Annotated in this window: 51 protein-coding genes and 3 pseudogenes (2 of these 54 only partly in view); 17 read left to right on the forward strand and 37 right to left on the reverse strand. The window is 66.4% G+C overall.

Annotated elements, in window-relative coordinates; translation table 11 throughout:
* Positions 1 to 750: the 3' portion of an NADP-dependent isocitrate dehydrogenase gene (locus HZF05_RS16540; RefSeq protein WP_160362903.1), read on the forward strand. It extends 471 nt beyond the left edge of the window; 750 of the gene's 1221 nt are visible here — the last part of the coding sequence; the start codon falls outside the window, past its left edge; it ends in the stop codon at positions 748 to 750.
* A gap of 58 nt (positions 751 to 808) precedes the next feature.
* Here the strand turns inward: HZF05_RS16540 and HZF05_RS16545 are convergent, their stop codons facing one another.
* Positions 809 to 2008 carry an FAD-dependent oxidoreductase gene (locus tag HZF05_RS16545; protein ID WP_343046909.1) on the reverse strand — a complete coding sequence of 400 codons (1200 nt, stop codon included), beginning with the start codon at positions 2006 to 2008 and terminating at the stop codon, positions 809 to 811.
* Positions 2009 to 2150: 142 nt separating this feature from the next.
* Here HZF05_RS16545 and HZF05_RS16550 point away from each other — a divergent pair, with 142 nt between their 5' ends.
* Positions 2151 to 3956, forward strand: coding sequence for a cation:proton antiporter domain-containing protein (locus HZF05_RS16550; protein WP_160362904.1), 1806 nt, complete (start codon positions 2151 to 2153; stop codon positions 3954 to 3956).
* A 237-nt stretch (positions 3957 to 4193) separates the two neighbouring features.
* Here HZF05_RS16550 and HZF05_RS16555 read toward each other — a convergent pair whose 3' ends face one another.
* The 13 genes from HZF05_RS16555 to dapA all read right to left on the reverse strand — a co-directional run bounded on the left by HZF05_RS16555 (position 4194) and on the right by dapA (position 19257).
* The gene (locus HZF05_RS16555; RefSeq protein ID WP_160362905.1) at positions 4194 to 4583 is read right to left on the reverse strand and encodes a hypothetical protein; all 390 of its coding nucleotides are present in this window, start codon (positions 4581 to 4583) and stop codon (positions 4194 to 4196) included.
* A gap of 21 nt (positions 4584 to 4604) precedes the next feature.
* Positions 4605 to 7268, reverse strand: a complete 2664-nt coding sequence (alaS, locus tag HZF05_RS16560) for an alanine--tRNA ligase (RefSeq protein WP_160362906.1) — start codon at positions 7266 to 7268, stop codon at positions 4605 to 4607.
* 217 nt (positions 7269 to 7485) lie between these two features.
* Positions 7486 to 7917 (reverse strand): hypothetical protein, encoded by a 432-nt coding sequence (locus HZF05_RS16565; RefSeq protein ID WP_160362907.1) that lies wholly within the window; start codon positions 7915 to 7917, stop codon positions 7486 to 7488.
* The gene (locus HZF05_RS16570; RefSeq protein WP_160362908.1) at positions 7917 to 9170 is read right to left on the reverse strand and encodes a M24 family metallopeptidase; all 1254 of its coding nucleotides are present in this window, start codon (positions 9168 to 9170) and stop codon (positions 7917 to 7919) included. Before HZF05_RS16570 ends, HZF05_RS16565 begins: the two co-directional genes overlap by 1 nt.
* 144 nt (positions 9171 to 9314) lie before the next feature.
* Positions 9315 to 9935 carry a glutathione S-transferase C-terminal domain-containing protein gene (locus tag HZF05_RS16575; RefSeq protein ID WP_160362909.1) on the reverse strand — a complete coding sequence of 207 codons (621 nt, stop codon included), beginning with the start codon at positions 9933 to 9935 and terminating at the stop codon, positions 9315 to 9317.
* The gene (locus HZF05_RS16580) at positions 9932 to 10765 is read right to left on the reverse strand and encodes a class I SAM-dependent methyltransferase (protein WP_160362910.1); all 834 of its coding nucleotides are present in this window, start codon (positions 10763 to 10765) and stop codon (positions 9932 to 9934) included. Before HZF05_RS16580 ends, HZF05_RS16575 begins: the two co-directional genes overlap by 4 nt.
* Before the next feature lie 196 nt (positions 10766 to 10961).
* Positions 10962 to 12047 carry a recombinase RecA gene (gene recA / locus HZF05_RS16585; protein WP_160362911.1) on the reverse strand — a complete coding sequence of 362 codons (1086 nt, stop codon included), beginning with the start codon at positions 12045 to 12047 and terminating at the stop codon, positions 10962 to 10964.
* Positions 12048 to 12153: 106 nt separating this feature from the next.
* Positions 12154 to 12501 (reverse strand): response regulator, encoded by a 348-nt coding sequence (locus HZF05_RS16590; RefSeq protein ID WP_160362912.1) that lies wholly within the window; start codon positions 12499 to 12501, stop codon positions 12154 to 12156.
* 40 nt (positions 12502 to 12541) lie between these two features.
* Positions 12542 to 15013, reverse strand: coding sequence for a hybrid sensor histidine kinase/response regulator (locus tag HZF05_RS16595; protein WP_181638901.1), 2472 nt, complete (start codon positions 15011 to 15013; stop codon positions 12542 to 12544).
* A gap of 62 nt (positions 15014 to 15075) precedes the next feature.
* The gene (locus tag HZF05_RS16600; RefSeq protein ID WP_160362913.1) at positions 15076 to 17133 is read right to left on the reverse strand and encodes a M13 family metallopeptidase; all 2058 of its coding nucleotides are present in this window, start codon (positions 17131 to 17133) and stop codon (positions 15076 to 15078) included.
* Between the two features lie 130 nt (positions 17134 to 17263).
* A complete protein-coding gene (smpB, locus tag HZF05_RS16605; RefSeq protein WP_160362914.1) occupies positions 17264 to 17746 on the reverse strand; it encodes an SsrA-binding protein SmpB in 483 nt (160 codons plus the stop codon).
* A 36-nt stretch (positions 17747 to 17782) separates the two neighbouring features.
* Positions 17783 to 18382 (reverse strand): hypothetical protein, encoded by a 600-nt coding sequence (locus tag HZF05_RS16610; RefSeq protein ID WP_160362915.1) that lies wholly within the window; start codon positions 18380 to 18382, stop codon positions 17783 to 17785.
* A complete protein-coding gene (gene dapA, locus HZF05_RS16615) occupies positions 18382 to 19257 on the reverse strand; it encodes a 4-hydroxy-tetrahydrodipicolinate synthase (protein WP_160363144.1) in 876 nt (291 codons plus the stop codon). Before dapA ends, HZF05_RS16610 begins: the two co-directional genes overlap by 1 nt.
* Before the next feature lie 93 nt (positions 19258 to 19350).
* Between dapA and HZF05_RS16620 the strand changes: the two genes are divergently transcribed.
* The 3 genes from HZF05_RS16620 (at position 19351) to HZF05_RS16630 (ending at position 23236) form a co-directional block, all read left to right on the forward strand.
* Positions 19351 to 21414, forward strand: a complete 2064-nt coding sequence (locus HZF05_RS16620; RefSeq protein WP_246332053.1) for a lytic transglycosylase domain-containing protein — start codon at positions 19351 to 19353, stop codon at positions 21412 to 21414.
* Between the two features lie 5 nt (positions 21415 to 21419).
* Positions 21420 to 21902 (forward strand): transcription elongation factor GreB, encoded by a 483-nt coding sequence (greB, locus tag HZF05_RS16625; protein WP_160362916.1) that lies wholly within the window; start codon positions 21420 to 21422, stop codon positions 21900 to 21902.
* A 95-nt stretch (positions 21903 to 21997) separates the two neighbouring features.
* A complete protein-coding gene (locus HZF05_RS16630; protein ID WP_160362917.1) occupies positions 21998 to 23236 on the forward strand; it encodes a glycosyltransferase family 87 protein in 1239 nt (412 codons plus the stop codon).
* 62 nt (positions 23237 to 23298) lie between these two features.
* On the opposite strand, the gene HZF05_RS16635 is transcribed toward HZF05_RS16630, so the two are convergent.
* A complete protein-coding gene (locus HZF05_RS16635) occupies positions 23299 to 24084 on the reverse strand; it encodes a polyphosphate kinase 2 family protein (protein ID WP_160362918.1) in 786 nt (261 codons plus the stop codon).
* Positions 24085 to 24193: 109 nt separating this feature from the next.
* A complete protein-coding gene (gene aspS, locus HZF05_RS16640) occupies positions 24194 to 25984 on the reverse strand; it encodes an aspartate--tRNA ligase (protein ID WP_160362919.1) in 1791 nt (596 codons plus the stop codon).
* Between the two features lie 93 nt (positions 25985 to 26077).
* Here aspS and rnd point away from each other — a divergent pair, with 93 nt between their 5' ends.
* Entirely contained in the window at positions 26078 to 27256 is a 1179-nt protein-coding gene (rnd, locus tag HZF05_RS16645; RefSeq protein WP_160362920.1) for a ribonuclease D, read from the forward strand.
* Positions 27257 to 27289: 33 nt separating this feature from the next.
* Here the strand turns inward: rnd and HZF05_RS16650 are convergent, their stop codons facing one another.
* Positions 27290 to 27781, reverse strand: a complete 492-nt coding sequence (locus HZF05_RS16650; protein WP_246332054.1) for a DUF4142 domain-containing protein — start codon at positions 27779 to 27781, stop codon at positions 27290 to 27292.
* Positions 27782 to 27912: 131 nt separating this feature from the next.
* Between HZF05_RS16650 and HZF05_RS16655 the strand changes: the two genes are divergently transcribed.
* Genes HZF05_RS16655 through pyrF form a run of 3 tightly spaced genes read left to right on the forward strand, consistent with a single transcriptional unit; the run spans position 27913 to position 31267 of the window.
* Entirely contained in the window at positions 27913 to 30234 is a 2322-nt protein-coding gene (locus tag HZF05_RS16655) for a patatin-like protein (protein ID WP_160363147.1), read from the forward strand.
* 41 nt (positions 30235 to 30275) lie between these two features.
* Positions 30276 to 30590 carry a LapA family protein gene (locus HZF05_RS16660; protein WP_160362921.1) on the forward strand — a complete coding sequence of 105 codons (315 nt, stop codon included), beginning with the start codon at positions 30276 to 30278 and terminating at the stop codon, positions 30588 to 30590.
* Positions 30587 to 31267 (forward strand): orotidine-5'-phosphate decarboxylase, encoded by a 681-nt coding sequence (gene pyrF, locus HZF05_RS16665; protein WP_110157022.1) that lies wholly within the window; start codon positions 30587 to 30589, stop codon positions 31265 to 31267. Before HZF05_RS16660 ends, pyrF begins: the two co-directional genes overlap by 4 nt.
* Positions 31268 to 31270: 3 nt before the next feature.
* Here the strand turns inward: pyrF and HZF05_RS16670 are convergent, their stop codons facing one another.
* The 4 genes from HZF05_RS16670 to HZF05_RS16685 form a co-directional block, all read right to left on the reverse strand.
* The gene (locus HZF05_RS16670; protein WP_160362922.1) at positions 31271 to 32641 is read right to left on the reverse strand and encodes a cryptochrome/photolyase family protein; all 1371 of its coding nucleotides are present in this window, start codon (positions 32639 to 32641) and stop codon (positions 31271 to 31273) included.
* Between the two features lie 14 nt (positions 32642 to 32655).
* On the reverse strand, positions 32656 to 33687 hold the full coding sequence (locus HZF05_RS16675; protein ID WP_160362923.1) for a 2-oxoacid:ferredoxin oxidoreductase subunit beta: 1032 nt from the start codon (positions 33685 to 33687) through the stop codon (positions 32656 to 32658).
* The gene (locus HZF05_RS16680; RefSeq protein WP_160362924.1) at positions 33684 to 35579 is read right to left on the reverse strand and encodes a 2-oxoacid:acceptor oxidoreductase subunit alpha; all 1896 of its coding nucleotides are present in this window, start codon (positions 35577 to 35579) and stop codon (positions 33684 to 33686) included. The genes HZF05_RS16675 and HZF05_RS16680 overlap by 4 nt, the downstream gene beginning before the upstream one ends.
* A gap of 74 nt (positions 35580 to 35653) precedes the next feature.
* The gene (locus HZF05_RS16685; RefSeq protein WP_160362925.1) at positions 35654 to 36574 is read right to left on the reverse strand and encodes a histone deacetylase family protein; all 921 of its coding nucleotides are present in this window, start codon (positions 36572 to 36574) and stop codon (positions 35654 to 35656) included.
* 96 nt (positions 36575 to 36670) lie between these two features.
* Here HZF05_RS16685 and HZF05_RS16690 point away from each other — a divergent pair, with 96 nt between their 5' ends.
* Genes HZF05_RS16690 through HZF05_RS16700 form a run of 3 tightly spaced genes read left to right on the forward strand, consistent with a single transcriptional unit; the run spans position 36671 to position 39182 of the window.
* Positions 36671 to 37618 carry an alpha/beta hydrolase gene (locus HZF05_RS16690; protein ID WP_343046910.1) on the forward strand — a complete coding sequence of 316 codons (948 nt, stop codon included), beginning with the start codon at positions 36671 to 36673 and terminating at the stop codon, positions 37616 to 37618.
* Complete coding sequence (locus HZF05_RS16695) at positions 37615 to 38082, forward strand: RNA pyrophosphohydrolase (RefSeq protein ID WP_160362927.1); 468 nt, start codon at positions 37615 to 37617, stop codon at positions 38080 to 38082. Before HZF05_RS16690 ends, HZF05_RS16695 begins: the two co-directional genes overlap by 4 nt.
* 29 nt (positions 38083 to 38111) lie before the next feature.
* Positions 38112 to 39182: a DUF481 domain-containing protein gene (locus HZF05_RS16700; protein ID WP_160362928.1), complete on the forward strand. Its 1071-nt coding sequence runs from the start codon at positions 38112 to 38114 to the stop codon at positions 39180 to 39182.
* Positions 39183 to 39333: 151 nt separating this feature from the next.
* Here HZF05_RS16700 and HZF05_RS16705 read toward each other — a convergent pair whose 3' ends face one another.
* From HZF05_RS16705 to HZF05_RS16725, 5 genes are all read right to left on the reverse strand, one after another.
* Positions 39334 to 40332 (reverse strand): MBL fold metallo-hydrolase, encoded by a 999-nt coding sequence (locus HZF05_RS16705; protein WP_160362929.1) that lies wholly within the window; start codon positions 40330 to 40332, stop codon positions 39334 to 39336.
* Positions 40333 to 40343: 11 nt separating this feature from the next.
* Positions 40344 to 41747 carry an FAD-linked oxidase C-terminal domain-containing protein gene (locus HZF05_RS16710; protein WP_160362930.1) on the reverse strand — a complete coding sequence of 468 codons (1404 nt, stop codon included), beginning with the start codon at positions 41745 to 41747 and terminating at the stop codon, positions 40344 to 40346.
* 56 nt (positions 41748 to 41803) lie between these two features.
* The gene (locus tag HZF05_RS16715; RefSeq protein WP_160362931.1) at positions 41804 to 44104 is read right to left on the reverse strand and encodes a TonB-dependent receptor; all 2301 of its coding nucleotides are present in this window, start codon (positions 44102 to 44104) and stop codon (positions 41804 to 41806) included.
* Between the two features lie 133 nt (positions 44105 to 44237).
* A complete protein-coding gene (locus HZF05_RS16720) occupies positions 44238 to 45002 on the reverse strand; it encodes a hypothetical protein (RefSeq protein WP_160362932.1) in 765 nt (254 codons plus the stop codon).
* The gene (locus HZF05_RS16725) at positions 44912 to 45793 is read right to left on the reverse strand and encodes a glycosyltransferase family protein (RefSeq protein WP_160362933.1); all 882 of its coding nucleotides are present in this window, start codon (positions 45791 to 45793) and stop codon (positions 44912 to 44914) included. The genes HZF05_RS16720 and HZF05_RS16725 overlap by 91 nt, the downstream gene beginning before the upstream one ends.
* Positions 45794 to 45845: 52 nt before the next feature.
* Here HZF05_RS16725 and HZF05_RS16730 point away from each other — a divergent pair, with 52 nt between their 5' ends.
* The 4 genes and pseudogenes from HZF05_RS16730 to HZF05_RS16745 form a co-directional block, all read left to right on the forward strand.
* Positions 45846 to 47327 (forward strand): glycosyltransferase family 39 protein, encoded by a 1482-nt coding sequence (locus HZF05_RS16730; protein ID WP_160362934.1) that lies wholly within the window; start codon positions 45846 to 45848, stop codon positions 47325 to 47327.
* Between the two features lie 19 nt (positions 47328 to 47346).
* On the forward strand, positions 47347 to 48777 hold the full coding sequence (locus tag HZF05_RS16735) for a glycosyltransferase family protein (protein WP_160362935.1): 1431 nt from the start codon (positions 47347 to 47349) through the stop codon (positions 48775 to 48777).
* Positions 48778 to 48799: 22 nt separating this feature from the next.
* The gene (locus HZF05_RS16740) at positions 48800 to 49345 is read left to right on the forward strand and encodes a hypothetical protein (RefSeq protein WP_160362936.1); all 546 of its coding nucleotides are present in this window, start codon (positions 48800 to 48802) and stop codon (positions 49343 to 49345) included.
* A gap of 30 nt (positions 49346 to 49375) precedes the next feature.
* A pseudogene (locus tag HZF05_RS16745) lies at positions 49376 to 49663 on the forward strand (heme-binding beta-barrel domain-containing protein); the annotation flags it as partial.
* 6 nt (positions 49664 to 49669) lie between these two features.
* On the opposite strand, the pseudogene HZF05_RS16750 reads toward HZF05_RS16745, so the two are convergent.
* The 3 genes and pseudogenes from HZF05_RS16750 to HZF05_RS16755 form a co-directional block, all read right to left on the reverse strand.
* A pseudogene (locus HZF05_RS16750) lies at positions 49670 to 50592 on the reverse strand (IS3 family transposase); the annotation flags it as partial.
* Positions 50562 to 50687, reverse strand: a complete 126-nt coding sequence (locus HZF05_RS22190; protein ID WP_281367539.1) for a hypothetical protein — start codon at positions 50685 to 50687, stop codon at positions 50562 to 50564. The gene HZF05_RS22190 and the pseudogene HZF05_RS16750, both read right to left, overlap by 31 nt.
* Positions 50687 to 50893 carry a hypothetical protein gene (locus HZF05_RS16755; RefSeq protein WP_160362938.1) on the reverse strand — a complete coding sequence of 69 codons (207 nt, stop codon included), beginning with the start codon at positions 50891 to 50893 and terminating at the stop codon, positions 50687 to 50689. Before HZF05_RS16755 ends, HZF05_RS22190 begins: the two co-directional genes overlap by 1 nt.
* A 187-nt stretch (positions 50894 to 51080) precedes the next feature.
* Here HZF05_RS16755 and HZF05_RS16760 point away from each other — a divergent pair, with 187 nt between their 5' ends.
* Positions 51081 to 51455, forward strand: a complete 375-nt coding sequence (locus HZF05_RS16760; RefSeq protein WP_160362939.1) for a hypothetical protein — start codon at positions 51081 to 51083, stop codon at positions 51453 to 51455.
* On the opposite strand, the gene HZF05_RS16765 is transcribed toward HZF05_RS16760, so the two are convergent.
* The 8 genes and pseudogenes from HZF05_RS16765 to HZF05_RS16800 form a co-directional block, all read right to left on the reverse strand.
* A complete protein-coding gene (locus tag HZF05_RS16765; RefSeq protein WP_160362940.1) occupies positions 51449 to 51754 on the reverse strand; it encodes a hypothetical protein in 306 nt (101 codons plus the stop codon). The two genes, HZF05_RS16760 and HZF05_RS16765, sit on opposite strands and share 7 nt — an antisense overlap.
* 73 nt (positions 51755 to 51827) lie before the next feature.
* Positions 51828 to 52286 (reverse strand): aminoglycoside 6'-N-acetyltransferase, encoded by a 459-nt coding sequence (gene aac(6'), locus HZF05_RS16770; RefSeq protein ID WP_425505635.1) that lies wholly within the window; start codon positions 52284 to 52286, stop codon positions 51828 to 51830.
* A gap of 64 nt (positions 52287 to 52350) precedes the next feature.
* Complete coding sequence (locus HZF05_RS16775) at positions 52351 to 52737, reverse strand: VOC family protein (RefSeq protein ID WP_246332055.1); 387 nt, start codon at positions 52735 to 52737, stop codon at positions 52351 to 52353.
* An 82-nt stretch (positions 52738 to 52819) separates the two neighbouring features.
* On the reverse strand, positions 52820 to 53086 hold the full coding sequence (locus HZF05_RS16780) for an MFS transporter (protein WP_160362943.1): 267 nt from the start codon (positions 53084 to 53086) through the stop codon (positions 52820 to 52822).
* A gap of 363 nt (positions 53087 to 53449) precedes the next feature.
* A pseudogene (locus HZF05_RS16785) lies at positions 53450 to 54113 on the reverse strand (ArdC family protein); the annotation flags it as partial.
* Positions 54114 to 54665: 552 nt separating this feature from the next.
* On the reverse strand, positions 54666 to 55898 hold the full coding sequence (locus HZF05_RS16790) for an MFS transporter (RefSeq protein ID WP_160362944.1): 1233 nt from the start codon (positions 55896 to 55898) through the stop codon (positions 54666 to 54668).
* Positions 55895 to 56734 carry a fumarylacetoacetate hydrolase family protein gene (locus tag HZF05_RS16795; protein WP_220129885.1) on the reverse strand — a complete coding sequence of 280 codons (840 nt, stop codon included), beginning with the start codon at positions 56732 to 56734 and terminating at the stop codon, positions 55895 to 55897. Before HZF05_RS16795 ends, HZF05_RS16790 begins: the two co-directional genes overlap by 4 nt.
* 112 nt (positions 56735 to 56846) lie before the next feature.
* Positions 56847 to 57024: the 3' end of a carboxymuconolactone decarboxylase family protein gene (locus tag HZF05_RS16800; protein WP_181638902.1), read on the reverse strand. Its footprint extends 371 nt past the window's final position; only the last 178 of its 549 coding nucleotides appear in the window; its start codon lies off the right edge, out of view; its stop codon occupies positions 56847 to 56849.

The raw sequence follows: 57024 nt of genomic DNA on the forward strand, positions 1-57024 counted from the left end.
GGCGAGAACGGCGACGTCCAGGAATATGACGTGTTCGATTTCCCCGGCGCCGGCGTCGCGATGGGCATGTACAATCTGGACGAATCGATCCGCGACTTCGGCCGCGCCAGCATGAACTATGCGCTCGGCCGCAACTGGCCGCTCTATCTTTCCACCAAGAACACCATCCTCAAGGCCTATGACGGCCGCTTCAAGGATCTGTTCGCCGAGGTGTTCGAGGCCGAGTTCAAGGACAAGTTCCAGGCCGCCGGTATCGTCTACGAGCATCGCCTGATCGACGACATGGTGGCGAGCGCGCTCAAGTGGAGCGGCAAGTTCGTCTGGGCCTGCAAGAATTACGACGGCGACGTGCAGTCGGACCAGGTGGCGCAGGGCTTCGGTTCGCTCGGCCTGATGACCTCGGTGCTGATGACGCCGGACGGCAAGACGATCGAGGCCGAGGCGGCGCACGGCACCGTCACGCGCCACTATCGCATGCACCAGCAGGGCAAGCAGACCTCGACCAACCCGATCGCCTCGATCTTCGCGTGGACGCAGGGCCTGCAGTTTCGCGGCAAGTTCGACGGCACGCCAGACGTCACGCGCTTCGCCGAGACGCTGGAGAAGGTCTGCGTCGCGACCGTCGAGGGCGGTGCCATGACCAAGGATCTCGCGATCCTCGTCGGGCCGGACCAGAACTGGATGACCACCGAGCAGTTCTTCGACGCGATCCGCGTGAACCTCGAGAAGGAAATGGCCACCTGGGCCTGATCCTTCGGGGCTGTTGACGAGGCGGGCGGGCCGGCACGCAGGCCCGCCCGCTCGCGTTTCAGGCCTTCGGCGAGCGGATATGCTCGCGGCGGAAGCCGAGGCCGATCACCCGCGCTGGAATCCGCCGCAGCGGCGCGAAGCCGTCCAGCGCGCGCAGCAGCAATGGCGCATTCGAAATCCGGTCCGCCCGCGCCTCGCCGATGACGTTGCGATGGATGCCGCGCTGCAGCGCCTGAATCGCCTTTACCGGGAATTCCCGCCGTGCCTGCACCTTTGCGAGCAGCGGGTCGACATCCTTGCCTTTCGCCAGCGGTCCGGCGAGGATGTTCGCCGTCGCCACCGCATCCTGGATGGCGAGGTTGATGCCTACGCCGCCCACCGGCGACATCGCATGCGCCGCATCGCCCATCGCCAGCAGCCCCGGCCGGTGCCAGCGCTCCAGCCGGTCGAGCGAGACGGTCAGCAGCTTCACCGCGTCCCAATCGCGCAAACCCCCGATCGCATCGCCCACCGGCGGTGCCGTCTCGCGCACGTCGGCGCGAAAGCGATCGAGGCCGAGCGCCTTCACCGCATCGAGCTCGCCCTTGCCGATCACGCGCGCGCACTGCCAATAGTCGCCGCGATCGATCAGCACGATCATCCGCCCCGCGCCGATGAAGCCCGCGCTCTCGTTCTTCGTCTCGCGATTCTTGGGCACGCGGAACCACAGCACGTCGATCGGTGCGCCGAGATCGTGGAGCGGCAGCCCCGCCGCCCTGCGCAGCACCGATCCGCGCCCGTCGGCCGCGATCACGAGCCGCGAGCGGATCGCGCGGCCATCCTTCGTCGTCACGCCGACGACGCGCCCGTTCTCTTCGATCAGGCCGGTCGCCTCACTCTCCATCGCCAGCGAGAAAGCCGGGAGCGCCTTCGCTTCCCCGCTCAGAAAGTCGAGGAATTCCCATTGCGGCATCATGGCGATGAAGCGGCTGCGGCCGGGCAGGTGACCGAAATCCGCGACCTTGAAGCTGTTGCCCTTCACCACGGCAGAAAGCGCGGCCACCTTCTCGTGCGGGCGTTCGAGCAGGCGATCGTAGAGGCCGAGCTCGTCGAACAGGTCGAGCGTCGAGGGATGGACGGTATCGCCCCGGAAATCGCGGAGGAAGTCGCCATGCTTTTCCAGCACGAGGGTGCGCACGCCGGCGCGGGCGAAGAGATATCCCGCCATCATGCCGGCCGGCCCGCCGCCGACCACAAGGACTTGCGGATCGTTGGCCACATCAACCTCCGTTCGCACTGAGCTTGTCGAAGTACCGCCCTTCTACTCCAACGCGCGAAAGAAAAGGACAGGGCTTCGACAGGCTCAGCCCGAACGGCTTTCAGGGGTTGGCGCGAAACATCACAGCGGCAATGATGCGCTCATGGCAGGCTTCTCCCCAACCTCCACCGGTTTCTCAGACGCCCTCGTGATCCTCGGCGCGGCGGGGATCGTGATCCCGGCCTTCGCGCGCTTCAAGGTGAACCCGGTGATCGGGTTCATCCTCGTCGGCCTCGCGCTCGGGCCGCACGGGCTGGGGCGCTTCACTCCGCGCCAGCCGTGGCTGTTCCACGCCACGATCAGCGATCCGCACGCGATCGAGCCGTTCGCCGAGTTCGGCATCATCCTGCTGCTGTTCGCGATCGGGCTGGAGCTTTCCTTCAAGCGGCTCTGGGCGATGCGGGCCAAGGTGTTCGGCGTCGGCGCGGCGGAGCTGCTGCTGTGCGCGGGCGTGATCGGCGGGGCGCTGGCGCTGGCGGGCGAGCCGGCCTCGGGCGCTGCCGGCCTCGGCCTCGCGCTCGCGCTCTCCTCCACCGCGCTGGTGCTGCCGATGGTGGGGACGAGCGGGCCGGTCGGCTCGTCCGCGTTCGCGATGCTGCTGTTCGAGGATCTGGCCTTGGTGCCCATCATCTTCGCGCTCTCGGCGATGGGGCCGACGGCAGGGGGCGGCTGGGCCGAGCTTGGGCAGACGCTGCTGACCGGCGGGATCACCGTGGCGATCCTGCTGATCGGTGGGCGCTTCCTCCTGCCGCCGCTCTTCGCGCAGGCGGCGCGCGCGAAGAATCCCGAGCTGTTCCTCGCGATCAGCCTGCTCGTCGTGATCCTCGCCTCGATCGCGACCGCGTCCGCCGGCCTCTCGCCGATCGTCGGCGCGCTGCTCGCCGGCCTGCTGATCGCCGAGACCGAATATCATACCGAGGTAGAGGTGATCACCGCGCCGTTCCGCGGCCTCGCGCTCGGCGTGTTCCTGATCACGGTGGGGATGAGCATCGACCTCGCCGCGATCGGCGCCAAATGGATGGAGCTGACGCTGGCGGTGGCCGGCATCGTGCTGGCAAAGTCGGTGGTGACGGCGGTGCTGCTGCGGCTTTCGGGCGCTCGGCTCGGCGTGGCGGCGGAAACCGGGCTGCTGATGTCCAGCCCGTCCGAGACCACGCTGATCGTGCTCGGTACCGCGCAGGCGGCGGGGCTGGTGCTGCCCGAGACGGCGGCCTTCTGGCAGACGGTAACGGCGATCGGCCTCACCATCACGCCGCTGCTGGCGCGCGCCGGGCAGGACATATCGAAGCGCGTCGAGCGCCGCACGGCCAAGCAGGCTGATGATGCTCCAGCCCCCTCCGGCAAGCCGCGCGTGCTGGTGATCGGCTTCGGCCGCGTCGGGCGGCTGGTGGCGGACATGCTGGCCACCCACGAACGCCCCTATCTGGCGGTGGAGAGCGACGTCGATGCCGTCGCGCGGGCGCGATCCGAAGGCTATGCGGTGCTGTTCGGTGATGCCAGCCGGCCCGAGATGGTCGAGCGGCTGCATCTCGGCGAGGCCGCCGCCGTGGTGCTGACGATGGACGATCCGGTTGCGCAGCTGCGCCTCACCCGCCGCATCCGCGACGCGCATCCCGATCTGCCGATCGTCGCCCGCGCCCGCGACGCGAGCAACGCCGCCCAGCTCTACCGCGCCGGCGCCACCGATGCGGTGCCCGAGCAGCTGGAGTCGAGCTTCCAGCTCTCCGAGGCGGTGCTGACCGAGATCGGCGTCGCGGTCGGCCCGGTGATCGCCTCGATCCACGACAAGCGCGCCGAGCAACGGGCGGAGATCATGGAGATGGGTGGCATGAGCGAGGCGCCGAAGGAGCGCGGGCGGAGGATGGGGGAGGGTTTGACCGCCTCGCACCACCCGCCCCGTTCGTGCTGAGGAGCCGCTGAGCCTGTCGAAGCGGCATCTCGAAGCACAGCCGCAGCGCTTGCCCTTCGAGACGGGCCTTCGCCTGCGCTTCGCTCCGCTCAGTCCCTCCTCAGGGCGAACGGGACTGGGATATGGGACCACCTCTCCCCGTTCGGGCTGAGCTTGTCGAAGCCCTGTCCTTCTTTCCGCGCGGTCAAAGAAGGACAGCCATTCGACAAGCTCAGGACGAACGAAGGTCAGTAATAGCTAGGCCTGATCAGGCTCCTGAACGACCGGCGCTTCGCCGGGTTGAACTTCCTCAGCAATCTGGCCCTGCTCGCCGTATCCAAGCTGACGATGAGCAATTTCTCGCAGGAGTCGGTAGATAATATCCGTCGAAAAGCAGATCACGCCCGACAGAAAAAAGATTGCCCCTGTATCAAACGTCAGCGTTTGAGTTTGCAGTCGCCCGGTATTCACGATGTGATCGGGGATACCGTACATTCCGGTGCTTTCCACACTCGGATCATAACCCAACGTAGCATAGCCGACGATTGCCAAGCCCAGAAGAACGAGAACCCACGCCCACACCCTAACCGGATGGCTTACGGGCTGACCGGAATAGTTCGTGTCACCTACTGGCTTAATTTCGTTCATTGCCCCCTCCCATATTGAATTTTAAGCCCCCACCGTCACCCCTTCCAGCGCTGCCTTCACCGCCGCGACCGCCTCGGCCGCCTGCGCGCCCTCCGGCCCGCCGCCCTGCGCCATGTCGGGACGTCCGCCGCCGCCTTGGCCGCCGAGCGCGGTCACCGCCGCCTTCACCAGATCGACCGCGCTCACCGCGCCCTTGAGGTCGTCCGTCACGCCGACCGCGACCGATCCCCGGCCCTCGTTGACCGCGACCAGAACCGCCACGCCCGAGCCGAGCTTCTGCTTGGCCTCGTCGACCAGCCCGCGCAGCCCCTTGGGGTCCAACCCCTCGATCACCTGGCCGATGAAGCCGTGGCCCGCCACCTGCTCCACCGCCGTCTCGGCCTTGCCCGCGCCGCCGCCGCCCAGCGCCAGCGCCTTCTTCGCCTCGGCCAGCTCGCGCTCCAGCCGCTTGCGCTCGTCGATGAGGCTGATCACGCGCGCGGGAACCTCGTCGGGCGAGGCCTTGAGCGCCGCCGCGACTTCCTTGAGGCTATCCTCGCGGCCCGTCAGCCACACACGCGCCGCCTCGCCGGTCAGCGCCTCGATGCGGCGCACGCCGCTCGACACCGCGCTCTCCGAGACGATCTTGAACAAGGCGATGTCACCCGTCGCGTTGACGTGGGTGCCGCCGCACAGCTCGACCGAATAGGTGCCATCACCCACCCGGCCCATCGAGAGCACGCGCACCTCATCGCCATATTTCTCGCCGAACAGCGCCATCGCGCCCGCCGCGATCGCATCGTCGGGGGTCATCAGCCGGGTGCCGACCGATCCGTTCTCGCGAACATGCCGGTTCACCTCGGCCTCGACCGACTGGATCTCCTGCGGGGTCATCGCCTTGGGATGCGCGAAGTCGAAGCGCAGCCGCTCGGCGGCGACCATGCTGCCCTTCTGGCTGACATGCTTGCCCAGCGTGTTGCGCAGCGCCGCGTGGAGCAGGTGTGTGGCGCTATGGTTGGCGCGCACCTCGTTGCGATGCTCGACATCCACCTTGAGCGACACGGCATCGCCCACCTTCACCTCGCCGCCCTCGATCACCGCCTTGTGCGCGTGGAGGCGGCCGAGCGGCTTGGACGTGTCGGTCACCTCGGCCTCGAACCCGGCCTCGCCGGTGATGATGCCGACGTCGCCGACCTGCCCGCCGCTCTCGGCGTAGAAGGGCGTCTGGTTGGTGAGGATCGTCACCTCGTCGCCGGTGATCGCGGCGTTCACCCGCGCGCCGTCGCGGACGATGGCGACGACATTGCCCTCGCCCTCGGTCGCCGCGTAGCCGGTGAATTCGGTGCCGCCCAATTCCTCGGCGATGTCGAACCAGATCTCCTGCGCGGCCGTCTCGCCCGAACCCTTCCAGGCGGCGCGGGCGGCGGCCTTCTGCTCGGCCATGGCGGCGTCGAAGCCGGCGCGGTCGACGGCCATGTTCTGGCCGCGCAGCGCATCCTCGGTGAGATCGTAGGGGAAGCCGAACGTGTCGTAGAGCTTGAACGCGGTGGCGCCGGGCAGCGTATCGCCCTCGCCCATCCCCGCCGTCGCCTCGTCGAGCAGGCGGAGGCCGTTGGCGAGCGTCTGGCGGAAGCGGGTCTCCTCCAGCTTCAGCGTCTCCTCGATCAGCGGCTGCGCGCGGGCCAGCTCGGGATAGGCCGCGCCCATCTCGGTGACGAGCGCGGGGACGAGCCGGTGCATCAGCGGCTCGGCGGCGCCCAACAGGTGCGCGTGGCGCATCGCGCGGCGCATGATCCGGCGCAGCACGTAGCCGCGGCCCTCGTTGGCGGGCAGCACGCCGTCCGCCACCAGGAAGCAGGACGAGCGCAGATGGTCCGCGATCACGCGATGGCTGGCGCGGCGGTCGCCCTCCGCATCGGTGCGGGTGAGCGCGCAGGAGGCGGCGATCAGCGCCTTGAACGTGTCCGTATCGTAATTGTCGGTGACGCCCTGCAGCACGGCGGCGACGCGCTCGATGCCCATGCCGGTGTCGATCGACTTCTTGGGCAGCTCGCCGACGATCTCGTTCGCCGCCTGCTCGAACTGCATGAAGACGAGGTTCCAGATCTCGACGAAGCGGTCGCCATCCTCCTCCGGCGATCCGGGCGGGCCGCCCCAGATATGATCGCCATGATCGTAGAAGATCTCCGAGCACGGGCCACACGGCCCGTTGTCGCCCATCGCCCAGAAATTGTCCTTGGTGGGGATGCGGATGATGCGGCTTTCGGGCAGGCCGGCGATCTTCTTCCAGAGATCGAAGGCCTCGTCGTCGGTGTGATAGACGGTGGCGGTGAGCTTCTCCGCCGGGATGCCCCATTCCCTGGTGAGCAAGGTCCAGGCGTGGGTGATCGCCTGCTCCTTGAAATAATCGCCGAAGGAGAAGTTGCCGAGCATCTCGAAGAAGGTGTGGTGCCGCGCGGTGTAGCCGACATTGTCGAGATCGTTGTGCTTGCCGCCGGCGCGCACGCACTTCTGCGAGGAGGTGGCGCGGTTGTAGGGGCGCGTCTCGAGGCCCGTGAAGACGTTCTTGAACGGCACCATGCCGGCGTTGACGAACATCAGCGTCGGATCGTTGTGCGGCACCAGCGGCGCCGAGGGAACGATCTGGTGCCCCTCGCGCCCGAAATAGTCGAGGAAGGAGCGGCGGATGTCGTTGGTCGATGTCATGTGCGCGGATTTAGGGGAGCGCGCGGGTGTGGGCAAGCGAGCGGTTGCGATCGGGGTGATCGACTGTTCCTGCGCGAACCTTCCCCCACACCGTTCGTGCTGAGGAGCCGCTGAGCGAAGTCGAAGCGGCGTCTCGAAGCACAGCCACCGCGCATGCCCTTCGAGACGGGCCTTCGACTTCGCTCAGTCCCTCCTCAGGGCGAACGGAGAGCAATGATCATTGACCGACCCACGGCACTCCGGACACAAGCTGCACCTTCATTCCAGTAATATTATCGACATCCGCATGCTCACTCGGTTGATTGAACTCAACCGACGTAAGGACACCGCTCCCGCAAAACAGCTTTGCTTTTAGTCGAGACATCTCATCCGCAGACTCCAATTTCACCGTGGCGATGTGAATGGAATCGTCTGTCGTCACGATCCGGCTGGAATCCGAAAATAAAATCGCGCCCCTTCGCTTCTCATATAAATTGAGTTCAAGTTTGCCGAGAGGCGCTTGAATAATGTTGATCCTTCTGAGGCGATCATCGAACCTGCCCTGAACACTCACCGGCAGCGTTCGACGAACTTCCGCGAAGATCGCGTTCTCCAAGGCATCGAACGACGTCCGATATCCACGCAGCACATTGAGAATAGCACTGAACATCACACCGGCCGCTCCAAGCTCTCCGGCGGCTGGCTGAACCAGGCCGGCCCCGCCTCGGTCATGTGGAAGCAATCCTCCAGCCGCACGCCGAACTGGCCGGGCAGATACAGACCGGGCTCGTCGGAGAAGCACATGCCCGGCTCCAGCACCTGCGTCTCGCCGTGGACGAGGTTGACCGGCTCGTGGCCGTCCAGCCCGATGCCGTGGCCGGTGCGGTGCGAGAGGCCCGGCAGCCGGTAGCCGGGGCCATAGCCCAGCCCCTCGTAGAAGCGCCGCACCGCATCGTCGACGCTGCCCGCCGTCGCACCGATCCTCGCCGCCGCGAAGGCGACCTGCTGGCCGCGATGGACCTGATCCCACACCTGCCGCTGGTGGTCGCTTGGCTGCCCGACCACGAAGGTGCGCGACACGTCCGACTGATAGCCCTCGACCGTGCAGCCGCAATCCATCAGGACGAGGCTGTTCTCCCCGATCGTCTGATCCTCGCGCACGCCGTGGGGCAAGGCTGCGGCGGCATCGACCAGCACCATCGAGAATTCGGGCGATCCGCCCATCGCGCGGGTGGCGGCGTCCATCATGGAACTGACCGCGCTCGCCTTCATGCCGGGCGCGACCTGCGGCACCAGCCAGCGATAGGCGGCGATGGTGATGTCCGTTGCATAGCGCATCAGCGCGATCTCGGCCGGGGACTTGTGCATCCGGCACCCGCGCACGACGCCCGCGCCCGACACGATCGCGGCGTTGGGCAGCGCCTTCTTCAGCCCGTCGACAGCGAAATAGCGCATCGTCTCTTCGATCGCGACCGGCCCGGCGGCGGCCTTACGATCCTTGAGGATGCCGGCGACGGTGACGAGCGGGTCCTCGTCCTCGTTCCAGATGCGGACCTCCGACGGGATGGCCAGCGAGAGGCGGATCGAGGGCTCCTCGAAGAAGGGCATGACGATCGCGATGTCGCCGTTCGCCGGGATCACCGCGCAGGTGAGCCGTTCTGAGCGGTGCCACTCGATGCCGGTGAAGTAGATCAGCGACGATCCCGGCTCGATCAGCAGCGCGGAGATGCCGGCGGCGCGCATCCGGCGGCGGGCTTCCTCGATACGGCGTTCGCGTTCGGCCCGGGTGATGGCGGGGGGCTTGTTGGCGGGCGGTGCGGGAAACGGGGTGCCGGTGACGGCGAGCAGGCGCGACGGGAGCGCGAGCGCGGCGCCGGCAGCGAGGATGCCGGTCAGCAGCGTGCGGCGATCAGATATCAGCATGCCCCCACACCCTCTTGTTCATCTGCCCCAAGAAACCCGTTCGCACTGAGCGAAGTCGAAGTGCGTGCTCCAAGCCATCCCGCCAGCCGCACGTCCTTCGACTTCGCTCAGGACGAACGGACGATGAATGTCGCCCGGCGAAGTTCACGCATAGGCATAGGGGCCGCCCTTCGCGAGCGCCGCCTTATATGCGGGACGCGCATGGATGCGCTGGAGCCAGGCCTGCAGCCTGGGATAGCGCCCGTCCAGCCCGCCGCGCTGCGTCGCGGCTTCCAGCGGGAAGCTCAGCATCACGTCGGCGGCGGTGATCTCGCTGCCGGTGAACCATTCGCGCGTCTGCAACTCGCTTTCGAGATAGCGCAGATGCTGGGCGAACATGCCGAGCAGCGGCTTCCTCGCCGGGCGGCCGAGCAGGCCGAGCCGCCCCACCACCAGCAGCGCCAGCAGCGGCGGCATCAGCGAGCCCTCGGCATAATGGAGGAACTGGCGCCAGAGCAGCATGCCGGGCAGATCGTCCGGCGGGCCGAAGCCGTCGCCCTTCTTCACCAGATGCTCGACGATCGCGCCCGTCTCGATCAGCTTGATGCCCTCGTCCTCGACGATCGGCGACTTGCCGAGCGGGTGGACGCCCCTGAGCTCGGGCGGGGCAAGCATCGTCTTGGGGTTCCGCGCGTAGCGGATCACCTCGTAAGGCAGGCCCAGTTCCTCCAGCAGCCAGAGGACGCGCTGCGAGCGGCTGTTTTCGAGATGGTGAACCCTGATCACGCTTGTGCACTCCAAATCCAGGCGGCGGCGGGGAAGCTGACCTTCTCTCCGTCGAAATGCGCGCGCACTTGCTCGTCGAGGCCGGCGCGAAGCCGTTCGCGGCCGGCCTCGTCCAGCTCGCGGATCGCGCGCGAGACGGGACCGATCCGCGCGAAGAAGTCGTTGGCGTCGGCGACCGGATCACCCCCCGCGCCGGCGACATAGGCGAAGTCGAGCGCGGTGGCCTGCGCATCCCGCCAGCCCGCTTCGGCGAGGATGGCGGCGACGCGATCCCGATCGGCAAAGGCGAAGGGGCCGGGCGCGTGCGGATCGGAAGGGCCTCCGGGCATGAGGTGCGCGAACTTCGCGACCCAGGCATTCTCCTTCGGCGCGCGGAAGCAGGAAAAGACGAGGCGGCCGCCCGCTTTCGCCAGCGAGCGGAGGTGGGCGAAGGCGGCGACCGGATCATCGAAGAACATCACGCCGTGGCGCGAGACCAGCAGGTCGAAACCGGTCTCGCCGGTCCAGACAGTGGCATCGGCCCGTTCGAAGCGGCAGCGTGAGCGCACATGGTCCGGCAATCCGGCCGCGCGGGCCACGGCGGCACCGGACAGCGCGGGCGAAAGGTCGATGCCGTTGATCGTCGCACCCGGAAGTCGGGTCGCCAGCGAGAAGCTCGTCGTCCCCGCACCGCAGCCGACGTCGAGAATATGCGGCGTCGCGATCCCGTACACGGCGGCGACCGCCGCTTCCACCAGCGCCTCGTCGACCGGTTCGAAGGTGCGATCGGTGCGGTGCTGCTCCGTGGCCCAGACGTCGCCGACACGGCCTGCCCATTCTTCCTTGTCCATGGGCGAGGAGGCTAGACCCGCTGGCGACGGGTGGAAAGCGGCAAGGACTGCAGATGGGGGACTGCACGCCTCCGCCGGCGTCCCATGCCCTTCACTCTTCCCCATCGGCTCCGTCCGGCGACTGCCCTCCGACATCGGCGAACGGCGCCGCGCTCCGCTCGCCCGATGTCCCCGCAAGCCGGAGAAGGCTTTCGTCCTAGATATCGTCCTCTTCGCTCGGTCCCGCCATCATCGCTTCGGCGACGTCGTCGGTCTTGCGGCGGATCGCCGCCTCCAGCTTGGCGGCCATCTCGGGATTCTCGCGCAGGAACGTCTTGGCGTTCTCGCGCCCTTGGCCGATTCGCACCGAATCGTAGCTGAACCACGCGCCCGATTTCTCGACCAGGCCCGCCTTGACGCCGATGTCGAGGATCTCGCCGATCTTCGAGATGCCCTCGCCGTACATGATGTCGAACTCGACCTGCTTGAACGGCGGGGCGACCTTGTTCTTCACCACCTTCACGCGGGTGGAATTGCCGACGATATCATCGCGATCCTTGATCTGGCCGGTACGGCGGATGTCGAGGCGGACCGAGGCGTAGAATTTGAGCGCGTTGCCGCCGGTCGTCGTCTCCGGGTTGCCGTACATCACGCCGATCTTCATGCGTAGCTGGTTGATGAAGATCACCATGCAGCGCGAGCGGCTGATCGAGCCGGTCAGCTTGCGCAGCGACTGCGACATGAGACGAGCCTGCAGGCCGACATGGCTGTCGCCCATTTCGCCCTCGATCTCGGCCCTCGGCACCAGCGCGGCGACCGAATCGACCACCAGCACGTCGATCGCGTTGGAACGCACCAGCGTGTCGACGATCTCCAGCGCCTGCTCGCCGGTGTCGGGCTGCGAGACGATCAGCTCGTCGATGTTGACGCCCAGTTTCTTGGCATAGACCGGATCGAGCGCATGTTCGGCATCGACAAAGGCAGCGGTGCCGCCGCCCCTCTGCGCCTCGGCGATGACGTGGAGCGCGAGCGTCGTCTTACCCGAGCTTTCCGGCCCGTACACCTCGATCACGCGGCCGCGCGGCAGGCCGCCGACGCCGAGCGCGATGTCGAGCCCCAGCGAGCCGGTCGAGATCGCCTCGACCTGCATCGTTTCCTTCGAGCCCAGCCGCATCGCCGAACCCTTGCCGAAGGCGCGATCGATCTGCGCCAGCGCCGCATCGAGCGCCTTCTGCCTGTCCGAAACCGCCAGCTTGTCGATCATATCCGCGCTTGCCCCGATAACCTTGAGTGATGCGGCCATCTGCCAGTCTCCCAGTTAGAGCGGGACCGCGCGGGCATCAATGCGCGTCCTCCGTCACGGGAGCATGTATCATGTATGTTCTTTTGGAACAAGAGCGGAACAAATATCAGGCGACAGAGTCGATAGCCTGCTCGATTCCATTCAATGTGAATGGCTTGGACAGCACCGGTGCGGTGGCGTGACGCTCGGGCGGGGCCTCGGTGTGGCCTCCCGTCGCCAGAATGAAGGGGATGTCGCGATCGGCCAGCGCGTCCGCGACGGGCCAACAGGAACGGCCGTGGAGATGGACATCGAGGATCGCCAGATCGAAGCCACCGGCCTCGGCCTGCGCCAGCGCGCCCTCCACCGTGTCCTCGGTGCCCGCCACCTGATGACCGAGACTGTCGATGAAATCCTCGAGCATCATCGCGATGAGCGATTCGTCCTCGACGATCAGGATGGAGCGTGTGGCCATACCGTTCGCCTAGCGCGCCAAGCCGTTGCTGGACAAGCGTTTATCGCGCCTTTTCGGCTTTTGCATGGCGAGCGAGCGCGTCGCGCGCCGCCTCGGCCAGCTGCTGCACCGAGAAGGGCTTGGCGAGGAAGGAAACATTGTCGAGGTTGATCGAGCGGCGAAGCTGTTCCTCGGCATAGCCCGACATGAACAGGATCGGCAGCTCCGGGAAACGCTCGCGGGCGTGGGCGACCATGGTGGGGCCGTCCATAGTCGGCATCATCACGTCTGAGATCAGTAGGTCGAAACCGCTGCTCGCCTCGCCCGCCGGCACCTGATTGAGGATTTCCAGCGCCTCCTCGCCATTCGCCGCCGTGCGGACCTGATAGCCCTGCCGCGACAGCGCGCGCTCGGCGACGGAGCGGACCATGTCCTCGTCCTCCACCACCAGGATCGATCCGGAACCCCACAATTCCTGGGGTGCCTCCTTGACTTTCTCCTTTTCGGGCGAGGCGATCTCGCCGTGGAAGACGGGCAAATAGACGACGAAGCTCGTCCCCTTCCCCATCTCCGAATCGGCGAAGATGAAGCCGCCCGATTGCTTGACGATGCCATAGACGGTGGAGAGGCCGAGGCCGGTGCCCTTGCCGACATCCTTGGTGGTGAAGAAGGGCTCGAAGATCTTGGGCAGCACATCGGGCGGGATGCCGGTACCGGTGTCGGTGACGCTGAACGCCGAATAGTCGCCCGCCGGCAGGACATCGGCGCCAAGGCGGCGGACCTCGGCGGCAGATACGCCATAGGTGCGGATCGTCAGCACGCCGCCGTCCGGCATGGCGTCGCGCGCATTGACGGCGAGGTTGACGATCACCTGCTCAAGCTGCCCGGGATCGGCGCGCACCGGGCCGATCGAACGGCCGTGGTTGATGACGAGCTGCATCGATTCGCCCATCAGGCGGCGCAGCAGGTTGGAGACCTCCGAGATCACGTCGGGCAGTTGCAGCACCTGCGGGCGCAGCGTCTGCTGGCGCGAGAAGGCGAGCAGCTGGCGGGTCAGGCCGGCGGCGCGGTTGGCGTTGTGGCGGATCTGCTGGATGTCGTCGTAATCGCTATCGCCGGGCGTGTGGCGCATCAGAATCAGGTCGCAATGGCCCAGCACGGCAGTCAGGATATTGTTGAAATCGTGCGCCACGCCGCCGGCGAGCTGGCCGACCGCCTGCATCTTCGTGGCCTGCGCGACCTGGCGCTGGAGGCGCCCTTCCTCGGCCGAATCCTTGAGGGAGAGGATGACGGCGGCATCCCCCAGCCCGCGCGCGGACGCGACGGTGAGCGAGACGGGCTCGTCCGGCCGGTGGCGCAAGCGCACCGCGACGTCGCCGGAGAAGATCGGTGCGTTGCCGAACGGGCCGGAGGCAGGCTTGGCGCCCGCGAAACGCCGTACCGCGTCGGACACCGCCGACTTGTCCTCCTTCACGACGAGGTCGCTCGGATAGACGGCATGCTCCACATCGCTCATCCCGGCGGCGGCGCGGAACGCCTCGTTCTGGAAGAGGAAGCGCCCGTCGCGATCGATCAGCGCGAGGCCGAGCGGCAGCATGCCGAGAAGGCCGTAGAGATCATCCGGCCTCGTGGAACTTTCCGGAACGCGCTGCGCGGGATCGTCGAACAGCAGCATGGCCGCGGCGCCGGCGGCGAGCTCGCCATCGTCGAGCGGAACGTGGAGCAGCCGCAGCGGATCGGCATCCTCCGGATCGCGGGCGAAGTGGAGCGCGCCATCCTCGTCCTGCGTCAGGCAGGCGGCGAAATCCCGGCCGGTGATGCTGCTCACCTGCGGCCCGATGGCGCGTGCGATGAAGACCTTGTTGGCGACGAGCACACGCCCGCGCTCGTCGATCAGGGCGGCCATCAGGCCGGCGCGGCCCAGCCGGTCCCCGAAGCCTCCGCCGACGAGGCGCAGCGCATCGGTGCGCCCCTCGCCACGCCCGTCGCCGATCCGCCAAAGCAGATGATCCTCGCCAACCCCGGCACGCAGCACATGCAGCGTCACGCGGGTGCTGCCGAGCGCGACCTCGGCATCGCCCTCGCGCCAGGCCGAGCGGCCGGCGGCGGCGACCGTCTCGGCATAGAGATCGAGGCCCGGCAATGCGGGCGGCACGGCGGCGGCGCCGAAGCGATCGACATAGGCGACGTTGGCGGCGATCATCCGACCGGCGCGGTCGGTGATCGCGGCGGGCTCCTCGCAGACGTCCAGCGCGGCGCGGAGCAGCGCGCGATCTGGGCGCGGGGCGGACTCCGCCACCACGCCAACGCGCATCCGCGCAGCGAGCACGATGGCGGCGGCGATGGCGGCGAAACCGACGAGGAAGCCGACCGCGAAGCGCCAGTCTCCCGCCGCGCGCGCCAGCATGACGGCGGAGGCGACACCGAGGCCCGCAACGCCGGCGGCGATCAGCCGGTCCGGCGTCAGCGTCACTTTCGCCGGCGCGGCGGCACGCAGGGGAATGGGCTCGGCACGAAGGGCAGGCAGACGCATGGCCCCTATTCGGCGCGGCGGGGCGGGTTCGTCAACGGCCCGCGCATGCCTTCATCCGACTATCACCACACGTTCACGCGCTGATCCGGCGGGAGATACAGCTTCTCGCCCGGCTTCACGTCGAACGCCTTGTACCAGAGATCCTTGTTGCGGACCTCGTCGGTGCGCTGCTGGCCCGGCGAATGCGGGTTGGTCAGCACCTGCTGGCGCAGGATCGGATCGCGATACTTGGTGCGCCACACCTGCGCATAGCCGAGGTAGAAACGCTGATCCCCGGTGAAGCCGTCGATCACCGGCGCATCCTTGCCGCCGAGCGACAGTTCGTAGGCGTCGTGGCTCACCGAAAGTCCCGCGAGATCGGCCATATTCTCGCCTAGCGTCAGCTTGCCGTTGACGTGCAGGCCGGGCAACGGCTCGTAGGCGTCATACTGCGCGACGAGCTTGTCGGTCATCGCGGTGAAGCGCGAGACGTCCTGCGGCGTCCACCAGTCGGTGAGCGCGCCATGCGCGTCATACTTGCGGCCCTGATCGTCGAAATGGTGGCTGAGCTCGTGGCCGATCACCACGCCGATGCCGCCATAGTTCACCGCCGGATCGGCCTTCGGATCGAAGAAGGGCGGCTGCAGGATCGCCGCCGGGAACACGATCTCGTTCATCGAGAAGTTCGCGTAGGCGTTAATCTCCATGGGGGTCATGCCCCACTCGCCGCGATCGATCGGCTGGCCGAGCTTGTTGAGGTTGCGCTGATATTCGAAGCCGTTCGAGCGTGCGACGTTGCCGACCAGATCGCCCGGCTTGATCACCAGCGTCGAGTAATCGCGCCACTTGGTCGGGTAGCCGATCTTGGGCGTGAAGGCCGCGAGCTTGGCGAGCGCCTTCTGCTTGGTGGCGTCGTCCATCCAGGTGAGCTTGGGGATGCGCTGGCCCATCGCGGCGATGATGTTGTGGACGAGCGCGTCGGCCGCCGCCTTCGCCTCGGGCGGGAAATATTTCGCGACATAGACCTGGCCGACCGCCTCGCCCATCCCGTTGGAGACGAGGCTGACGCCCCGCTTCCAGCGCGGCTGGTTCTGCGGCGTGCCGGACAGTTCGGTGCCGTGGAAGGCGAACTGCGCGTCGACGAAATCCTTGGAGAGATAGCGCGCATATTCGTCCAGGGTGCGGACGGTCGCATAATCCTTCAGCACCGCCAGCGGCGTGTCCGCGAACAGCTTGGCCTCGCCCGCGAAGGCGGTCGGCTCGGCAACGAGGAACGCCTTCTGCCCGCCGAGGCCGAGGGCCGTCATGTAGGCGCCCCACGGGAAGCCCGGCGCCTTGGCGTCGAAATCGGCAGCCGACCACTTGTTATAGACCTTGTCGGCGTCGCGCGTGTCCTCGGGCGCCCACTGGACCTTGGCGATCTCCGTCTCGAACGCCATGATCGCCTGCGCGCGGGCCGCGGCATTGGGCTCACCGGCCAGCGTCAGCAGCCTGGTCATGTAGGCGACGTAGGCCGTGCGGTTCTTCGCCAGCGCGGGATCGTCCTTCAGGTAATAATCGCGGTTGGGCAGGCCGAGGCCGTCCTGACCGAACTGGGCGATGTAGGCGTCCGGATTCTTGTCGTCCTGGCCGACGCCCGTGTAGAACGGCGTGGTGATGCCGATGCGGTTGAGCTTCGCCATCTCGGCGGCGAGCGCGGCCTTGTCCTTGGCGGCCTTGATGTCGGCCAGCCACGGCTTCACCGGCGTGGCGCCCTTCGCGTCGGCCGCCTTCTCGTCCATGAAGCTCGCGTAGAACATGCCGATCTTGCTGCCCGGCTGCTTCTGCGCATCCTCCAGGATGCCGCGCGTGCGGGCGAGGCTCAGATCCTGCAGCTTGTGAAACATGCCGTAGCTGGAGCGATCGGCGGGAATCTCGGTTGTCTTCTGCCAGGTGCCACTGGCGTAGCTGTAGAAATCGTCGCCCGGCTTCACGGACTTGTCCATGCCGGCGGTGTCGAAGCCGAAGGTGCCGTAGGTCGGCGCGCCGGCGACGGCGGGGGCGCCGCCGGTGGTGGCGGGCGCGAGGAAATCGGGGGTGGCGGCCGGAGCGGCACCGGCGAGCACGGTGGATGCCAGAAGGGCGACGAAGGTCAGACGCATGGGGAATCCCTCAACCTTGGTGTATGAGGAATGCATAGCACCGCGCCCGGATGGTGCAAGGCTGCGACAAGTAGCGAGCGCCTATTTCACTTTTGCAACAGGCAACGGCGGTACAACAGGCAGCGGCGGATTAGCCCCGCTCGCGCATGATCCTTGCCTGATCCCGCTTCCAGTCGCGTTCCTTGGCCGTCTCGCGCTTGTCGTGGAGCTTCTTGCCCTTGGCGAGCGCCAGCTCGACCTTCGCGCGGCCCCGCTTGTTGAAGTAGATGGCGAGCGGGATCAGCGTCATGCCCTCGCGGTTGACGCCCTGCGCCATCTTGTTGATCTCGCGCTCATGGAGCAGCAGCTTCCGGGGCCGGCGCGGCTCGTGGTTGAAGCGGTTGCCGTGGCTGAACTCCGGGATGTTGGCGTTGATCAGGCTGACCTGGCCGTCCCTGATCTCGGCATAGCTCTCCGCGATCGTCCCCTCGCCGAAGCGCAGCGACTTCACCTCGGTGCCGGTCAGGGCGATGCCGGCCTCGAAGAATTGCTCGAGGAAATATTCGTGCCGCGCGCGCCGGTTCTCGGCGACGATCTTGGTCTTCTCGAATTCGATGGGCTTGGGACGGGACATAATGAGTTTCGCAATATCGGAAGGAACGGTGCGGTATCAATGCTTGCCGAGGATGGTCGTGATCCGATCCTCGATAACGGTCGGCATGCCATGCCAGCCGCCACGCCAATCATGTCCTGCACCTTCGATCTCAAGCTGATGGTAAAGGCCACCCGCCGCGATGCGCGGATCGTCCACGAACGTGGGCTGCGCGGTCAGGCAGGGATCCGCGATCAGCGCATCGATCTCGCGGCTCTCCGCTTCGGACAGGGTGCGCCCGATCGTCGGCATGATCGTGGGCTTCGCATCGGCGATCCAGACACGCGTCGATCCGACCCCGTCCACTCGCCACCATCCAGCGGAATCGCGGGTCGCGACGACGCTGAAGGTCGTCGTGGCGAGGTCACCGCCATTCGCGAACCAGAGAATGCGAGGCCCGGTCTCGGGTGGAGGCGAGGCCCGCAGCGCGTCCCTCAGCTTGCGGTGCCCCTTGATGTCCGATGAAGGCAGTTTCCAGGACAGATGGCTCCCCTTCGCCAGCATGTCGGGCGCACCGGCGCAGGACGCATATCGGGGGTCATCCGGCACGGCGGGAGCGTGGGGCGCCGGCGCAGGACCGAGCGCCATGGCCTGCAACGCCGCCATCAGCATCAACATCAGACCAGCCCCGCCACCTTCAGCGCTGCGTCCACGGCCTTGCGGCTCGCCTCGCCGGCAGGGGTCATCGGCAGGCGCAGATCGTCCGGGAAGCCCGAGCGGATTGTGTTGAGGGCGTACTTCACCGGCCCCGGTGAGGCATCGGTGAACAAAGCGGTGTGAAGCGGGAAGAGCCTGTCCTGCAGCGCAAGCGCCCGCTTCCACTCGCCGTGCAGGCAGGCATGCTGGAACTCGGCGCACAGCTTGGGCGCGACGTTGGCGGTGACAGAGATGCAGCCCGCGCCGCCCATCGCCATGAAGCCCAGCGCCATGTCGTCATTGCCCGAAAGCTGGCAGAAATCCTCCCCGCAGGCGAGGCGCTGCGCGGTCACCCGCTCGGCCTTGCCGGACGCGTCCTTGATGCCGACGATGCTCTTGATCTCGGCCAGCCGACCCAGGGTCTCGGGCAGGATGTCGGTCACGGTGCGGCCCGGCACGTTGTAGACCACGATCGGCATGTCGCAGTGATCGGCCAGATAGGCGAAGTGGGCGTAGATGCCCTCCTGGTTGGGCCGGTTGTAATAAGGCAGCACGACCAGCGCCGCCGAGGCGCCCGCCGCATAGGCCGACCGCATGTGATCGAGCGCCACCAGCGTGTCGTTGGAGCCGCAGCCCGCAATCACCGGCACGCGCCCCGCCGCCTGCTCGACGCAGACCGCGACCACCCTGTCATGCTCGGCGATCGACATGGTCGCCGATTCGCCGGTCGTGCCGCAGGGCACAAGAGCGGACGATCCCTGCTCGATCTGCCAGTCCACGAAGCTGCGAAAAGCGACCTCATCGAAGCGACCGTCGCGAAAAGGCGTCACCAGAGCGGGAATCGAGCCCGAGAACATCATGCACTCCTTCACGCCGACACCGCGGTGCGGCATAGTCCACCCATGGCCGGGGGGGTCTCATATTCAGCGCCTGATAAGGAGCGGGTTGGCATGATGTCCAGCATGCTCCATCGACGACTGATGCTTATCGGTCCCTTCGCGCTTCTCGGCGCCGCCGCGCTCGGTGCCTCGCTCACCCCCCAGCAGGTCTCCTGGTATCGTAGCCAGCTTGGCCTTTCCGCCACGATGCCCGCCTCCAACGGCGGCTATACTTACGCCGCGCCCGCCGCCGGCAGCGTGGGATTGCAGACCGATCCGATCGCGGAAGCGCTCGTCCAGTGGCGGCGGCTGCGTCAGTCGAGCAACCTGCTGTTCCAGGATTATGCGAACTTCCTGCTCGCCCATCCGGGCTGGCCCGGCGAATCGGCGATGCGCAAGATGGCCGAGCAGCAAATCCAGGCGGACGTGACGCCACCGGATGCCGTGATCGCCTTCTTCACCCGCTTCCCGCCGACCACGGGCACCGGGCAGCTACGATTCGCCGAGGCGCTCTACGTGCGCGGCCGGGCACCCGAGGCGCAGACGGCGGCGAAGGCGGCCTGGGCGTCGGGGCAGCTCAATCTCGTCGACGAGGGGCGGCTGACCGCCGCCTTCGGATCGGCGCTTACGCAGGACGATCAGGACAAGCGCATGGAGGCGCTGCTCTGGGCGCGCAATACCGGTGCGGCACAGCGCCAGCTCGCTCTGGTGAGCCCGGCCCGACAGGCGCTCTACGGGACGCGGCTGGCCTATCAGCTGCGCTCGCCCGACGCGGCGCAGCGGGCGGCGGCGCTGGGCACGACGGCGAACAACGACGCCGGTTATCTCATCGATCGCTCTACCTGGCTGCGGATGACGGGTCAGGAGGGCGTTGCACGCTACGAGATGGCACAGCCGCACCGGCTCGACGCGCCGGCCTATGACGGCCGCCGCTTCATGGAACAGCAGCTATCGTTCGCGAAGGGCGCGGCGAACGACGGCAACTGGGCGCAGGCCTTCGGCATCGCCAGCCAGCTGACCGACATCTACCCGCTCGGCGCGGACCTGCGCGCGCTGCCGTTCAACCAGCGCGACCCCTATACCAGCCTCGCCTGGCTGGCCGGCACGGCGGCGATGCAGCACCTCCAGCGCCCGGCCGACGCGGTGGCGATGTTCCGGCTCTACGGCGATGCCTCACAAAGCCCCAATTCGCGCGCCAAGGGCTATTACTGGGCGGGGCGCGCGGCGCTTCTGGCCGGCGATCAGGCGGGTGCGCAGGCCTATTTCGCCAATGCCGCCGCCTTCCCGGACCAGTTCTACGGCCAGCTCGCGCTGGAACGTGCGGGCCGGCCGATCCCGGCCCCGCAGGTCGCAGACTATACTCAGATCCCGGAAGCCGATCGTGCCACCTTCGAGGCGCGCGAGGTGGTCAAGGCGGCGCGCATCCTCGGCCAGCTCGGCGACTGGACCGATCAGAGCGTATTCCTGCGCGTCATCGGTGCCCAGGCGGCGCTTTCGGATTCGGATCACCTGCTCGCCGCGAACCTCGCCCGCGAGCTGGGCCGCATGGATCTAGGCGTGATGGCCGAGCGCGCCGCCAAGCCGGAGAGCGCCAGCGATTACGTCCGCTCGGGCTTCCCCACCCTGCCGGTACCGTCCGATCTCGCCAACAACTTCTCCTTCATCCACGGCATCATGCGGCAGGAAAGCCAATTCGACAGGCAGGCGGTCTCCGGCGCCGGCGCGCGCGGCATGATGCAGCTGATGCCGACCACCGCGCGCGAGCAGGCGACCGCGCTCGGCCTGCCCTACGATTTCATGCGGCTGACCAGCGATCCCGGCTACAATATGGAGCTGGGCTCCGCTTATTTCGGGCGGATGATGGACCAGTTCGGGGGCAGCTACATCCTCGCCATCGCCGCCTACAATGCCGGCGCCGGCAACGTCCGCAAGTGGATCGCGGCGAACGGCGATCCACGATCAGGCGGCGTCGATCCGGTGAACTGGATCGAGCAGATTCCCTTCGGCGAGACGCGCGGCTACGTCCAGAACGTGCTCGCCAACGTGGTTGTGTATGACACGATCAATCCGGCCCGCGCCGGGCAGGGCAACGCCAACCGCCTCTCCTTCTACCTCGGCAAGACGACGGCCGGCTAAGTTTCATGGACCGCCCGAACTACATCACGCCGCAGGGCTATGCGGCGATGCGCGCCGAGTATCAGCGCCTGTTCGAGACCGAACGGCCTGCCTTGGTCGAGACGATCAGCTGGGCTGCGGGCAATGGCGATCGCTCCGAGAACGGCGATTACATCTACGGCCGCAAGCGTCTGCGCGAAATCGACCGCACGCTGAACCATCTCTCGAAGAAGATGAAGGCGGCGCAGGTGGTGGACCCCGCCAAGCAACCCGAGCGCGGCAAGGTGTACTTCGGCGCCACCGTCACCATCGCCGATGAGGACGACAATGAGCGCATCGTCACGCTGGTCGGCGAGGACGAGGCGGACGCCGGTGCGGGACGGATAAGCTGGCATTCCCCGCTGGCGCGGGCCTTGCGGGGCGCGGCGGCGGGGGACTTGCGCCGCGTGATGCTGCCGAGTGGGGAAAAGGAATATGAGGTGGTGGGGATCGCTTATCCCTCCCCGTAAAATTCCGTTCGGGCTGAGCCTGTCGAAGCCCTGCCCTTTCTTCTTCCCGCGTTGAAAGAAGAAGGACAGCCTTTCGACAAGCTCAGGGCGAACGGTTGTGGATCAACGCCACCTTAACCCTGTTCCGCTACCCCGCCCGCATGCGGCTGCAGCAGGTCACCGAGCGCTATCTCCTCATCGTCGGCAATCTGCTGGTGATCGGCCTGTTCTGCATCGACATCTCCCAGCTTCACAGCCTGCGCGTCGGCGACAACGTGATGTGGGGCCGCGATTTACTGAACCTGTGGGCCGGCGGCCGGCTGGCGATCTCGGGCAGGCTCGACGCGCTCTACGATCTCGGCCGGTATCATGATTTCCTGCAAGCGAGCTTCGGTCCGCTGGCGTTGCACATCTATTCCTATCCGCCGACATCACTGCTGCTCGACGTGCCGTTCGGCGCCCTGCCCTATCCGGTCGCCTACGCTCTGTGGACGATCGGAGGCGCTGCGCTGTTCTTCTTCGCGGCGCGCCCGCATCTCCGCGAGGCCGGGTTGCCCACATGGCTGGCGCTCGCGACGCCCGCCGCAACGATCAACTTGTGGGCCGGGCATTTCGGCTTCCTGATTGGCGCGCTGTGGCTGCTCGCCTTCCGCGATTTCGATGCGCGGCCGAAGCGCGCCGGCCTCACCACCGCGCTGATGGCGGTGAAGCCGCACATGGCGCTGCTGATCCCGCTGCTGCTGCTCCGCCGGACGCGGTGGACGACGATCCTCGTGGCCAGCGCGGGAGTCGCGCTGATCGGCGCCGCCAGCCTGCTGGCCTTCGGGCCGGCGCTGTGGAGCACCTATCTCAACGCCACCGCCGCGCTCGAGATGTCGACCATGGCGATGGGCGGCCAGTTCTTCCAGACGATGATGGTGACGACGACGGTGGCGATGCACCAGCATGCGCTGACGGCGCCGCTGGCGGGCGTCGCGCAAGTGGCAACGGCGGTGGTTGCGCTGGTCCTGCTGTGGCGCGCTGCGGGCCGCGACTTGCCGCTGGCGAGCCTCTGCTTCCCGGCCGCGACCGCGACCTTCCTCGTCCTGCCTTATGCCTTCGACTACGATATGACGGTCGCGACGCTCGGCCTGATCCTCACCATGCATCGCCGATGGCATGCGCTCGCCGGCTGGGAGCGCGCGGTGCTGGGCGCCGGCTTCCTCGCGCCGCAGGGGTGCATCCTGCTGGCGATGACGGGCGTACCGCTGGTGCCGGTGATCCTGATTGCCGCGCTCTTCGTTCAATTGCGAGCCGAGGGGCTACTTCCAAAATCCGTTCGGGCTGAGCCTGTCGAAGCCCGGTCCTTTTCTTGAAGCGCTGAAAAGAAGGACAGCCCTTCGACAGGCTCAGGACGAACGGTTTGGGTGCGTGAAGGTCACCCCTCCACGTCGATCCCGAAATGCTCCTTCGCGAGCTTCGCTACCTCCGGGTCGGCGGCGGGCGGCTTCATTGGCACGGCTTTCTCCAGCACGTCGGCGATGTGGGTCAGCGCCGCGATGCGGGCATATTTCTTGTGGTTGGCGTCGATCACCTTCCACGGCGCCCAGCGCGTGTCGGTGCGATCGAACATCTCCTCCATCGCGGCGAGATAATGATCGCGCTTGTCACGGTTGCGGAAATCGTCCGCCGCCAGCTTCCAGCGCTTCCACGGATGCTCCAGCCGGGCCTTCAGGCGCTTGTCCTGTTCCTCCTGCGTGGTGTGCAGGAAGATCTTGATCACCGGCGTACCGCTGTCCTTCTGCTGCGCCTCGAACTCGTTGATCTCGTCATAGGCGCGGCGCCATTCCTTTTCGGAGGCGAAGCCCTCGACGCGTTCGACCAGCACACGGCCGTACCAGCTGCGATCGAAGATGTTGATGTGCCCGTCGGGCGGCAGCTTGGTCCAGAAGCGCCAAAGGAAGTGCCGCGCCAATTCCGGCGGGGTCGGCGCCTTGATCGGCCAGACCTCGAAATAGCGCGGGTCCCAGTTGGACGTCAGCCGCTGGATGGTGCCGCCCTTGCCGGCCGCGTCCCAGCCTTCGAACATGATGATCGCGCGGCGCTTGTGGACGATGTGCGCGATCTGGATCTGCTCGAGGCGCGCCTGCACCGCCGCCAGCTGCTCGGCATAGTCGCCGTCCAGCTTCGTGTCTGTCTCGTAATCGGCCAAGCGGATCGCCATGCTCTTGGAGCTAGGCGACCGCTTGCCTCCTTGCGAGATGGGGTAGCGCGGGGTGCGTCCCACCACGGTACAGTCTCCTCGTTCGTTACGGCCGAGGAGAAAAAGAACCTCAGGCGTTATCGGGTTCCACGACGCGGATGTGAAGCTCGCGCAGCTGCTTGGGTCGGACCTGCGCGGGCGCCCCCATCATCAGGTCCTCGGCCTTCTGGGTCATCGGGAAGACGATCACTTCGCGGATGTTGGGCTCGTCGGCCAGCAGCATGACGATGCGATCGATCCCCGGCGCCGAACCTCCGTGCGGCGGCGCGCCGAACTTGAAGGCGTTGATCATGCCGGCGAACTCGCGATCCACTTCCTCGCGGCTGTAGCCGGCGATCTCGAACGCCTTGTACATGATGTCCGGCCGGTGGTTCCGGATCGCGCCCGAGGACAGCTCCACGCCGTTGCAGACGATGTCGTACTGATAGGCCAGGATATCGAGTGGATCCTTGGTCTCCAGCGCCTCCAGCTCGCCCTGCGGCATCGAGAAGGGGTTGTGGGAGAAGTCGATCTTCTTCTCTTCCTCGTGATATTCGAACATCGGGAAATCGACGATCCAGCAGAATTCGAAGCGCTTGTCATCGATCAGGCCGAGCTGCTCGGCCACGCGGGTGCGGGCGAGCCCGGCGAGACGCGCCGCCTGGTCGACCTTGCCGGCGGCGAAGAACAGGCCGTCGTCCGGGGCGAGGCCGAGGCTGTCGGCGAGCGCGGTCATCTTCTCCTCGCCATGGTTCTTGGCGATCGGGCCGCCCCACTCGCCGCCCTTGCGGGTCGCGTAGCCGAGGCCGGCGAAGCCCTCCGACTGCGCCCACGAATTCATGTCGTCGAAGAACTTGCGGCTCTTCTCTGCGGTGCCCGGCGCGGGGATGGCGCGCACCACGTCGCCGCCCTCGACGATCGAGGCGAAGCGGCCGAAGCCCGAACCGACGAAATGCTCCGAGACGTCGCTGATCAGGATCGGATTGCGCAGATCCGGCTTGTCGTTGCCGTATTTCAGCATCGATTCGCGATACGGGATGCGGCGGAAGGGCAACGCCGAGACGCTGCGGCCCTTGCCTTCGAAATCGGCGAACTCCTCGAACACACCGTGCAGCACCGGCTCGATCGCGGCGAACACGTCGTCCTGCGTGACGAAGCTCATCTCGAAATCGAGCTGGTAGAATTCGCCCGGCGAACGATCGGCGCGCGCATCCTCGTCGCGGAAGCAGGGTGCGATCTGGAAATAGCGATCGAAGCCCGCCACCATCAGCAGCTGCTTGAACATCTGCGGCGCCTGCGGGAGCGCGTAGAACTTGCCGGGATGCACGCGGCTCGGCACCAGATAGTCGCGCGCGCCTTCCGGCGAGGACGCCGTCAGGATCGGCGTCTGAAACTCGGTGAAGCCCTGATCGATCATGCGGCGGCGGATCGAGGCGATCACCTGGCTGCGGAGAACGATATTTTTGTGGATGCGCTCGCGGCGCAGATCGAGATAGCGGTATTTGAGGCGGATATCCTCAGGGTACTCCTGCTCGCCCGCGACCGGCATCGGCAGCTCGGAGGCGGCCGACTGCATGGTCACGCTCTTCGCGCGCACCTCGATCTCGCCGGTGGCGAGGTTGGAATTCTTCGCTTCGGCCGAACGCGCCTCGACGACGCCCTCGATGGTGATCACGCTCTCGGCACGTACGCTCTCCAGCGCCTTGAGCGCCTCCGAGTCCGAGTCCGTCACGATCTGGACAAGGCCGTAATGATCGCGCAGGTCGACGAACAGCACGCCGCCATGGTCACGCTTGCGGTGCACCCAGCCGGAAAGGCGGACATTCTGCCCAACGTCGCTCGAACGAAGCTGGGCGCAGGTGTGGGTGCGATAGGCGTGCATCGGAGATACGGTCCGTCTGAATAATGAAAGGCCGTGCGCTTCCGGCGCCAAGCCCTCTTTGTCAAGGCGCGGCGGTCTGTTTATGGAAGGTTCATGCTTATTCATCCGCTTGTCACAGACAGTGATATCCTTGCCGACCTTTGCAGCCGCCTCGCCCAAAGCCCTTATGTGGCCGTGGACACCGAGTTCATGCGCGAGAACAGCTACTGGCCGGAGCTGTGCCTGATCCAGATCGCCGACGACAACGAGGCCGCCGCGATCGATCCCAAGGCGCCGGGCATCGACATGACACCTCTGCTCGACCTGATGGTGAACAACGAGGATGTCCTCAAGGTCTTCCACGCGGGCGGCCAGGATCTCGAGATCGTCCACAATCTGACCGGCAAGACCCCCTTCCCGCTGTTCGACACGCAGATCGCGGCGATGGCGCTGGGGATGGGAGAGCAGGTCGGTTATTCAAACCTCGTCGAGAGCTGGACCGGCGTGAAGCTGGACAAGGGCGCACGCTTCACCGACTGGGCGCGCCGCCCGCTCGACAAGCGCCAGATCGACTATGCGATCGGCGACGTCACCTATCTGGTGAAGATCTTCCCCAAGCTGCTCGATAAGCTGAAGCGCACCGGGCGCGGCGCCTGGCTCGATCAGGAGATGGAGCGGCTCGGCGATCCATCCAACTACGTCAACGAGCCCGATCAGGCGTGGCATCGCGTGAAAGTGCCGAGCCGCCGCGCCGATGTGCTGGGGCGCCTCAAGGCGCTAGCGGCGTGGCGCGAGCGCGAGGCGCAGGGCAAGGACCTGCCGCGCGGCCGCATCATGAAGGACGAGACGCTGGCCGACATCGCCAGCCATCCGCCGCGCGAACAGAAGGACCTCGCCAAGGTGCGGGGCCTCTCGCAGAGCTGGGCCGGCAACGACATCGGCGCGCGGCTGATGGGCGCGCTGGAGGCGGCCACCAACCTTCCCGACGACGAGATGCCGGCACGCGAGGATCGCAAGCCCGGCCTCGGCAAGGACGGTGCGCTGGTGGCGGACCTGCTCAAGCTGCTGCTCAAGATCCGCGCGAAGGAGACCGACGTGGCGCCGCGCCTGATTGCCCGTTCGGACGATCTGGAACTGCTGGCGGCGGGGCGCCGCGACGGCCTCTCGATCCTCGAAGGCTGGCGCTACGAGCAGTTCGGCCGCGATGCGCTCGATCTGGTCGAGGGCCGGATGGGCTTCGCCGTGCAGAACGGCAAGCTCAAGATGACCCGGCTGGACGAAGCGGCGGAGTAAGCGAGCCGCTCCCTTCCAGGAAGAGGGAAATAGTCACATCGCCATCTTGTTCAGCATGTCGATATGGCTCTGCACCACCGGCGCGATCTTGCCGGCGGTTTCCTTGAGGTGCTTCGCCCGGCCGTCGTTGGAATAGCCCTGCATCAGCGTGAGCGCGTCGGCATGCGCCGCCTTCTGCTGGGTCACGTAGAGACTGTCCCGCGCTGCGCCCTTCGAAGCCGCGAGTGCCGCCAGATCGGATTTCTGCTTGGCTGACATCATCGGCGGGGCAGCCTTGATGCCGTCCGCCTTGGCGGCCGCCTTCACCATGTCGGTGCTCTTGGTGTGATCGACAGTCATCTGCTTGGCGAACGCCGCGACGTCGCCATTGGTGGAGGTCGTCATGATCGCCGCCTCCTTGCGCTCCCACAGGTCGCTGGCGCCGGCCTTGGCGATGAACTGCTTGCCCGTCATGGCAGGCGCCGCAATCGCGGGGGTGGTCAGTGCGGCGAGGGTCGCGGCGCCGATCAGCAGGCGTAGGGTCATAGTGTCTCTCCTGTTCTCACGACGCTGAAACGCCTGGAAAGACGCTATTCTCCCGTGGAGAATCGAAACTGATACAGGTTGAGGACAGCCCCTTGCCGTCCGGCGCGCCGCATGCCACCTCTCGCGACAACATGCGGGAGAAGGAACTGAGGCTGGCGCTGGTCTGCTACGGCGGAATCAGCCTCGCCGTGTACATGCACGGCATCACCAAGGAGATCTGGCATCTCGCCCGCGCCAGCCGCGCCTTCACCGCCGGCGACGATTGCGAGACGGCGAGCGAGACGGTCTATCGCCGCCTGCTGGAATGCATGGGCGCGGAAGCCGACATCCACCTGCGCGTGCTGGTCGACATCATCGCGGGCGCCAGCGCGGGTGGCCTCAATGGCATCTTCCTCGCGCAAGCCATCTCGCGCGGGCAGACGCTCGATCCGCTGACCGGGCTATGGCTGGAGAAGGCGGATGTCGAGGAACTGGTCGATCCGCAGGCGAAGGCCGGATCGCGCTTCTCCAAGCTGTGGGCGACGCCGATCGCCTGGGCCTGGGCGAGCCGGCAGGGCGGGTTGGAGGATACGGTTGAGCCCGCCGCCCGGTCGGAGGTGAAAAGCAAGCTCGGCACCTTCGTGCGCGGCCGCTGGTTCGAGCCGCCTTTCGCCGGTGCCGGCTTCACGGAGCTGATCCTCGATGCGCTCGATGCGATGGCTGCAGGGCCAGCCGGCCAGCCGCTGCTGCCGGACGGCCAGCCGCTCGACCTGATGGTTACGGTCACCGATTTCCACGGCCACCCGGAGCGCCTGCGCCTCCACTCGCCCGACGAAGTGATGGAGACCGAGCATCGCCTCACCCTCGCCTTTACCGATCGCGGCCATCGCGATGCGCAAGGCGAGCGGCTGATCGCCGACACCGCCGAACTCGCCTTCGCGGCGCGGGCGACCGCCAGCTTCCCCGGCGCCTTCCCGCCCTTCCGGGTGTGCGAACTCGACGAGGTGCTGGCCGGGCGCGAGCAGCCGTGGCTGGGCCGCGACGCCTTCCTGTCGCGCGCCCTCCCCCGTCACCACGCTGCGGGTCATGCCGAGACCGCCACGCTGATCGACGGATCGGTTCTCGCCAACGCCCCTTTCCGTCCGGCGGTCGACGCACTGCGCAACCGCCCGGCGCGGCGCGAGATCGACCGGCGCTTCGTCTATATCGATCCCCACCCCGGAACCCGCAGCTTCCGCCTCAGCCACAGCGGCGAGGCTGAAGCGCCGGGTTTCTTCCAGACAATCTTCGGCGCGATGTCCGATATCCCGCGCGAGCAGCCGATCCGCGACAATCTGGAGACGATCGAGGGCCGATCGCGCCGCATCGAGCGGATGCGCACCCTCACCGACGCGATCCGCCCCGAGGTGGAGGCGGCCGTCGAGGAGGCACTGGGCAAGACCTTCTTCCTCGATTCGCCCACCGCCGCGCGCCTGCTGGCGTGGCGCGCGAAGGCGCACGATCGCGCCACCAAGGGGGCGGGCTATGCCTTCGCCTCCTATGGCCACCTCAAGCTCAACACGGTGGCGGAGGAGCTGGCGATCCTGCTCCATTCTCTCGGCGGGCCGGCGCACCACCCCTCGCTTCCCATCTATCGCCACGCCATCGCCGCCTATGTCGAGGGGCAGGGCCTGCGCGATGTCCACGCTCTCTCCGCCAGCGGTGCCTCCGATGCGGCGGTGCTGTTCTTCCGTCGCCACGATCTGCGCTTCCGTATCCGCCGCCTGCGCTTCCTCGCCCGCCGGATCGAGGCGATGGAGCAGGCCGGCGAGGTGCCGCGCGAGGCGGCGCAGATCATGCGCGAAGGGCTGTTCGACGCGCTCACCCCGTATCTCGATCGCCAGTCCGACGATTTCTACGACGAGCCGATCCGCGCCGCCGCCCGCATCGCGGTGGAGCAGGCCGGCGCCGCGCTCGACATGATCGCCGAGCGGCGCGGCCTCCAGATGCTCGATGATGCCGCCGACGAGCGCCTCGCCGCCGCCTTCAACGCGCTGCCCAAGGGCGACGCGCGGCGGCGGATGCTGCTCGCCTATCTCGGCTTCCCCTTCTACGACATCGCGGTCCTGCCGCTGCTGCAGGGCGAGGGGCTGGACGAGTTCGATCCTGTGAAGGTCGATCGCATCGCGCCGGAGGATGCCCGCGCGATCCGCTCTGGCGGAGCGGAAGCGACGCTGAAGGGCATCCAGTTCAACAGCTTCGGCGCCTTCTTCAGCCGCGCCTATCGCGAGAACGACTATCTGTGGGGTCGCCTCCACGGCGCCGACCGGCTGATCGACATCGTCGCGTCCACACTACCGCAAGGCCGCACGTTGCGAGCGGGCGCGATCAGCGGCCTCAAGCGCGATCTGTTCCGCGCGATCCTGACGGAAGAGCGCGATCGACTGAAACACGTGCCGGAGCTGTTCGAGGCGCTGGAGCGCGAGGTAGGCTAAGGGACTCGCATCGCGGAACGATCGCGCTTAGGCTCCGCCTCATGCAGTTTCTCAAGACCCTGTTCTGGGTGGTGCTGGCGGTGGTCGCCGTGGTGTTCGCCATGCGCAACTGGACGCCGGTGCAGGTCAGCCTGTGGGGCGGCCTCATCGTCGAGGCCAAGCTCCCGATCCTCGTCTTCGGCGCGTTCCTGATCGGCTTCCTGCCGACCTTCGGCTGGCACCGCGCCTCGCGCTGGCGGATGCAGCGCCGGATCGAAAGCCACGAACGCGCGATCGCCGACATCAACCGGATCGAACCCGCCCCCGTCTTGACGCCGGCCGCCGCCTCGACCATCGAGCCGCCTGCCCAATCATGACCTACCGATCCCCCATCTTCGTCGCGCTCGACACGCCCGAGATCGAGCATGCCAAGGCGCTCGCCGCCAAGGTCCGCCACCATGTCGGCGGTATCAAGCTCGGGCTCGAATTCTTCGCCGCCAACGGCCGCCCCGGCGTGCGCGAGATGGCGGCGCTCGGCCTGCCGATCTTCCTCGATCTGAAGCTTCACGACATTCCCAACACGGTCGGCAAGGCGATGCACGCGCTGGCCTCGCTGGAACCGGCGATCGTGACGGTCCACGCCTCGGGCGGCCGCGCGATGATGGAGGATGCCAAGGCAGCCGCCCCGCTCGGCACCAAGGTGGTGGGCGTGACGATGCTGACCTCGCTCGACGAGAGCGACATCGACGCGGTCGGTTTCCGCGGCAACGCGCACGACCAGGTGACGCGGCTGACAGCGCTCGCCCGCGAGGCGGGGCTGGATGGCGTGGTCTGCTCGGGTGCCGAGGTGAAGGCCGCCAAGAAGCTCTGGCCGGGCGGCTTCTTCGTCGTGCCCGGCGTCCGGCCTGCCGATGGCCCGGTCGGCGACCAGAAGCGCGTGGTGACGCCGCGCCAGGCGCTCGATCACGGCGCCTCTGTGCTGGTCATCGGCCGCCCGATCACCAAGGCCGAGGACCCCGACATCGCCGCCCGCGCGATCGAGGCGACGCTCTAGGCGTCACTTCGTCTTGCGATAGGCCGCCAGCGACCGTTCGCGCGCTTCCCGGTGGCCGATCAGCTTCTCCGGATAGTCTTCCGGCCGGCAGCCGGCATCCTCGGGATCGTGGATGACGTCATCGTCCAGATCGCGCAGCTCCGGCACCCACTCGCGGATATAGTCCGCCGCGTCGAACTTCTCCGACTGGCTGAGCGGCGCCATGATGCGCGGGAACATGTTGGAATCGACGCCGGTTCCCGCCGTCCACTGCCAGTTGACCGAGTTGTTGCCGTAATCGGCATCGACCAGGCAGTCCCAGAACCAGCGCTCGCCCTCGCGCCAGTCGATCAGCAGGTGCTTGATCAGGAAGCTGGCGGCGATCATCCGCACGCGATTGTGCATCCAGCCCGTCGCCCAGAGCTGGCGCATGCCCGCATCGACGATCGGGTAGCCGGTGCGCCCCCGCTGCCAGGCACGCAGATCGGACTTCGCCGCCTTGCCGGTGCGCCACGGCATCTTGTCGAACTGCTCGCGCGTGCTCTTCCGCCCCACATCGGGATATTGCAACAGGATGCCCTGCGCATAATCGCGCCAGCCGATTTCGCCGAGGAAGGTGCGCACCGATCCGCCTTCGCCCGCCACGCGATGCCATATCTGGCGTGGCGTGATCTCCCCGAAATGCAGATGCGGCGAAAGGCGCGAGGTTCCCTCCCGCGACGGCAGGTTGCGCGTCGCCTCGTAATCCGCCGCCTCGCCGACGAACTGGTCGAGCCGCTTGCGCGCGCCATCCTCACCCGGCTCCCAATCGGAGAAGCCGGTCGCCCAGTCCGGCTTGGATGGAAGCAGGCCCCATGATCCCAGCGCTTCGGTGGTCGGCCATTTCGAGGGTGTCGGGATCTTCGTCGGAGAGCGGACAGGATCGTCCGGCGGCATATGATGCGAGAGCGCGCGCCAGAAAGGCGTATAGATCTTGAACGGCTTGCCAGCCCCGGTGGTAATCGATCCCGGCGGCGCCAGCTGGTTGCCGTCATGCAGGCAGAGATCGAGTGTCTTCGCCAGATTCTCCTCGGCCTTCGCCCACCACGGCTCGTAATGGCGGATGGCGTGGACGGCCTTCGCGCCTGTGTCCTCTGCAAGCTTCGCCAGCATCTCAGCCGCATTGCCCCGCCGCAGGATCAGCCGCGATCCCTTGTCGCGCAACGCCTTGCCGAGCGCGGTCAGGCTGCGATGCAGCCACCAGCGCGAGGCGCCGCCCATCGTATGGTCGCCAGGGCCGTCATCGTCGAGCACATAGACCGGGATCACCGGCCCATCATGGCAGGCGGCGACGAGAGCGGGCTGATCGGACAGGCGCAGGTCCTGCCGGAACCAGAGGATGACAGGCTTGGTCATCCGTCTTCAAGCGCTCACTCGGCGCGCGGTTCCTTGTCGACCATCCAGGTCTGGCCCTTGCCGATCAGCGTCTGGAGATCGGCCGCCTTGCCTTCGGAGGCCTTGGCGTTCTGCTCGACGACCGCGCTCTCGAAGGTCGGCGCCGGGCTGTTGTAGATCGTGCCGAGCGCGACCGGATAGGCGCCGAACGGCATTTCGACGAGCATGTGGGCGATACCACGGTTGGTCTCGTCATGCACGATCACGGCCGCCGCCTGCCAGTCGCCGTCGGTGACATCGACTACCTTGAGCGTCAGCGTGTTTACGTCGAGCGTCAGACCTTTGGCGCCGCCATCGAACAGCATCGGCTTGCCGTTCTCCAGCCAGAGCTGCTTGGCGCCAGCCTGCGCCTTCTCGGTGAAGGGGGCGAACACTTCGTCATTGTAGACGATGCAATTCTGGAAGATCTCGACGAAGCTCGCGCCCTTGTGGGCATGCGCCGCCTTGAGGACCGTAGGCAGGTTCTTGTGCACGTCGATGCCGCGGGCGACGAAGCGCGCGCCCGATCCGAGCGCGAAGGCGCAGGGATTGGCCGGACGATCGACCGATCCGAACGGCGTCGACGGCGAACGCGTGCCGACCCGGCTCGTCGGAGAATATTGTCCTTTCGTAAGGCCGTATATCTCGTTGTTGAAGAGCAATATCTGGCAATCGAGATTGCGGCGCAGCAGGTGCATCGTATGGTTGCCGCCAATCGACAAGGCATCGCCGTCGCCGGTGATGATCCATACGTCGAGATCGGGATTGGCGAGCTTGATCCCCGTCGCCACCGCCGGCGCGCGACCGTGGATGGTGTGGAAACCGTATGTTTCCATATAATAAGGGAAGCGAGAAGAGCATCCTATACCGCTGACGAATACCGTGTTTTCAGGTTTGACGCCCAATTCTGGCATGGTGCGCTGGACCGCCTTGAGCACGGCATAATCGCCGCAGCCCGGGCACCAGCGAACTTCCTGATCGGTCTCCCAGTCCTTGGGCTTCGAAACGAAGGGAGTCATGTCGTTCATGCGAGCGCACTTTCGATGGCGGCTTCGATCTCCGCAATGCGGAAGGGCTGGCCGGAGACCTTGTTGAGCGGGCGGGCGTCGACGAGATATTGATCGCGCAGCACGGTCTTGAGCTGGCCGGTATTCATTTCGGGCACGAGGATCCTGCCATAACTTCTTAGTAAGTCGCCGAGGTTGCCCGGCATCGGCCAGATATGGCGAAGATGGATATGGCTGACGTCCAGTCCTTTGGATCGAGCCCGGCGCACCGCCTGGTGGATCGGCCCGAAGGTCGATCCCCAGCCGATCACGACCAGCTTCGAACCTTTCTCACCGAGGGTCACGTCCTGAGACGGGATGTAAGCAGCGATACCGTCCACCTTGTCCTTGCGGGCATCGGTCATCGCCTGATGGTTGGCGGGGGCGTAATCGATGTTGCCGGTGTCGATCTTCTTCTCGATGCCACCAATGCGATGGAGCAAACCGGGCGTACCGGGCTTCACCCACGGTCGTGCGCCCTTCGGGTCGCGCGCATATGGCAGGAACTTCCCGCCCTCGGCCGGGGCGTCCGTGCGGAACGCCACCGGGAACGGTGCATAGCCGCCCATATCCGGCACCTTCCACGGCTCCGCGGCATTGGCGATATAGCCGTCCGTCAGCAGCATCACCGGCGTCATGAACTGAGTCGCGATCCTACAGGCCTCAATCGCGCAATCGAAGGCGTCAGCTGGCGAGCGCGCGGCGATCACCGGCATCGGCGCGTCGCCATTTCTGCCGTAAACTGCTTGATATAGATCCGATTGCTCGGTCTTGGTGGGAAGCCCGGTCGATGGCCCCCCACGCTGGCTGTTCACCACGATCAGCGGCAGCTCGGTCATGATCGCGAGGCCAATCGCCTCCCCTTTCAGCGCGATGCCAGGGCCGGACGAAGAGGTGACGCCCAGCTTGCCCGCATAAGAGGCACCGATCGCGCTCGCCACGGCGGCGATTTCGTCCTCGGCCTGGAAGGTGGTGACGCCATATTCCTTGAGGCGCGACAGGTGGTGCAGGATCGCCGACGCCGGGGTGATCGGATAGCCGCCGAAAAACATGTCGACGCCCGCCAGCTTCGATCCCGCCACGAGGCCGAGCGAGATCGCCTCGGCGCCCGTCACAGTGCGATAAAGGCCCGGCTCGGCCGGTGCGGGGGCGACGCTGTGCTGCTGGAGCCCGGCAACGTCGCCGCCGATCTCCGCCGTCTCGCCGAAGGCATGGCCCGCATTGAGCGCGGCGATATTGGCCTCGGCCAGTTCGGGCGCCTTGGCGAATTTGGTCTTGAGCCAGTCGACCAGCGGCGCGCGATCGCGATCGAACATCCAGAGCGCCAGCCCCAGCGTCCACATGTTCTTACAGCGCAGCGCCTCTTTGTTGCCGAGCCCGAAGGGCTTCACGGCATCAAGGGTGAGCTGCGAGATGTTAAGCTTGAACAACTGCCATTTGGCTAGGCTGCCGTCGGTGAGCGGATTGCCGCCTTCCGCATAGCCCGCCTTGGCGAGGTTCCGCGCGGTGAACTCGCCTTCGTCGGCGATGATCAGGCCGCCCGCCTTGAGGGCATCGACATTGGTTTTCAGCGCCGCCGGGTTCATCGCCACCAGCACGTCGGGCTGGTCGCCGGCCGTCTCGATCGCGGTCGAGCCGAAATTGATCTGGAAGGCGGAGACGCCGAAGGTGGTACCCTGCGGCGCGCGGATCTCGGCGGGGAAATCGGGGAAGGTGGCGAGGTCGTTGCCGGCGAGCGCAGTGGAGAGCGTGAACTGCCCTCCGGTCAGTTGCATGCCGTCGCCCGAATCTCCGGCGAAGCGGACGACGATCGATTCCGGCGCGGGATGCGCATGCGCTTCTTCGGGAGTCAGCTCGCGCGTGGCTGTGGCCATAGTTTCAACACCCTCATGTCGCCGGCGCTTGCAGCGCTCTTGCAGGGATGAAGGTAGGCCCGCGCGCCCGCTGGTCAATGCCGAAAAGACGCTGCGGCGCGGTCATGTTCGTCGGCGAGGGTCAGCATCGTGCGGGCATGGCGGCGTGCGACGGCCATCCGGTCGTTGCCGTAGCCGCCGCCAAGCACGCTGGCGAGCGGGATGCCTTGCCGGGCGGCCGACGCCATGACGAAGCGGTCGCGCGCCTCCAGCCCTACGTCGCTGAGGTCCAGCCGGCCCAGCCTGTCCTCCCCGTGGGGATCTACGCCCGCCTGGTAGAAGATCAGGTCCGGTCGCGCATCGTCGATCAGGCTCGGAAGATATTGCGCTAAAACCGCAAGATAGTCGGCGTCGCTCGTTCCGTCGGCCAACGCGACGTCGAGATCGGAGACGGCCTTGCGCGCGGGGAAATTCTTTTCGCCGTGCATCGAGAAAGTGACGATGTCGTCGCGCCCTGCCGTCAACGCCGCGGTGCCGTCGCCCTGATGGACGTCGAGGTCGACGATCAGGATGCGGCGCACCGTGCCCTCCGCGATCAGCCGGTTTGCGGCAATCACGAGATCGTTGAACACGCAATAGCCGGCACCGGTATCGTAGAGCGCATGATGGCTACCACCCGCCCCGTTGGCGGCGAAGCCGTGGCGGAGCGCCAGCCGCGCCGCCAGCCACGTGCCACCGGGCGACATCACCGCGCGGCGCGCCACCCGCTCGCCGATCGGGAAGCCGATCCGCCGCTGCTTTTCAGGCGACACCGTGCAGATCAGCACCTCCTCGACATAATCGGGATCGTGCACCGCCTCGATCCAGCGGCGTGGCATGGGATCGGGATGATGCACCTCGTAGGCCGCGCCCATCTCGTCGAGCGCCATCGGCACCAGCCCGTATTTGTCGAACAGCATCCCCGTGCCCGGCGCGCCGGGGGCCACGTAATCGGGATGGTGGACGAAATGCAGCATGGTAACGTCATAGCGTCCAACCCGATCCGAGCGAGCGGGTTTCCTCTGTTCGCTCGGCCGGTTAGGGAGCGGGGCATCGCCTGCGAGGAGTCGCCCGTGACCGAACCTTATGTCCGTCCCGACGTCGCCGCTTTCCTCCAGTATCTGGCCTCGGTGCCGACGCCGAGGATCGATCAGGTCGATCCGATCGCCGCGCGCAAGATGGCCAGTGCCATGTCCGGCGTCGCCGATCTGCCGATCGGCCCGATCGCGGTGAAGCGGGATTTCGTCATGCCCGGCCCGGACGGCGATATCCCGTTGCGCCTCTACGATGCGCGCGAGACCCGCGCGCCGGGGCCGGTGATCGTCTTCTTCCATGGCGGCGGCTGGGTGCTGGGCGATCTCGCCAGCTACGATTCCGCCTGCGCAGAGATTGTGCGGGCGCTCGATCTGCCGCTGATCTCGGTGGGCTACCGCCTCGCGCCCGAGGCGCCCTGGCCCGCCGCGCCCGACGATTGCGAGGCGGCGGCGCGCTGGATCGCCGATGCTCCGGCGGCGCTCGGCCTCCAGCCGACCTCGCTGGTGCTGGCAGGCGACAGCGCCGGCGGCACGCTCACCATCGTCACCGCCATCGCGCTGCGCGAGAAACCCGCGGCACGGCCGGTGGTCGCGCAATGGGCGATCTATCCGGCGGCCGACATGGTCGCCCACTATCCCTCGTTCAAAGCGTTCGGCAGCGGCTACCTCTTGACCGAGGAATCGATGATCTGGTTCAATGGCCATTACAGGCCGGACGTGACGGACTGGCGTGGATCACCGATGGTGGCGGATCTCGCCGGCCTGCCGCCCGCGCTCGTCACCACCGCCAGCCTCGATCCGATCCGCGATCAGGGACGTGCCTATGTCGCCGCTCTGGCGCAAGCGGGCGTGCCGGTGAGCTTCCGCGAGGCGCGGGGCAACATCCACGGTTTCCTTAACATGCGCCGCGCCATCCCTTCCTCGGCGAAGGATGTCGCCGACAGCCTCGCCGCCTTGAAATCGCTCTTGTCGGAGATTGCCGCGTGAAGGACCTGCCCTACCGCCCCGCCGCCGGGATCATGCTGATCAACGCCGAGGGCAGGATCTTCGTCGGCCAGCGGATCGATACGACGCTGGAGGCCTGGCAGATGCCGCAGGGCGGGATCGATCCGGGCGAGGATCCCGAGCAGGCCGCGTTCCGCGAATTGGAGGAGGAAACCGGCATCCCGCGCCGTCTCGCCGAGATCGTCGCCCGCGCGCCGAAGACGTTCGATTACGACCTGCCGCCCGAACTCGTCAGCAAGCTGTGGAAAGGCAAATATCGCGGCCAGCGCCAAACCTGGTTCCTGATGCGATTCCTCGGCGAAGACAGCGATGTCGCGATCGAGACCGCGCATCCCGAGTTCCGCGCCTGGAAATGGGCCGAGCCGAGCGAATTGCCGGACATGATCGTGCCCTTCAAGCGCGATCTCTATGAGAATGTGCTACGCGCGTTCGCACACCTGATCTGAAAGAGACGGCCAAAGGGGTTCTTTTGCGCATGATGTATCGCGCCCTGTATCTGTGCCTGCTTGCCCCCGCGACGGCCGCCGTCGCGCAGCCGCCCGAGGCAGAGACGGCACAGGCCGAACCGCTACCCCCGATCATCTGGCTGGCGCCGCCGCCCGCGAGCGGTTCGTTCGAGACGCCGGTCGCCGTGCCCGAGGCGCCGATGGTCACCTTGCTGATCCCGCCGCCGCCCAACCCCAACGCGGTCGCGCTGCCGCCCGCCGCGCGCGCGGTGCTGGAACAGGCGATGAAGACCAACGACGCCGCCACGTTCGCCGCCGTCGAGAAGACGACGCGCGAGCAATATCCGGACGGCGGCCCGCAGATCGACGCGCTGGCCGCCAAGAATGCCGCGCAGATCGCCGAGAAGCAGGCGGCCGACGCCCGCGCCAAGGCCGAGAAGCTCGCCGCCGCATCCTTCCTCGACAATTGGAAGGGCGAGATCGATCTCGGCGGTTCCTACACCAAGGGCAATACCGACGCGGTGGCCATCTACGGCGCGTTCAAGCTCAACAAGGAAGGGCTGAACTGGCGCCACGCCCTCTCCGCGCGCGCCGATTACGCCAAGAGCGCGGGCGAGCTTTCCACCGACAAGGACACCGCCGCCTATCAGCCGCAATACAAGCTGACCGACCGGCTCTACATATACGGCCTCGGCCAGTTCGATCGCGACGAGATCCTGGGCATCCGCTACCGCTTCACCGAGAGCGCGGGCCTCGGCTACACGCTGGCCAAGGGCTCCAAGTTCACGCTGGCGGTGGAGGCCGGGCCGGCGGTGCGCGAGACTCGCTATATCGGCCAGCCACGCGATACCAACCCGGCCGGGCGCGGATCGGTCAATTTCGACTGGAAGCCCAACGGCAATATCGAGCTCAGCAACCAGTCGGCCGTTTATGTGGAGTCGGACGACACCAACATCACCTCGACCACGGCGCTGACCAGCAAGCTGTTCGGGCCGGTGAAGGGCCAGATCTCCTACAACCTCACCTACGAGGACGACGTGCCGGGGCAGGCGAAGAATTTCGACACGATCACGGCGGCGTCGCTGGTCTACAGCTTCTGACGGCACAGCCTTGCTGACACCCGGCACACTCTACCCGGGCGAGAAATCCGGCGATCGGGCGCAGACTGCCACGCAGATGAGGCTGCGTAGAGAGTCAGGATGGAGCTCGATCGCCGCGCCCAGCCCGCCGATCACCTTCCTGCGCTGCATGTCACTGCTCCTGCAGGTTTCGGACCGCCGTCGCGATATCGACAGGGACGATCACGGGCATGGTCCGGATCGCCACGCCATCCTGCTTCGCCAGCGGCTCGATCTTCGCCATGCCTTTGGGGATGTCGTCCATGAAGCGACGCAGCGGCAGCAGCGGCTGGTCGAGCGGGCGCAGCAAATCGTCCCAGTGGATCGGCACGACCAGCTTCGCACCCGTCGCTTCCACCACCTCGTGCCAATAGGCCCGCGCAAAATCGTCCGGTTGCGCGCCGAGCCCGCCGGTCGCGAGGAACACCGCATCCGCATGGACGCCGCGATACATGCCCGGCACGAAATTGGCGCTGGGATGGACGAGGATGCTTAAGCCGCGATGCGCGATCAGGAAGGCGAAGGTTCCGCCCTCCTTGTAATCCTTGACCTTTGCGGGGAAACTCAGCGGCCAGGTGATCGTGCCTGGCACACGATCGCCCGGCGAATGGAGCGAGCGGAAGACGGTGACATGAAAGGCACCGGTGTCGAGCTGCTCCCCGCCGGACGCGACGCGGATGTGCGCATCCGGAATGCCGCCGCCCAGCGCCACTTCGCGTGTCGAGGGCGAGCCGACGGTCGTCGTGCCGGTCGCCCGCGCCACTGCCGGCGCATCGAGCACATGATCGTAATGCGAATGCGACACGAGCAGCAGGTCGACCCGCTCCACCTGTGCTTGCGCGAGTATCCGGCGGACGAGCGCGGGATCGGGCGCGACCGTGCCGAACAACACCTTGCCCAGTCCCGGTCGGGTGAGCAGGCTGTCCACCATCACGGCATGATCGCCATCGCGGAACAGCGAGGTCGTCGTGCCGAAAAACTGCGCGTCGAGCGTCCCGTGCGTCAACGACGCAGATGGCAGCCGTTCGCTCGCGGGCAGCGCAAGCGGGTGGCCGAGGCGCCCCACGGCATATCCCAACGCCGCCAGCAGTGCCGTCGCCAGAACGATCCCTATTCCCGTTCTCTTACGCATATCATCGCTCCTCAGAGCGTGAAGATCTTGCCCGGATTGAACAGGTCCCGGGGATCGAGCGCGCGCTTGATCGTGCGCATGATCTCGACCGTGTCTTCGCCCAGTTCCTCGACCAGCCAGTGCTGCTTACCGAGGCCGATGCCATGCTCGCCGGTACAGGTGCCTTCCATGTCGAGCGCGCGGCGAACGATACGCGCGTTGATCGCCTCGACCTCCGCCATTTCCTCCGGCTGGTTCGGATCGATCGAGAAGATGACGTGGAAATTGCCGTCGCCGACATGGCCGAGGATCGTCGCGGGCATGCTGGCCCTGGCGAGATCGGCCTGGGTCTGCTCGATGCATTCGGGCAGGCGGCTGATCGGCACGCAGACGTCGGTGGACCAGCCGACAGCGCCAGGGCGAAGGTTCACGGCGGCATAATAGGCCTCGTGGCGCGCCTTCCAGAGCTTCGCCCGTTCCTCGGGGAGGTTGGACCAGCGGAACTCGCCGCCGCCATTGGCGCCCGCGATCTCGCTCACCATCGCGATCTGCTCGGCGACGCCGCTCCCGGAGCCGTGGAACTCGAAGAAGAGCGTCGTCACTTCCGGATAATCGAGCTTGGACCAGCGATTGACCGCTTCCATCTGTTTTGCGTCGAGGATCTCCACACGCGCCAGCGGCACGCCGATCTGGATCGACTGGACGACGGTGTCGACCGCGCCCTTCAGTGTCTCGAACCCGCAGACGGCCGACGAGATCGTCTCGGGAATCGGATGCAGGCGCAGCGTGATCTCGGTGATGATGCCGAGCGTACCCTCCGAACCGACGTAGAGCCGGGTGAGATCGTAGCCCGCCGCCGATTTGCGCGCGCGCCGCGCGGTGTCGATCACCTTCCCCTCCGGCGTCACCACCTTCAGGCTCAGCACCGCGTCGCGCATCGTGCCATAGCGCACGGCGTTGGTGCCGCTCGCCCGGGTCGAGGCCATGCCGCCGAGCGTGGCGTTGGCGCCGGGATCGATCGGGAAGAACAGCCCCATGTCGCGCAAATGGTGGTTGAGTTCCTCGCGGCGGGCGCCGGCCTGCACGGTGCAGTCGAAATCCTCGGGTCGCGCCTCGACGATCGCATTCATGGCCGTGAGATCGAGGCTGATGCCGCCGCGCACCGGCAGCGCATTGCCCTCGATCGAGGTGCCCGCGCCGAACGGCACGATCGGCACTCCGGCGGCGACGCAGAGCTTCACGCAATCGACCACATCCCCGGTCGATCGCGCGAAGAGCACGGCGTCCGGCAGGGCCGGCTCGAAATGTGCCTCGCTCCTGCCGTGCTCGGCGCGAACCGCCGCGCCGGTCTGGAACTGCGCCCCGAAGCGCGCGGCCAGCGCGTCGAGCACCGCCGGATCGATCGGCTTGCGCTGGAAATCCTGAGAATGCTGCACGAGATAACCCCCGGAAAGCAGACGGTTCGGGGAGGCGCCCGCCTCCCCGTTCCTTATCAGAAGCGGATCGCCGCCTCGGCGCCGATCGTCCGCGGCGTGATCACCGACGCCGCATAGGGCTGGCCCGCCGTCGTGGTCGGCGCCAGCCCCTCATAGCCGTCGACGATGATCGCGCGCTTGTCGGTCAGGTTGCGGGCGAAGGCGGACAGCGTCCACTGGCCGAAGTCCAGCCCGGCGCGCAGATCGACCGTCGCATAGTGGCGGAGCGTGCGGCCGTAATGCTGCGTGCCCGCGCTCGTCTTGCCGGTATAGTCGTCGATCCGGTTGCCGACATAGCTTCCGGTGGCGCCAAAGGTCAGCTTGGTGCTGTCGTTGAGCGGAATCGCATAGTCGGCGCTCAGCGATCCGGTCCAGTGCGGCACATAGGGCAGGCGATCGCCCTTGATGCCGCCCGCCGCCGGCGCCGCCGAGGCGAGCTTGGCGTCGGTGTAGGCAAGGTTGACGCCCAGCGTGAGCCCGGCGATCGGATGATAGCCGAGCGTCAGCTCGCCGCCCTTGCTGCGCGCCTTGCCGCCGTTGACGAGGTAGTTGAAGCCGCCCTTGCTCGTCTGGATCTGGATATGATCCCAGTCGGTGTAGAACAGCGCCGCATCGACGGTGATCTTGCGGTCCGCCGTCTGGCCCTTGAAGCCGACCTCATACTGGGTGAGCTTGTCCGGATCGAAGGTCAGCGGCACGCCGCCGGTCGGCGGGGCCGGGTTCGGGCCGCCCGGGCGGTAGCCGGTGGCCACGCGGCCGTAGAGCATCTCGTCGTCCGAGAATTTGAAGCGCGGCGTCGCCATCCAGGTCACGACATTGTGCTTCTCGACACCGTCGGCGAGGATCTGCGGCTTGCCGGCAGTGAGCGCGATCAGCAGGCCCGAATAATCCTGCGCGTAGGTCTGGTGATCATGGCTGTAGCGGACGCCGCCCAGCACATCGAACTTGTCGCCGATATGCAGGCGCGCATTCCCGAAGAACGAATATTCATCGTAGGTGGAGTCGATCGACGCGATCGCGAACGGCGGCAGGCTGTTGATCGGCGCGCCGGTCGTGGTCGAGAAATAATCGATATTCGGGATCTTGTTGATGTCGGATTCGTGCGTCCAGTAGAAGCCGCCCTGGAGATCGAGCAGCCCGCCGACATCGTTCATGCTGGCGCGCGCTTCCTCGGACCAGCGATCGGTGTGCTTGATCGTGTTGACACTCATGCCGAGGTTGGGCGGGACGACGAGGCCCGTCACGAGATTGATGAGAGTCGCATTTTGCGTCAGGAACGCGGCGTAGCTGTTCGTCGCGTCGCCCAGCTCGCGATAGTAGATGCGCTGGTAGGTGGTCGACGAGACTAGATTCAGCTTGCCGAAATCGGCATGCCAGGTCGCGTTGTAGAGACGCAGGCGCATATAGCCGGTCTCGGGCGCATAACGGTTCTGCTTGAGATCGCCGTAGATCGGCTTGAAGGTCGCCGCGTCGACATCCTCGGTGTTGGTGCCGTCGGTCGCGGTGTCCTGAAGGATCGCCGAGAGATCGAGGCGCACGTTCGGCGCGAACTTCATCGACAGCATCGCGCGGCCACCGCGCACCTTGGCGTCGTTGATGTCGTCCTTGCCGACGCGCGGGTTGATATTGTCGATATAGCCGGGATCGCGCCGGTAGAAGCCCGAGACATGCAGGCCGAGCTGATCGGTGACCAGCGGGATGTTGATTGTCGCGCGACCCGAATAGCCGAGATCGCCATGATCGACGCTGGTGATCCCCGCCGAGGCGCGGCCGGAGAAATGCTCGAGGTCGGTCGGCACGGTGGTGAACTTCAGCAGGCCGCCCACCGCGCCGGCGCCGTAAAGCGTGCCCTGCGGGCCTTTCAGCACCTCGATCTGGCCGATGTCCGACGGATCGAGATCGGGCGTGATCCCGTTGCCGCCGGTGTAAGCGTTGACCGAGCCGACCGGCGCCTCATCCACGTAGAAACCGGTGGTCGATCCCGGTTGCGACGAGCCGGTGGTGATGCCGCGCAGCGTGATCTGGGTGTTGCCGGTGCGCGCCGAGGTGAGGCTGAGGCCCGGAATACGCGAAGCGTAATCCTGGAAGCGGGTCACGCCGCGCTTGGTGAGATCGGTTGCGGTGACGACGGAGATCGAGGCCGGCACGTCCTGCAATCGCTCGGACCGCTTCTGAGCAGTGACGATGATGTCGGCTGGCGCGGCGTCGCTGACGGTCGGGGTCGGCGCTTCGGCCTGCGCATGCGCACCGCCCGCCATGAGCATGGCGCCCGTCACGCCGGACAGCAGCATCCCCTTGATCTGACCAAAGCCCCTCATCGTCTCTCCTTTCGGCGGCGCGTTGTTCGCGCTGTACTGGCCACCTTTCAGGTAGCTTCCTGCCTTTCCTATCAGATAGGATGCCGATAGACGCACAGGCTCGCTGTGCCGATCGGCAATCCGATGATGCCGCTCAGCGGTCCGTGATCATGGTCTGACAGCCGACGAGCCGCGTCCAGCACGGCACGCCGAAGCCCACAGATGCCGCATAGCGATGCAGCGGAGTACCGGTCGCCGCCCCTATATCGGGAACGTCGCGATAGAAGTCCGGCGTCGTGCGCGGCCATTCGGTTCCCGAAGACCGCGCGCTCCACCGCTCCTGCCCCGCGAAGTCGCGCTTGAGCGCGACGGCAACGAAGCGCTGTCCGGAAACCGGGACCTGATGGTAATCGAAGACGTTGCGCGATGCGCCGGCGCGATCCTCGATCGCCGAGCGGCCGAAATAGACGGCGCGGAAATCGGCCTGAGGCTTCGCGAAGACGAGCATCCGTGCCGGCGCGTCGCTGCCGACCTCGACCGGCAAGGCCCGGATGAAAGTCGCGAGGACGAGGACGATCGTGATCGCCGCGCCCGTGACCGGTGCATGACGGACATCGCGCAGGAAGAGCAGCAGGAACAGTGCGAAGGCGGGGAACATCCATTTGAAATAATGGACGTTGTTGAACCGCCAGAGCCCGCTCGGCAACAGATCGACGTAAGCCAGCATCGTCCCACCATAAACGAGCAGCGCCAGCCCGATGCAGATCGCCGCCCACTGCTGCCCACCCGGCCGGACCGCCTCGAACACCAGCCCCGCCGCGCCGAGGATTAGCCACGGGCAGGCGTGAAGCAGCCCCTCCCCGTCGGGAAACCACGCTCCGGGATCGGCATCAGGACATAGGCCTTCCAGCCCAGCCATGCGAAATTCTCGCCATAGGCGGCGGAAAGCCTATCATAGTCCGAGAGGTGCGGTCCGTAGATCGCCAGATGCAGCGCCAGATAAGCCGTCCAGCAGGCGAGCACGATCGTCGCGATCAGGGCGATGCGCCCGAGCTCCCGCCGCGCCAGCAGGCGCCAGCCGGCCATTGCCCCCAGCACCGCGACCATCAATAGGTCACCGGGCCGCACCAACGGGATGGCCGCCATGCACAGAGCCGTGCCGACCGCCGTCCGCCGCCTCACTGGACCATCGAAAATGGCGAGCGTGCCGGCGATCACCAGCCAGATCAGGGCTGCCGAGGGTGTCGTCGTCCATGGCTCCAGCCAGCGCCTGCCGATCTCCGGATAGAGGATCGTCGAGGCGGCGAAGAGCAAGGTGGCCAGCCAAGGCCCCACTCCGAACCGCCGGGCAACCGCCGCGAAGCCGAGATACGCACCGATGAAACAGGCGCAATCGACGAGCAGGAACGGCACGGTCGGCCAGAGCCACACGAAGGGCGCACCCAGCAGCGGATAGAGCAAGGGGTACCAATGCTCGGCCGGATCGAGCCGGAGATGCGCGAAGGCCGTCGCCGAAACCAGATAGCGCCCCTGATCCGCCCAACCCGACCACACCACGCCATGCATCGTAACCAGCTTGGCATAAGCCACCGCGTAAAGCGTGGCGATCACGAGCCATGGAAGGTGCCGGTTCAGCAGACCGAGAGACGGGCGTTGCATGGCGCTGCCCTTGGTCGATCCGCCAAGGCCAGACAAGCGCGGATCCGTCATCCAGCAGGCGCCGTGATTGTGCAGATGGCGCGCGTCACCTAATGGAGCGCCCATGTACAGCGTATCTGTTGCGTCGCTTATCCCGGCCAGGTCGCTTCCGCGAGCCGGCGAGAATCTCCTCTTTCCCGTGCTGCTCGCCTTGTGCGCTATCGTCACGGCGCTGGCGGCGGCAGGACCGCTGGCCGGCCTCTTCGATCGCACCTCGATCGATTATGGCGAGGGCTGGAACGCCTATTGGGCGGCGGCGGCGATGGGCGCCGGGCCGCTTTATTCCAAGGCCCACATCCTCGTCGCCAACAATTACCCGCCGCTCTCCTTCTACGTGAACGGGCTGGTCGGATTGATCACCGGTGATGACGTCATCGCCGGCCGTCTCGTCGCCACCGCCTCCACGCTCGCCGTCGCCGGGCTGATCGCGGTCATCGTCCGCCGAACCGGCGCGCCGTGGCGCTGGGGAATCGCCGCAGCTATCCTCTTCCTCGGCTACGACATACTCTATTTCAGCCAGTTCCTGGCGGTGAACAATCCGCAGTGGCTGGGGCAAGCGGTGATGCTGGCGGGGCTCCTGCCCCTGATCGGCCCGCGTGCACTGACCGGGCGACGCATCGTCGTCGCGGCGGGCATCATGATACTGGCCGGGCTCGTCAAGCACAACCAGTTCGCGCTGCCGCTGGCGGTGACGCTGTGGCTGCTCGCCCGCGATCGTCGCGCGTTCGGCATCTGGATCGCGGCCGGGATCGGCTGGGCCGCGCTCGCCGGGCTGCTCCTCTATGCCTGCTACGGATCGGCCGTGTTCGTGGAGCTGCTGCAGTTCAAGCGGACGACCAACATCGTCAACTTCGTCTCTGGCCTGCGCAAGATGGGTTGCTTCGCAGCATTGACCGGGGTGGCACTTCTTGTCCTGCGGACGATGCGGGGTGGTCGGCGGGTGCTGCCCCTCATCCTGTATGCGGTACTGGGGCTGGTGCTCGGCGCGCTACAACGGCTGGGCAGCGGCGTCTATATCAATGCTCATTTCGATGCGCTGATCGGGCTGACCATCCTCTGCGGCGTGGCGCTGGGCCGGGCCGCACGTCGGAATGTCGGACCGGATCGCGCGACGCGATCGGCGCTGCTTTTGGTGCTGGTCGCGCCTCTCGCTCTGATCGCCAGCTCGCATGTCGGACGTTCTTTCCGGCAACTGCGCGAACGGCCCGATCGGACGGCCGCCTGGGAGAGCATGATCGCCGATGTGCACAATGCCCACGGTCCCGTCCTCTGCGAGGTGCCGGTGGTCTGTTACTGGGCGGGGCGCCCCTTCTCGCTCGATTTCTTCGCCTACGGGCAGAAGCTGCGTACCGGTACCGATCCACGGCCGCTTGCGGGCCTGATCGAGGGCCATCGGCCGGCGCTGATCATCCTCGATCCCGCCTATAACGCGCAATCGGGCGAAGGGCGCCTGCCCGTCCCCTTCCCGGCGCTGATGCGCGCCAACTATCATGTCGTGCGCACCGTTCCGTACGGGATCGAGGAACGGGCACCGAATGCCGGCTGACCGACGGACGGACCGATGGATGCTGCCGGGCGCGCTCCTGCTCAGCGTTGCGATCCGCGCCACCCTGCTTGTCAAGCCGCGCTCCTACCAGGCGGACGAGGTCTTCCAGTATCTCGAGCAGGCGCACCGGCTCGTCTTCGGCCCTGGCGTGATTCCGTGGGAATACCGGCTGGGCATCCGCAGCTGGCTTTTCCCGCTGGCGCTGAGCGGCCCGATGGCGCTGGGCGGATGGCTGGCGCCCGGCACCGGTGCCTATCTGCTGCTACCCAAGATCGCGCTTGTATTGCTCTCGCTGACGGTCGTTCGGGCGGCATATTCGCTCGGACGCCGGATATCGCCGCTCCACGCGCTCGTCGCTGCTCTAGTGGCAGCCGGCTGGTCGGAGCTCGCCCTGTTCGCGACGCAGGCGCTGAGCGACAGCGTCGCGCTGCCGCTCTTCTTCGGCGGCGCCGCCTTGCTCTACGGCAAGCCCGGGCCGCGCCGCCTCGCCGCTGCCGGTTCGCTGCTGGCGCTGGCCTGCCTGATCCGGTTTCAGGACACGCCGGCCATCCTGCTGTTCGTGGTGCTGGTCTGTCGGCTGGATCGGCAGCGCTGGCTGTGGGGTCTCGCCGGTGCCGTGCCGATGCTCGCCATCAGCGCCGCGATCGATCTGGCGATGGGGCAGGCCCCGTTCGGCTGGGTATGGGCCAATTTCCACCAGAATATCACGGTCGGCCGGTCGTATCTCTGGGTGGAGAAGCCGAGCTTCTACCTCAGGCGGATCGTCACGATCTGGAAGGTCGCGGCCCTGCCGATCCTGATCCTCGCAGGTATCGGCGCGCGACGTTATCCGGCGCTGCTGGCGATGGCGGCGGCCGACATCGCGCTCCATTCGGCCGTCGCGCACAAGGAATATCGCTACATCCTGCTCGCCACCACCGCGATCGCGCTGCTGGCCGCGATCGGTACCGCCGACGCCGTGACGTGGGCAAGGCAACGCTGGTCGCGGGCGCCCTGGCTGACGGTCGCGCTGCTCTTCTGGGGCATCACCTCGATCATGACGACCCGTCCGCGCTTCGTCGCCTATGAATGGTCGCAGGCGACGCCGAGCCTCGAGGCGTTCACGCTCGCGCGGAATTCGCCGGAGATATGCGGGCTGGCGGTCCACGGCATCTGGTGGAGCCACACCGGCGCCTATGCCTATCTGCACCGGCCGATCCCGCAATATCTGCCGGACTTCGCGCACGATCCCGGCGCTGCGCTGCGGACAGGTGCTCCGGCCTTCGATGCCATCGTAGCGCCGCCGCGCACCCGCGATCTGCCGTCCAGTTATGGGGTGAAGCAATGCTTCGGCGAGGATGGCCGTTATCCCGATCAGGCCGCCTGCCTTTATGAGCGCTCGGGGGTTTGCGATCCGCGTCCCGCCGCGCCGTTTGAAATCAACCGCGCGCTGATCGCGACGGATCGCTAGGATCGGCGGGGAGGAACGGCACATGGCGTGGCACGGACCAGATCGTCAGCTGACGGCTTCCGTTTTCGCGGCGATGACGCTTTGCATCGCGAACACGGCATCCACCGCAATCCCGCCGATCGTCGACTCCGACGAAGGCCCGAATCACTTCGCCAGCCGCCCTTGCGGCGACACCCTCTGCATGGCGGTTCAGCTGAACGGCGTGGCTGAGGAGTCCGATCTGCCCCAGTCGGTCGGCCGCTTCCTCATCAAGCTCGGGAAGAGCCTGCGCGGCGACGGTAATCCGGCAAAACCGGGATCCGACGCGCTTGTGATCGCCTTCAACGCTTACCGCATCGCGGCGAACGGCAGCCGCTCGTCAATTCCGTGGGCGGTTACGAGCGTATCGACCCGCGAGGTCGCCGCAGCACGACCCGCCGATTTCGAGCAGGCGCTGGGTCTTGTCCACACCATCGCGTTCCGCTCCCCCGAAGCCGCTACCGCGACACGAGATTTCTGCAGTGATCCGGCGAACAGCGGGCCGAGCGGGCGCTTCTGCCGCTTGGTGCGCCAGCGCTTTCGCGTGTAGGATCGCCCCGATCCGACGGAGGCACGCCGCATGAATCCGTTCCCGCACGACATCTTCACCGAGCCCAGCGACCTCGATTCGGACACGCTCGCCAATCTCGGCCCGCTCACCCGGCTCGCCGGACGATGGGAGGCGACCAAGGGCATCGACATCAATCCCAAGGCCGCCGCGCCCGAGCGCCGCACTTTCATCGAGCGGATCAGCTTCGACCCGATCGACCCGCGGACCAATGGCCCGCAGCTCTTCTACGGCCTGCGCTACCATATCCACATCACGACCAAAGAGGAGGAAATCACCTTCCACGAGCAGGTCGGCTACTGGCTGTGGACGGAGGTGGAGCGAAGCGGAACCGGAGGCCCGCCATGGCGGTGTCGCTGTCTCGGGGGCCGGCGGGCGATAGCCGAGACTGCTGTGCGGCCGGATGGTATTGTAGTGGCGCTGCCAGGCCTCGATCAGCACCCTGGCCTCGGCGAGGCTGTAGAAGAGAACTCGCCGTTCAGCAGCTCGTCGCGAAGCGAGCCGTTGAAGCTCTCGTTGTAGCCGTTCTCCCAGGGAGAGCCCGGCGTGATGTGGAGCGTCTTCACGCCGATCTTCCCGAGCCATTTCCGGACCTCGCCAGCGATGAATTCGTTGCCGTTATCGGAACGAACATGGGCGGGCGGCCCCGCCAGAAGAACAGCTCCGCCAAGGCGGCCAGCACATCCTTCATGGTTGAGCCTGCGGGCGACGATCAGCGCGAGGCACTCCCGGCTGAATTCGTCGATGATGGTGAGGATGCGGAATTTCCGCCCATCGTGGGTGCGTCCCTCGACAAAATCGCACCCCTCCGCAGCCATTCCAACGATGCTGCGCATCGCCGGAACCTTGGGCTGCTCCGCCCAGACATGGCCCGCATATTCCGGCCGGAGCCGGATGCAGGATCCGTCATTGAGCCACAGCCGACCACGTTTCGGCTGGCGCTGGGGCACCTTGAGACCCTCGCGCCGCCAGATCCGCTCGACCCTCTTGTTGTTCACCGTCCGGCCGGCCGCGTGCAGCAACGCCGTCACCCGGCGATAGCCGTAACGCCCGTATTGCCTGGCCAGCTCGATGATGTCCTCGGTCAGCGCCGCTTCGTCATCCGCCCCGCGCGGCACCTTGCGCTGCGTCGACCGATGCTGGCCAAGCACCCGGCACCCCTCCACAGCCTTTCCACCGATGCTGCGCCGACGGGCCATCACTCTTCCGGATCGCCGCCGTCGTCCTGGTTTTCGGGCAAAGCATCCCACTCCTCCGGCGTCATACCCGTCCACAACTCGAACGGGCTCACGTCGCGCGGCTCCTCGGGGTCGGGCGGACGCATCAGATCAGCCTAAGTTGCTCGGCCCGGTCGGCGAGCACCGGGCGCACGAGCAAGGCGGCAGCCACGGCCTGACGGTAGTGGACCGTCTCGAGACGCTCGGCCTGCTCGAAGCTGACGGGCGCCCATTCCGGGCCTGGATAGACGGTGTCATAGATCACGCTTGCGGCCACGCGCAGCCGCAAGTAGTGCCGCAATACCAGCTGCACGAGCTGCCTCCAACGATGATCGATGCCCGACTCGGGAGGGGATGTATCATAGAACAGACAGGGAACTGCGAAAAGTGCTCCGCTGGTGTCGAGCGCCTTCGCTGGCGGGCGTAATCTATGATAGCGCCAAGGAACCCGCCGCCGGTATAGAGGCGACACCGACGCTTCGAGGCGTAGCGGGGGCAGTTTGATCGAACGCGAATTTGACGAGGCGACCGGGACCATCTCGGTCCGGGGCACGGGCCTTTACTCGTTCATGGACGTCGAGCAGCACTATGTGGCGTTGCGCGAACTGGTTGCGCGCGTTCGGTCGTCTGGCAGGCCTGTTCGCGTGCTTTCAGACGTCACGCACGGCGTGAGGCAGGCCGGCTGGGTGGAGGATTATATCCTCGATCAGATGACGCAGACCTTCGAGGCCGGTGATCGGATCGCCTTCCTGACCGCGAACTACCCGGACAGGGCACACATCCAGGATATTGGCGGGCATCTGGTGCGCTCCTTCACGTCGCGGAGCGCAGCGGAGCAATGGCTGGCCGCGCCGGAAGACGCCGCCGGTCAGTGAGGCTGGACCGTGGCGAGCGTCGCGCCGGCATATTTCGGATCGGATGGCCGGAAGGCCGCAAACGGCCTGAAGCGATAATTGTCGAGACGCGGATCGTTCAGGCCCTGCACCTTGAACGTGCCTAACTTCGTCTCACGCGGCGCTGCGCCATCGCGTTCCACCGTGACCGCGTCGAGATAAAGCTCGTCGTGGCGCGTGTAGAGGATGTGCGGAGCGAGGATGACCCGCCCCTTATTGTAAACCGCTCTGATGCGCACTTTCCGCTCGATCGCGGCGGCGAGGATATGCTCGGCGTCCATAGATCCTCCGTACGCCATCCAAACGCGCTGTCGAGGCATATGTTGCGCTGCACAATTTTGACGTTGGCGAGTGCTATTTCGGGATTTGGATATCCAGGTCCTTGCGGAAGAAAACGACGCGCTCTGTTTCGGCGAAACCCACGCCTTCATGGGCGCGATGCGACGCATCGTTGTCGATCAGCGCGTCCGAGGCGAGTTCGGTGCAGCCGCGTTCCCGCGCCCACAGCTCGACCGCCGCGATCAGGCCCCGCCCGACCCCCCGCCGTCGCACCGCTTCGCGGACATAGAGGCCTTCGAGAAACGCGACCGGAGACGTCGAGCAGCCATTCACGTAATCGAACCGGAGCGACGCTTCCGCGAAGCCGAGCAGATGGCCGTCATCGTCCCGTGCCAGGAAGGCCGCCAGCCGTGTCGGCTCGCCGACCGCAGCGATGGCGAAATCGAGATGCTCACCGGCCGTGCCATCCGGCCAGAGTTCGGTCCGAAGCTCCGCCCAGGCACTGACGTGCGCCGCTGAGCACGTTTCGATCACCACGCCGGTCACTAAGTCATCGGGCATGGCATCCTCCCCTATCCAGAGACGGCATACGCTACCATCAGGGCTCCGGCTGCATCAACCGCGACGGCCACCCGATCCGGATCAGCATGCCGTCCGGTCCCGCGATTCCGACTTCGTAGAGACCCCACTCCCGATGCCGCAGGATGCCGCCCGGCCGGATCACGAGATCGTCGACCAAAGCGGCGATCGCGTCGACCTGCGGCGTTCGGATGAAGACACCGAACGGGTTATGGCTTTCGGGAACCCGCCACGGCCCCTCGCCGGCCTGCGTCAGATGGACCTCGCAGTCCCAGCCCGTCATGATCGCATATTGGGCGTCGCCACCGGTGCGGCTGAAGCCGAGCCGCTCCCAGAACGGAATCGCGCCAGCGAGATCATTGTGGGGCACGATCGCAAACGCGCCCGTCGTCGCGGGAATAGGCACTGGCATCCTCCGCAGGTTTCGACGCCCTGTTGCCACCTTACCGCCCAACGCTGCGGCCGAGCAATCACGACGGAAGGCCGGCTTATGCCGGCCGACGTACCGCATCGGTCCCGGAGGACCTTAGTCGCCCCATGAGGATTGCGGCCATCGCAGCGGCAAGACAGAGCAAAACCACCGCGATGATCGCGGACACACCCAGGCCTATGACGATCTGGCCGGGCATGTCGCCCGCCAGCGAACCGAAGACCGCAACGCCCATCGCGCCTGCGGCCTGGCGTGCCGCATTGAGCACCGCCGATGCGATCCCGGCATGCTCCTTGTCGACGTCCGCGAGGAGCGCCGTCGTCATCGCCGGCACGCCGAGGCCCATGCCGCCTGGAAGGAGCAGGAAGATCGGGAATATTGGCCCGTGCCGGATCTCCGATCAGGCGCCCGACCGCCGCCATGTTGCCTCCCGTCGTCATGGCGCGTCTTTAGCACAGGACGTGTCACTGATGTTTCGGCGGAAACCGAAACATGCGCTGTTGGAGCGCCGGACGCCTCACCGCCAGGCATCCGACACCTCCGAGGACCGATCGACCCCGATCATCCTATGCTCGGCCCGCCGCTCTCGCGACCGACCGTCCATCTCGTGCCCGCCTCGCGCAGGATGCCGGAGACCGGCTTGCCGATCTGGCGCTCGAGAGTCGGCCGCTAGGGCGCAAGCGTGAAATCATGCGCGCGCTCGATGAGCGCGTGGCGCCCGCTCTATGCCGAGCGCGGCACACAGGAAGGCGGACCCCATTTCGGCGCACAGTTCTTCGCGCGCATATTTCCCCGTGCCGAACGGGCCAGTGAGATCGCAGGCAAGCCGGGAGCTGTGGCCGGTCCAGTTGGTCAGTTCGTGCAGCGCGGTGCGGTAATAATTGATCTGCTCGAAGAATGCCGGTTGCGGCGGCGCCTGAATGAAATCCTCGGACGGCACGTAGTAAACGCGTGGCCCGCCGATGCGGAAATCCGCTCCGCTGGCCAAGATCAGTTCTTCCATGACGGGCACCATCTCGCGCTCGGGCAACGGCGCGGGATCGCCCGTCAGCGTGGGGCGGAGGCCCTCGCATTGCGCGACATTGAAGACGGTGAAGCGCTTGAGAAACGGAATTTCCTTGGCGTCGTCGCCCGCTTCTCTCGCGCGCCTTCTCGGCCTCGGGCGTGAACCGGTCGGCATAGACGACGGTCGCCCCCTTCTCGCCCTTGCAGACATTGCCACCCGCCTCCAGCGCCTGCCGGGAGGTCAGCCACGATTGCGAGGGATATTCCCGCGCGATTACTTCGCCCCAGAGGATGAGGACATTTGCACCCGAATAGTTGCGGCCCGTGAGCGCGTTGCGCGGGAGGCCTTCCGCGCTTGGCAACCTGACAACGATCACGCCGCATTTCGGAGCGCGGGTGCGATATCCACCGCGGCTGATCGGTCTCAAGGGCTCGGGGCTGTGACCGCTCATGAACCGTGACAGACCGTCAACGGACACCAGGATCGCCATGATGGCCAGTGACCTGTGATGAGCCTCGACAAACTGTCATCGCGCCGTGGAGACGAGCGGCGCCTATCGGGCATTGGTGTTCGTCTCACCTTCCTCGCGGCCGGTTTCAGCGTGGCATGCTGGGCACCCTTGATACCCTTTGCCAAGCAGCGGATCGCAGCGGACGATAGCGCATATCCGCGAAGGGGTTCGGTCCATAGCGTTTCTGGAGACCGCGGTTGCAGCAGACGGGTTGGGATGGGTCGAGTTCGGCGATCGGGGTGCAGCCACGTCTCCCGGCCCAGAACTTCGATAGAGGGGCGACAGGCTAGAACCGCATCCGGTTGCATCTGCACCGGGTCCATCCGTCGCGACGAGGGCCCACCCGCCGATCGTCCCCGGCTCGCCTCTCGGTCGCCCCTATGTCAGTCACCCAAGTCTTGCCAGACGGGGCCTCGTTTCTGTCAGGAACAGCGCGAGCAGGGTCGAGGCGATGGCACCGATCGCCGCGATGGCGAATGGAAGATCGGGCCCGAGCGCCATCGAACCAAGCCCCGAAATATAGGGCATCGCGCACCCCCCAACAATCTCCCCGACCCCCATCACCAGACCCAACGCACCCGCCACACGCAGTGGATCGACAGATTCGGCAGGAACGGTCGCCATGAAGAGCGGAAAACAGCCGGGTCCTGCAAAGGTCAGCGCCACGGCTGCGGCCATCGACCATGGCGAACCGGCGGCCAAGAAGGTGACCGGCGCCCCAGCAGATAGGGCGGCGAAAATCACCAGTACAGGCCGGCGCCCGAACCGATCAGACAGGCCAGGCACGACAAAGCCCCACATGACGTAGGCGAGCCCGGCCGCCGTCAGGACCACGCTTTCCATGGAAACCGAAAAATGACGGTCATGGATGAGATATGTCGGAGCGAAGGTCATGATATTCATGAACCAGGTGACGAAGCAGCAACTGATCGCGATGCAGATCGCCACGTTTCTGCGACCATTTCCCGCCTTGCCTCTGGTCTCCTTTGGGTCCCTGGGCGCGAACGCCTCCTCACTTGGCTCTCGTACGACGATCGCGAGGAGTCCGGCCAGCATGAGACTCGGCAGACAGGACAGATAGAAAGCTACGCGCCAGCCCCAGGCTTCGGCCAGCGCGTTGAGTACGAATGGCGCGGCGAGCGCGCCGAGCAATCCGGAGGCCGACGCCTGCAGCAAGCCCATGTTCAAGCCACGCCTGTCGCTGCTCGACGATGTAGCGAGGATCGATTGGCAAAGCGGCAGCACCGGGCCTTCGGCGACCCCCATCAGCAGCCGCACCGCGAGCAACTGTCCGAAGCTCGACACCATGCCGGAGAGAGCGGAGGTCAGGGAGAATATCGTGACGGCCGCAACGAGCATCGCCTTGCGCGCCCGCCATCGGTCCGACAGCATGCCGACGAGCCAGCCCGAGAGGGCCCATGTCAGACCGAGACCCGCGACGAGAGCCCCAAGATGGCGGGTATCGAGATGAAGCTCGACGGCGATGAAAGGAAATATGATCGGGAGGGCCAGGCGATCGAAGAAAACGAAACCGAATGTCGCGAAGAGCAGCGACAGGAGGGCGTTCTCGTAACTGAACCAGCGACGATCGGCTCCATCGTGATCGGCGAGCTGGCTCACGCTAATCCCGAAACCGAGTTGGTCAGCCGACCAATCATCTCGATCTCGACGGTGACGGTGCCGCCGAGCCTGTTCAGGTCGACATTCTGGATCGCCATGCCGGTCTTCTGCGCAGCGCTCAGCGCGGTGCCGAGCGAGATGACGTCGCCGGCTTCCAGAGTCATGAAGCTCGACACCCAGGCGATGACATCGGGTAGATGATGGGTGAGGTTCGCGGTGTTGTCGCTGGTGATCAGCGTCGCGTCATGCCAGCAGGAGATCGCTAGCGCGTGGGGGTCAGGCACTGCGTCACGCGTGGCGATCCATGGCCCCATCGGGGCGAAGCCGTCGGCGCCCTTGTAGCGGCCGGGATAGCTCACATGGGTGTCGACATAGCGGACGCCCCCCTCACCGTCGTCCGGATAGATCGCGCGATAATGATATGTGTCCTCGGTGCGCATCGTCGGTGAGGTTATGTCGTTGTGGACGGTATAGCCGAAGACATGGGCATAGGCATCCTCTTGGGCGATGTCCTTGCCGCCCAGGCCGATGACAGCGGCAAGCTCGGGCTCCGGATGGACGCGGCCATAGATTTGCCGCAGTGGGATCGCCGCGCCGTGACCGATCAGCGCAGACGCCGGCTTGGAGAAGAAGGCCGGGGTCGAGGGGCCCGACAGGATACGCGAGGCATTGGCGGAATTGTTGAGCGCGAGGCACACGATCTTGCCGGGTCTGGCGATCGGCGGCAGGAAGGTGGCCTGGTCGAGGGGGATCGTCTCCCCTTGAAAATTTTCGAGCGCACGAGCGAGCGCAGTCAGTTCCTCCGCGCCTTTTTCCACCAGGGCCTGCAGGGTCAAGGGAAACGATCGCCCCGCTGACCGCGCGAGCGCTGCGACATCGATGATGCCATCCTCGACGCCGACGCCATACGTCGCCCTGGACCCAGTCGCGAAGCTCGCCAAACGCACGTCAATTCTCCTTTGGGGTGGGCTCCGCCGCGACACGCTCGCCATCATCGGTGACAGCAAGCGCCTGGATGACGCGGGCGAGCATGCAGGCGTGGCTGGCCGTGACAATCACCTCGATTGCCTCGCCGGAAGACAGGATTTCACGCAACGCCACGAACGCACGGTCAGACAGCGCGCCC

This window comes from Sphingomonas chungangi, assembly GCF_013778325.1.
In the GTDB taxonomy this organism is placed as follows: Bacteria; Pseudomonadota; Alphaproteobacteria; order Sphingomonadales; family Sphingomonadaceae; genus Solisphingomonas; species Solisphingomonas chungangi.

Bases quoted from the DNA above. Each gene is read 5' to 3' on its own strand.
- HZF05_RS16550 (WP_160362904.1), top strand. From the start codon at position 2,151: ATGGCAGGCTTCTCCCCAACCTCCACCGGTTTCTCAGACGCCCTCGTG.
- HZF05_RS16555 (WP_160362905.1), bottom strand. From the start codon at position 4,583: ATGAACGAAATTAAGCCAGTAGGTGACACGAACTATTCCGGTCAGCCC.
- alaS (WP_160362906.1), bottom strand. From the start codon at position 7,268: ATGACATCGACCAACGACATCCGCCGCTCCTTCCTCGACTATTTCGGG.
- HZF05_RS16565 (WP_160362907.1), bottom strand. From the start codon at position 7,917: ATGTTCAGTGCTATTCTCAATGTGCTGCGTGGATATCGGACGTCGTTC.
- HZF05_RS16570 (WP_160362908.1), bottom strand. From the start codon at position 9,170: ATGCTGATATCTGATCGCCGCACGCTGCTGACCGGCATCCTCGCTGCC.
- HZF05_RS16580 (WP_160362910.1), bottom strand. From the start codon at position 10,765: ATGGACAAGGAAGAATGGGCAGGCCGTGTCGGCGACGTCTGGGCCACG.
- recA (WP_160362911.1), bottom strand. From the start codon at position 12,047: ATGGCCGCATCACTCAAGGTTATCGGGGCAAGCGCGGATATGATCGAC.
- HZF05_RS16590 (WP_160362912.1), bottom strand. From the start codon at position 12,501: ATGGCCACACGCTCCATCCTGATCGTCGAGGACGAATCGCTCATCGCG.
- HZF05_RS16595 (WP_181638901.1), bottom strand. From the start codon at position 15,013: ATGCGTCTGCCTGCCCTTCGTGCCGAGCCCATTCCCCTGCGTGCCGCC.
- HZF05_RS16600 (WP_160362913.1), bottom strand. From the start codon at position 17,133: ATGCGTCTGACCTTCGTCGCCCTTCTGGCATCCACCGTGCTCGCCGGT.
- smpB (WP_160362914.1), bottom strand. From the start codon at position 17,746: ATGTCCCGTCCCAAGCCCATCGAATTCGAGAAGACCAAGATCGTCGCC.
- HZF05_RS16610 (WP_160362915.1), bottom strand. From the start codon at position 18,382: ATGTTGATGCTGATGGCGGCGTTGCAGGCCATGGCGCTCGGTCCTGCG.
- dapA (WP_160363144.1), bottom strand. From the start codon at position 19,257: ATGTTCTCGGGCTCGATTCCCGCTCTGGTGACGCCTTTTCGCGACGGT.
- HZF05_RS16620 (WP_246332053.1), top strand. From the start codon at position 19,351: ATGATGTCCAGCATGCTCCATCGACGACTGATGCTTATCGGTCCCTTC.
- greB (WP_160362916.1), top strand. From the start codon at position 21,420: ATGGACCGCCCGAACTACATCACGCCGCAGGGCTATGCGGCGATGCGC.
- HZF05_RS16635 (WP_160362918.1), bottom strand. From the start codon at position 24,084: ATGGCGATCCGCTTGGCCGATTACGAGACAGACACGAAGCTGGACGGC.
- aspS (WP_160362919.1), bottom strand. From the start codon at position 25,984: ATGCACGCCTATCGCACCCACACCTGCGCCCAGCTTCGTTCGAGCGAC.
- rnd (WP_160362920.1), top strand. From the start codon at position 26,078: ATGCTTATTCATCCGCTTGTCACAGACAGTGATATCCTTGCCGACCTT.
- HZF05_RS16650 (WP_246332054.1), bottom strand. From the start codon at position 27,781: ATGACCCTACGCCTGCTGATCGGCGCCGCGACCCTCGCCGCACTGACC.
- HZF05_RS16655 (WP_160363147.1), top strand. From the start codon at position 27,913: ATGCGGGAGAAGGAACTGAGGCTGGCGCTGGTCTGCTACGGCGGAATC.
- HZF05_RS16660 (WP_160362921.1), top strand. From the start codon at position 30,276: ATGCAGTTTCTCAAGACCCTGTTCTGGGTGGTGCTGGCGGTGGTCGCC.
- pyrF (WP_110157022.1), top strand. From the start codon at position 30,587: ATGACCTACCGATCCCCCATCTTCGTCGCGCTCGACACGCCCGAGATC.
- HZF05_RS16670 (WP_160362922.1), bottom strand. From the start codon at position 32,641: ATGACCAAGCCTGTCATCCTCTGGTTCCGGCAGGACCTGCGCCTGTCC.
- HZF05_RS16675 (WP_160362923.1), bottom strand. From the start codon at position 33,687: ATGAACGACATGACTCCCTTCGTTTCGAAGCCCAAGGACTGGGAGACC.
- HZF05_RS16680 (WP_160362924.1), bottom strand. From the start codon at position 35,579: ATGGCCACAGCCACGCGCGAGCTGACTCCCGAAGAAGCGCATGCGCAT.
- HZF05_RS16685 (WP_160362925.1), bottom strand. From the start codon at position 36,574: ATGCTGCATTTCGTCCACCATCCCGATTACGTGGCCCCCGGCGCGCCG.
- HZF05_RS16700 (WP_160362928.1), top strand. From the start codon at position 38,112: ATGATGTATCGCGCCCTGTATCTGTGCCTGCTTGCCCCCGCGACGGCC.
- HZF05_RS16705 (WP_160362929.1), bottom strand. From the start codon at position 40,332: ATGCGTAAGAGAACGGGAATAGGGATCGTTCTGGCGACGGCACTGCTG.
- HZF05_RS16715 (WP_160362931.1), bottom strand. From the start codon at position 44,104: ATGAGGGGCTTTGGTCAGATCAAGGGGATGCTGCTGTCCGGCGTGACG.
- HZF05_RS16720 (WP_160362932.1), bottom strand. From the start codon at position 45,002: ATGGCTGGGCTGGAAGGCCTATGTCCTGATGCCGATCCCGGAGCGTGG.
- HZF05_RS16725 (WP_160362933.1), bottom strand. From the start codon at position 45,793: ATGACGGATCCGCGCTTGTCTGGCCTTGGCGGATCGACCAAGGGCAGC.
- HZF05_RS16730 (WP_160362934.1), top strand. From the start codon at position 45,846: ATGTACAGCGTATCTGTTGCGTCGCTTATCCCGGCCAGGTCGCTTCCG.
- HZF05_RS16735 (WP_160362935.1), top strand. From the start codon at position 47,347: ATGCTGCCGGGCGCGCTCCTGCTCAGCGTTGCGATCCGCGCCACCCTG.
- HZF05_RS16740 (WP_160362936.1), top strand. From the start codon at position 48,800: ATGGCGTGGCACGGACCAGATCGTCAGCTGACGGCTTCCGTTTTCGCG.
- HZF05_RS22190 (WP_281367539.1), bottom strand. From the start codon at position 50,687: ATGCGTCCGCCCGACCCCGAGGAGCCGCGCGACGTGAGCCCGTTCGAG.
- HZF05_RS16765 (WP_160362940.1), bottom strand. From the start codon at position 51,754: ATGGACGCCGAGCATATCCTCGCCGCCGCGATCGAGCGGAAAGTGCGC.
- HZF05_RS16780 (WP_160362943.1), bottom strand. From the start codon at position 53,086: ATGACGACGGCGCTCCTCGCGGACGTCGACAAGGAGCATGCCGGGATC.